The 51,692-nt window shown below is 71.8% G+C and carries 32 protein-coding genes and 1 pseudogene; 17 read left to right on the forward strand and 16 right to left on the reverse strand.

Translation table 11 applies throughout. The features are described from left to right. Positions 1–634: 634 nt before the first annotated feature. A complete protein-coding gene (locus ABZ795_RS26240; protein ID WP_357532288.1) occupies positions 635–886 on the reverse strand; it encodes a hypothetical protein in 252 nt (83 codons plus the stop codon). Positions 887–955: 69 nt separating this feature from the next. Here ABZ795_RS26240 and ABZ795_RS26245 point away from each other — a divergent pair, with 69 nt between their 5' ends. Beyond that, on the forward strand, positions 956–1,492 hold the full coding sequence (locus ABZ795_RS26245; RefSeq protein WP_357532289.1) for a hypothetical protein: 537 nt from the start codon (positions 956–958) through the stop codon (positions 1,490–1,492). 15 nt (positions 1,493–1,507) lie between these two features. Here ABZ795_RS26245 and ABZ795_RS26250 read toward each other — a convergent pair whose 3' ends face one another. Genes ABZ795_RS26250 through ABZ795_RS26270 form a run of 5 tightly spaced genes read right to left on the reverse strand, consistent with a single transcriptional unit; the run spans position 1,508 to position 18,340 of the window. Beyond that, the gene (locus ABZ795_RS26250) at positions 1,508–2,329 is read right to left on the reverse strand and encodes a DUF6406 domain-containing protein (protein WP_357532290.1); all 822 of its coding nucleotides are present in this window, start codon (positions 2,327–2,329) and stop codon (positions 1,508–1,510) included. Positions 2,330–2,371: 42 nt separating this feature from the next. Next, positions 2,372–3,238 carry a DUF6406 domain-containing protein gene (locus tag ABZ795_RS26255; protein ID WP_357532291.1) on the reverse strand — a complete coding sequence of 289 codons (867 nt, stop codon included), beginning with the start codon at positions 3,236–3,238 and terminating at the stop codon, positions 2,372–2,374. A 2-nt stretch (positions 3,239–3,240) separates the two neighbouring features. Beyond that, a complete protein-coding gene (locus ABZ795_RS26260) occupies positions 3,241–17,568 on the reverse strand; it encodes a toxin glutamine deamidase domain-containing protein (RefSeq protein ID WP_357532312.1) in 14,328 nt (4,775 codons plus the stop codon). A 44-nt stretch (positions 17,569–17,612) separates the two neighbouring features. Continuing rightward, positions 17,613–17,951, reverse strand: a complete 339-nt coding sequence (locus ABZ795_RS26265; RefSeq protein WP_327023661.1) for a hypothetical protein — start codon at positions 17,949–17,951, stop codon at positions 17,613–17,615. Then, positions 17,948–18,340 (reverse strand): YbaB/EbfC family nucleoid-associated protein, encoded by a 393-nt coding sequence (locus ABZ795_RS26270; protein WP_327023659.1) that lies wholly within the window; start codon positions 18,338–18,340, stop codon positions 17,948–17,950. Before ABZ795_RS26270 ends, ABZ795_RS26265 begins: the two co-directional genes overlap by 4 nt. Positions 18,341–18,485: 145 nt before the next feature. Between ABZ795_RS26270 and mycP (ABZ795_RS26275) the strand changes: the two genes are divergently transcribed. Continuing rightward, positions 18,486–19,766, forward strand: a complete 1,281-nt coding sequence (gene mycP, locus ABZ795_RS26275; protein ID WP_357532292.1) for a type VII secretion-associated serine protease mycosin — start codon at positions 18,486–18,488, stop codon at positions 19,764–19,766. Between the two features lie 79 nt (positions 19,767–19,845). On the opposite strand, the gene ABZ795_RS26280 is transcribed toward mycP (ABZ795_RS26275), so the two are convergent. From ABZ795_RS26280 to eccB, 3 genes are all read right to left on the reverse strand, one after another. Then, on the reverse strand, positions 19,846–20,133 hold the full coding sequence (locus ABZ795_RS26280; protein WP_327023657.1) for a WXG100 family type VII secretion target: 288 nt from the start codon (positions 20,131–20,133) through the stop codon (positions 19,846–19,848). Between the two features lie 14 nt (positions 20,134–20,147). Next, entirely contained in the window at positions 20,148–20,477 is a 330-nt protein-coding gene (locus tag ABZ795_RS26285) for a WXG100 family type VII secretion target (protein ID WP_327027368.1), read from the reverse strand. 161 nt (positions 20,478–20,638) lie between these two features. Beyond that, positions 20,639–22,066: a type VII secretion protein EccB gene (eccB, locus tag ABZ795_RS26290; protein ID WP_357532293.1), complete on the reverse strand. Its 1,428-nt coding sequence runs from the start codon at positions 22,064–22,066 to the stop codon at positions 20,639–20,641. Between the two features lie 141 nt (positions 22,067–22,207). On the opposite strand from eccB, the gene ABZ795_RS26295 reads away from it, so the two are divergent. Next, on the forward strand, positions 22,208–22,954 hold the full coding sequence (locus ABZ795_RS26295) for an SUKH-3 domain-containing protein (RefSeq protein ID WP_357532294.1): 747 nt from the start codon (positions 22,208–22,210) through the stop codon (positions 22,952–22,954). A 3-nt stretch (positions 22,955–22,957) separates the two neighbouring features. Here the strand turns inward: ABZ795_RS26295 and eccD are convergent, their stop codons facing one another. After that, the gene (eccD, locus tag ABZ795_RS26300; RefSeq protein WP_357532295.1) at positions 22,958–24,346 is read right to left on the reverse strand and encodes a type VII secretion integral membrane protein EccD; all 1,389 of its coding nucleotides are present in this window, start codon (positions 24,344–24,346) and stop codon (positions 22,958–22,960) included. 175 nt (positions 24,347–24,521) lie between these two features. Between eccD and eccCa the strand changes: the two genes are divergently transcribed. From eccCa to ABZ795_RS26325, 5 genes are all read left to right on the forward strand, one after another. Then, positions 24,522–28,484: a type VII secretion protein EccCa gene (gene eccCa / locus ABZ795_RS26305; protein ID WP_357532296.1), complete on the forward strand. Its 3,963-nt coding sequence runs from the start codon at positions 24,522–24,524 to the stop codon at positions 28,482–28,484. Positions 28,485–28,612: 128 nt separating this feature from the next. Next, positions 28,613–29,230 (forward strand): hypothetical protein, encoded by a 618-nt coding sequence (locus tag ABZ795_RS26310; protein WP_357532297.1) that lies wholly within the window; start codon positions 28,613–28,615, stop codon positions 29,228–29,230. A 37-nt stretch (positions 29,231–29,267) separates the two neighbouring features. Further along, positions 29,268–31,031: a hypothetical protein gene (locus ABZ795_RS26315; protein WP_357532298.1), complete on the forward strand. Its 1,764-nt coding sequence runs from the start codon at positions 29,268–29,270 to the stop codon at positions 31,029–31,031. A gap of 107 nt (positions 31,032–31,138) precedes the next feature. Continuing rightward, positions 31,139–32,398: a type VII secretion-associated serine protease mycosin gene (gene mycP / locus ABZ795_RS26320; protein ID WP_357532299.1), complete on the forward strand. Its 1,260-nt coding sequence runs from the start codon at positions 31,139–31,141 to the stop codon at positions 32,396–32,398. A gap of 25 nt (positions 32,399–32,423) precedes the next feature. Next, positions 32,424–33,053 carry a hypothetical protein gene (locus ABZ795_RS26325; RefSeq protein WP_357532300.1) on the forward strand — a complete coding sequence of 210 codons (630 nt, stop codon included), beginning with the start codon at positions 32,424–32,426 and terminating at the stop codon, positions 33,051–33,053. A gap of 29 nt (positions 33,054–33,082) precedes the next feature. On the opposite strand, the gene ABZ795_RS26330 is transcribed toward ABZ795_RS26325, so the two are convergent. The 3 genes from ABZ795_RS26330 to ABZ795_RS26340 are packed head-to-tail and all read right to left on the reverse strand — an operon-like array spanning position 33,083 to position 35,225. After that, positions 33,083–34,363: an SseB family protein gene (locus ABZ795_RS26330; protein ID WP_357532301.1), complete on the reverse strand. Its 1,281-nt coding sequence runs from the start codon at positions 34,361–34,363 to the stop codon at positions 33,083–33,085. Next, positions 34,360–34,845, reverse strand: coding sequence for an SUKH-3 domain-containing protein (locus ABZ795_RS26335; protein WP_357532302.1), 486 nt, complete (start codon positions 34,843–34,845; stop codon positions 34,360–34,362). Before ABZ795_RS26335 ends, ABZ795_RS26330 begins: the two co-directional genes overlap by 4 nt. Beyond that, complete coding sequence (locus ABZ795_RS26340; RefSeq protein WP_357532303.1) at positions 34,842–35,225, reverse strand: YwqJ-related putative deaminase; 384 nt, start codon at positions 35,223–35,225, stop codon at positions 34,842–34,844. The genes ABZ795_RS26335 and ABZ795_RS26340 overlap by 4 nt, the downstream gene beginning before the upstream one ends. A 172-nt stretch (positions 35,226–35,397) precedes the next feature. Here ABZ795_RS26340 and ABZ795_RS26345 point away from each other — a divergent pair, with 172 nt between their 5' ends. The 6 genes from ABZ795_RS26345 to ABZ795_RS26370 all read left to right on the forward strand — a co-directional run bounded on the left by ABZ795_RS26345 (position 35,398) and on the right by ABZ795_RS26370 (position 45,462). Further along, entirely contained in the window at positions 35,398–37,077 is a 1,680-nt protein-coding gene (locus ABZ795_RS26345; protein ID WP_357532304.1) for a right-handed parallel beta-helix repeat-containing protein, read from the forward strand. Positions 37,078–37,108: 31 nt separating this feature from the next. Then, positions 37,109–38,608, forward strand: coding sequence for a type VII secretion protein EccE (eccE, locus tag ABZ795_RS26350; protein WP_357532305.1), 1,500 nt, complete (start codon positions 37,109–37,111; stop codon positions 38,606–38,608). After that, entirely contained in the window at positions 38,605–39,297 is a 693-nt protein-coding gene (locus ABZ795_RS26355; protein WP_327023643.1) for a hypothetical protein, read from the forward strand. Before eccE ends, ABZ795_RS26355 begins: the two co-directional genes overlap by 4 nt. Before the next feature lie 180 nt (positions 39,298–39,477). Next, positions 39,478–43,650, forward strand: a complete 4,173-nt coding sequence (locus tag ABZ795_RS26360; RefSeq protein ID WP_357532306.1) for an ExeM/NucH family extracellular endonuclease — start codon at positions 39,478–39,480, stop codon at positions 43,648–43,650. 74 nt (positions 43,651–43,724) lie between these two features. Then, the gene (locus ABZ795_RS26365; protein WP_327023641.1) at positions 43,725–44,357 is read left to right on the forward strand and encodes a hypothetical protein; all 633 of its coding nucleotides are present in this window, start codon (positions 43,725–43,727) and stop codon (positions 44,355–44,357) included. Between the two features lie 61 nt (positions 44,358–44,418). Continuing rightward, positions 44,419–45,462 carry a DUF916 domain-containing protein gene (locus tag ABZ795_RS26370; protein ID WP_357532307.1) on the forward strand — a complete coding sequence of 348 codons (1,044 nt, stop codon included), beginning with the start codon at positions 44,419–44,421 and terminating at the stop codon, positions 45,460–45,462. Between the two features lie 8 nt (positions 45,463–45,470). Here ABZ795_RS26370 and ABZ795_RS26375 read toward each other — a convergent pair whose 3' ends face one another. Together ABZ795_RS26375 and ABZ795_RS26380 are read right to left on the reverse strand one after the other, a co-directional pair. Further along, positions 45,471–46,049, reverse strand: coding sequence for a hypothetical protein (locus ABZ795_RS26375; RefSeq protein ID WP_357532308.1), 579 nt, complete (start codon positions 46,047–46,049; stop codon positions 45,471–45,473). A gap of 158 nt (positions 46,050–46,207) precedes the next feature. Continuing rightward, positions 46,208–46,402 (reverse strand): annotated as a pseudogene (locus tag ABZ795_RS26380) (helix-turn-helix transcriptional regulator); the annotation flags it as partial. Between the two features lie 1,117 nt (positions 46,403–47,519). On the opposite strand from ABZ795_RS26380, the gene ABZ795_RS26385 reads away from it, so the two are divergent. The 3 genes from ABZ795_RS26385 (at position 47,520) to ABZ795_RS26395 (ending at position 51,381) form a co-directional block, all read left to right on the forward strand. Beyond that, positions 47,520–49,304 carry an N-acetylglutaminylglutamine amidotransferase gene (locus ABZ795_RS26385; protein ID WP_357532309.1) on the forward strand — a complete coding sequence of 595 codons (1,785 nt, stop codon included), beginning with the start codon at positions 47,520–47,522 and terminating at the stop codon, positions 49,302–49,304. Further along, positions 49,291–50,415 (forward strand): glutamate--cysteine ligase, encoded by a 1,125-nt coding sequence (locus ABZ795_RS26390; protein WP_357532310.1) that lies wholly within the window; start codon positions 49,291–49,293, stop codon positions 50,413–50,415. The genes ABZ795_RS26385 and ABZ795_RS26390 overlap by 14 nt, the downstream gene beginning before the upstream one ends. Positions 50,416–50,511: 96 nt before the next feature. Next, complete coding sequence (locus tag ABZ795_RS26395; RefSeq protein ID WP_327023634.1) at positions 50,512–51,381, forward strand: manganese catalase family protein; 870 nt, start codon at positions 50,512–50,514, stop codon at positions 51,379–51,381. Positions 51,382–51,452: 71 nt separating this feature from the next. On the opposite strand, the gene ABZ795_RS26400 is transcribed toward ABZ795_RS26395, so the two are convergent. Continuing rightward, positions 51,453–51,692 (reverse strand): non-reducing end alpha-L-arabinofuranosidase family hydrolase (locus ABZ795_RS26400; RefSeq protein ID WP_357532311.1); only part of this gene is annotated, 240 nt, incomplete at its 5' end.

The raw sequence follows: 51,692 nt of genomic DNA on the forward strand, positions 1-51,692 counted from the left end.
AGAAATCAAAGACCTCCAGCCGGCACGGGGCATAAACTACTTGGCACTGGCTTATCAAACACCCTGTTGAGTTCTCAAAGAACAACCACACACCATCAGACAACCCACCAGGGCCACCATCCGGGGCTACCGTTCCGCTCCCGCACCCGCCGCTCTCGCGCCGGGCACTTTTACTACGTTACCTCACCGTCTGGCCCGTGTCAACCGGTGTGTCCCGGTCCGTCACGCTTCATCTGGTTCGGCACCCGCGATCCAGCGCAGCGGAGATCCGCTTTGCCAGTTCATCGGATTTGGCAGGCCGGCCGCTGCGGTCTCCCGCAGGCTCGCCCGGTGCCCTGCCGGTCGTGAACCTTACCCGGTCGGTTTCGCTCCGCCAAATCCGCCTCCCGGCGAATCCTGCGAGCACCATCCGGTCCGAGCCTGGCCAGGAAGTTCCCCTCCAGGACCCGGTGCCAATCGGTGCGGGCTCTCGGGTCTTTCGCCCCGTTTCGCCCGTTCCGCGCTGGCAGAGAGAAAGTTACGCGTCCGACGGAATGATCGTCAAATCGAGCGGGAGCGGCCCCGGTCACACTCCGCGGGACACCCTCAGCACGGCCGACCTGGCGTACCGATGGGTGTCGAAGGGTTGCCGGACTCAGGGCGTACGGCGGGATGCTGCTCTCCAGGCGCGGAGGCCGAGCAGGCCGACGGTCGTGCCGATGGCGAGCGAGGCGCCGATCAGCAACGCGTGCACCCAGAGAAAGCCGGTCGCCGGCCAGTCCCCGACCACTGAGCTGGCCCACGACCTGGGGTCGTTCCAGATGGCCAGGGCGAAGCGGGGCCAGATCACCCAGGTCCAGACCCCGACCCCGGTGAGGAAGACCGCCCAACCCCGCGACAGCACCATGGGGGCCGAGTATGCCAGCGGCGTCACCGGGGCGGTGAGCAAGCGGGTTTGATCGGTACGGTTGAGCACATGAATCCGCCGCTTAGCCGTGCCAACGCGGAGGCGCACCTCTACATGGATCTGCACGCCTGCTCGTGTGGGTCCACCCGGTTCCCCCGGCACAGTTCCGTCGTCGTGTTGGCCGACGGTGACCTGGCCAGCCGCTACACCGGTGCCTGCGAGGGTTGCGGCGAGGAACGGGAGTTCGTCTTCCGGCTACCGGCCACCCCGACCGATGCGGGTGGCGGGTTCCGGTACGGCGGTGACGAGCCCTCCCAGTTGCTCGATCCGGGCGAATGGCTGCTGGTGGCCGACGCGTACGCCGCATCGGTGCCGGCGGAGACCACCGGTGAGGCGGCACAGCGGGCGCGGGCCGCACTCACCCGTGCCGTCGCCGCCTTGGACGAGGTGGTCAAGTTCGCCCCCGACGGGGCAGAAATCCCCGGTGCGGCCTTCGTCAGCGACCGGGGTCGGCAGCTGCACCAGCGTGAGCCGGGCCGGTTCCGGCGCGAGCGGCTGGCCGCGGTCCGGGTCGCGTACGCCGACCTGCTGACCCAGCTCGGTTGACCGCCACCAGCCCGCTCACCTGGGGCCGTTCTCCTGGTCGGTGGCGAACTGGGCGGGAGGCAGGTCAGTCAGATCCAGCGGAGTCAGTCGACCGATGAGCACCGGCATGGACTCCGCCACCGGGCGCAACTTGCGTTCCCGGGCCAGGGAGGCCGCCGGGCCGGGTGGACCGACCATGTCCTGCTCGTGCAGGAAGTGGATCACCTCGTTGCCGGTCGTTGCTGCCGAGACCACCAGCAGGCCTCCCGAGGGCCTGGCGATGACCAGCCAGTCCCGCGACAGCCAGGGGTCCCGATGGACCCGCTGGGCGTGCACCAGATCAACGGCCGGGTGCTGCGGGTGCACCCCGAACAGCGGGCGTTCCGGCATCAGGGTGAACGGAATACCCGGAATGTGATGCTCCACCTCGGGCAGGGCGCCGTTGTTCCGGCCCAGCCAGTCGCGGTACTCCATCGGCAGCCGCACCCCGAGGGCAGCCTCCACCGAGCGGAGCTGCTCCTCGTCCAGCCGGCCGTAGGGGCGCAGCCGGGCCGGCTCCCACGGCCGGGCGGTCGGCGACTCCGCCGGCTCCTCGTCGTCCACCCGGCGAACGATGACCTCCCACTCGTCCAGGCTGGACATGGTGAGATCGGCGAACCGCCACCTCTCCTCACCGACCGGGAAGGTCTCACCGAGGGTGAGTTCGTAGTCGCGATCCTCCCCGCCCCCGAAGGGCATGACGATGATCTCGGCGCGTACCGGCGGCCCGACATCGACCCAACGGACCCCGAACCGGGCCGGTCCGACGTTGGCCGTGGCATTGTTCGCGATGGCGGCGACAGCAGTGAAGGAGCGCAACGCTTCTCTCCCGGTTCTCCCGGCTGGGCGTCAGGGGCCTGCTCAGAACGGGCCGTAGTTGCGCGGGTCGGTGGCGGTGCCGGGCGGCAGGATCTGCACCGCCGGTTGATCGTCGGGCTCCTTCGGGGTCAGCTTTCCGATGAACTCCCCCATCGACCAGGCCACCGCCCGCAGCTTCCGCTCCCGTATCGCCGAGGCGGCCGGGCCGGGCGGGCCCAGCAGGTCCAGCTCGTGCAGGAAGTAGACATGTCCGTTGGGTGTCTGCGTGCCGATCACCAGCAGCCCGCCGAAGGGATTGGCGATCACCAGCCAGTCCGGCGAAAGCCACGGATCCCGATGTACGCGCTGCGCGTGCACCAGGTCGAAGGGCGGGTACTGAGGGTGCATCCCGAACAGCGGACGCTCGGGCAGCAGCGAGAAGGGTGCACCGGGGATGTGGTGCTCGCCTTCGGGCAGGGCTCCGTTGTTCCGGCGCAGCCAGTCGCGGTAGTCCGGCGGAAGCGGACGCCCCAGCGCCGCCTCGACCGACTGGAGTTGCGCCTCGTCTAGTTGCCCGTACGGGCGCAAGCGTGCCCGCTTCCAGAGGTGGCCGGTGGGCGGCTCCATCACCTCGTCCTCGTCCACCCGACGGATCTTCACCTGCCAGTGGTTGGCACTGGTCATGTCGAGATCCGCGAAGCGCCAGGTCTCCTCGCCAACCGGAAAGGTCTCGCCGAGGGTCACCTCGTACCGCGTGGTGTCTCCCTCCCGACGCGGCATGACGACGATTTCGGCACGCACCGGTGGTCCCACGTCGACCCAACGCACCCCGAGTCGGGCGGACCCGATGTCGGTCGGGACGTTGTTTCGGATCGCTGTGTTGGCGGTGAAGGATCGCAACGGCTGTCCCCCTGTCCCTGTGGCCGGCATCCTCAGCCGTCAATCATCTCGTGCAGCGCGGACTCCTGCGGAAGCTTAAACCCGAGCACCTCGCGGGCGATCCGCTCCGCCTCGACCCGCCCGACGTTGAGCGACCTCCCGACGGCGGCCGCACCGGTGGCCAGCCAGTGGGCCTCCCGCTGGCTGCCACCGGATGACAGCACCACGCCCAGGCCGCTAACCGAACCGTCCTCACCGAGGAGCGCAAGGTAGCTGACGACGGCCCGCTCCTCTTCCAGGTCGGTGCGCCCCAGGGTGTGTCGGCGCGGCTTGTCCCCGGCCGTCACGACCGTCGTCTCCGCCGCCCGCGGCGCCGGGATCGAGGTCGTCAGCGGCGTCGTCAATTGGGCAGGTGGGACGTAAGGGCTGGTCGGTGCGCTGGCCTGCGGGGTGGGGGTGGTGCCTGCGACATCCAGGTGGGCGTAGCCGGACCCCATCAGGTTCAGGAAGTCCCGGACCGGAATCGGTGCGGGATGTTCGTGACCCCATGGGTTGCGCAGCTGCACCAGGCCGCCGGTCACCGACACGACCTCGTAGGCGTGCTGGGCGTAGAGCCCGAACGGCAGACTGGCAAGTCCCGGCGGGTAGGCGCCCTCGGGCCGGGTACCGGCGATCACCGGGCTCCCGGCGGCCAGGAGGGCGGCCAGCCTAGCGGCCACTGCGGCCTCCTGCCCCGGTCTGGTGTCGAAGAGCGACATGCGGCTCGGCGCACCGGTCAACTGGGTCATCAGTTCGGCCTGGAGGACGCCGGTGCTGCCCACGTCCAGCCGGGCGTAGCCGAGCGGGGCCGCCCGATGCGGATCGTCCTTGCTGTGCCAACTGCTCCAGTCCCGCTGCCAGGCGTCGCGTCGCTGGTCGGTCCAGGTCCGGTCGACCGCCGCCAGCGCCTTCTCCAGCACCGCCGCCCAGCCGGAGCCGTTCACCGAGCTGTCGGCATAGGCAGACATCCCCGGGCTGCCCGCATGCAGGGGCACATCCGGCCGTACGGTGATCCGCAGGCGCCGTCCGGTGGGTGTCGAGGTGCCGCCGTGCAGCAGGCTCTCGTGCAGCAGCACGTCGACCGTGCCGTCCGGGTTCGGTTGGAAAAGTCTCGCCAGCGCATCCGGCCGGTGCCCGGCGACGGCCGCCATGGTGGCCAGCATTCCGCAGTCCCCGAGTACGCCCTGGTTCACCTGCTCGCGGCGCGGTGGGCCGTCGAAGAGTGGCGCTGGTCGCCCGGTGCGGTCGTCCAGGGCCTGGCCGTACTCGACCGGGCGACTAGCGTGGGGCAGGGTGACCCGGTCGGCGACCACGGCCACCTCGCTGCCGCTGACGGTCGGCTCGACCTCGACCTCGACCTCGACCTCGACGATCGTGCTGGGATCCGGGGGCAGCATCGCCCGCAGCGCGTCGGTGAGCGCGTTCGGGACCAGCGCCATCAGCCGGGCGTCGCTCTGGTAGTGGAAGCCGTGGGTGTTGAGCACCGCCATCGCGGCGGGGTTGGACCCGTACGCGGCACGGAAGGCGGCGGTCACCCGGCTGCGGTCCTCGGCCAGCAGTGACCTGCGGCCGGCCTCGGTGTTCAGGTCGAAGGCGGGGGCCGACACCGAGAGTTCAAACTCGGGTGCGCCGTCGAGGGTGTAGGGGCGCAGGTCGAAGCGGCCGGTCAGGTCGATGTAGACGCCGTCGGCGGCCAGCCGGTCGGCCAGCGGCGGATCGGTGCGGCGGATCGAGTCCAGGGCGGCCGGCGGCAGGGCGATGACCTGCCCGGCCAGGGCCGGCATCCGGGGCAGGGAGGACTGGGTCTGCTCCCCCTGCACGGCCAGCTCGCGCAGCTTGGCGGTGATTTCGGCGGCCGTGGAGGGCCGGAAGTCGGGGGCCAGCCGGGCCCGGTAGTCGATGGCCCGGAAACGTTCCACCCGGTTCGGATTCGGGTTCACGGCCAGTACCCCGGCCACCGCCTCCGGGGTGATCGTCGGCACGCTCAACCGGATCACCTGGTGCCACACGTCGGCGGGGAGCAGCGCCAGCCGGGCCGCTGCCTGCGGCGTACCCCAGCGTAGGCCGAGCCGGTCGACCACGGCGTCGATCTCGCGGCGCAGGACCAGCCGGGTGCTCGGGTCGGCGTCCGGGTACGCGGCGGCCAGCAGGCGCAGCTCCGCCAGCCGGCCCCGATCGCGGGCGGTGAGACCGGCCGGGTCGATGGGTTGCTCGGCGGCGCCCTGGTCGAAGAGTCCGGTCTGGGCCTGGCCGGTCTCGTGCCGGGCCAGCAGTTCGGCCAGCTCGTGGGCCATCGCGCGGTCCACCACGGGATCGAGGGCCCGGTCGGAGACCGTCAGGGTGAAGGTGCCATCGAGGTTGCGGGTCGTCTGGGCCACCGTCGTGCCGGTGAGAGGGCCGGTGGTGACCTGGACCCGCAGCGGCGGCAGCCCGCCCGCCCGCACCTCGAAGACCTCCGGTCCGACGGCCACGACCTGGTCCGCGCCGATCGTGTCGGCCAGGGTGGGCAGCACCAGCCGGGCCCGGTCGAGCACCCCGGTCGGATCGGCCGTCGGTCGACCCTGCCCGTGGAAGTCGGAGTCCGGCAGCGCCGCCACGCTGCTCTGCGCCACCTCGATGTGCCCGTACCAGGGGCTCATCAGATCCAGGAAGGCACGTACCGGCATCGGGGTCGGGTGGCTGGCGTTCCAGGGGTTACGCAGCTGCACCTGCCCGTTCGCCACGGACACGACCTCGTAGGCGTGGCCGGGGATGAGGTTGTACGGGGGTTTGGCGGGGTACCGGGCGGCCGGCAGGGTTCCGGTGATCACCGGACTGCCGGCGGCCAGCAGGGTGGCCAACCGGGCCTCCGCCTCGGCTTCCCGGCCGGGGGTCGGGTCGAGTTGACTCACGCTGCTGGGCAGGCCGGTCAGTTGGGTGAGCAGTTCCGCCTGCACCAGCCGGCTGCTGCCGTTGCCCAGGCGGGCGTACCCGAGGGGGGCGGCCTGGTGCGGATCCGCCCCGGGTCGGGCGCTCCACTGCTGTTGCCACAGGTCGTGGCGCTGCGGGGTCCAGGTGCGGTCCACCGCGGCGATCGCCTTCTCCAGCAGTGAGGCCCAGGAGGTACCGACCGTCGACTGGTCGGCGTATGCGCTGCGACCGTTGGATTGGGGGTGCAGCGGTACGTCCGGCCAGACCGTGACCCGCAACTGGCGTCCGGTCGGGGTGACGGACTCACCGGGGCCGTCGGCCTCGTGCAGCAGCACGTCGACCGAGCCGTCCGGGTTGGGGTGGAACATCTCAGCGATCGTGTCCGGCAGGTGGCCGGCCACCGCGCCGATCACCGCGATCATGCCGCAGTCGCCGAGCGCCCCCTGCTGCACCTCCTCCCGCTTGGGTGGCCCGTCGAACAGGGGTGCCGGCTGTCCGGTCCGGAGGTCCAGGGCCGGGCCGTAGGTCGGACCGGGCGTGGTGGGGGTGTCCGGTGGCAGGGTCACCCGGTCGGCCACCACCCGGGTGTCGCCGGAGGGCCCCTGGGTCGAGGTGCTCTCGCCCTGGGGGGTCGGGGCGGGCGGGACGGGGGTGATGCTGCGCAGCATGTCCGTCAGGACGTCCGGCACCAGCCCCATCCACCGGGCGGTGCCCTGGTAGTGGAAGTCGTGGTCGGCCAGCAGGGCTGCGGCCTGGTCGCCGCGCAGCCCCCGCAGGGCGGCGCGGGCCCGTTGCCGGTCCTCGTGCAGTTGGGCCTGCCGACCGGCCGCCGTGCCGAGGTCGTACGCCGGCCGGGCCGCGCCGAGGTCGATGGCCGGCACCTCCGCCACCATGTACGGGCGCAGATCGTAGCGGCCGGTCAGGTCGACATAGACCCCTTCGCGGGCCAGCCGGTCGGCGAGCGGGGGGTCCACCGCCCGGACCCGGTCCAGCTGTGCCGGGGGGATGCCGATGATCTGTCCCGCGAAGGCCGGCATCCGTGGCATACCGGACTGGGTGTGTTCCGCCTCGACGGCCAACTCCCGCAGCCGGGCGGGCAGCTCCGCCCCCTGCGGCACCTGGAAGTCGGGGGCCAGCCGGGACCGGTAGTCGATCAACCGAATCCGTTCGACCTCGGTGAGGGTGGGCGCCCCGGCGAGCACCTTCGACACCGCCTCCGGAGTCAGCGCGGGGACGCTGAGCTGCATCAGATGGGCCAGCACCTCGGGCGGAAGCAGCCCCCACCGGGCCCGGACACCCGGGTCACCCACCCGCAGCCCGAGGTGTCCGGCCAGGGCGTCGATCTCGGCGCGTACGGCCCGTCGACCCTGGGCGTCCGTGGTGTCGTACCCGGCGGCGAGCAGCCGGATCTCGGCGAGCCGACCCCGGTCGTGGGCGGTGAGCCCGGAGGGGTCGATCGGACCGCGTACATTGCCCGGGTCCAGTGGACCGACCAGCGCCCGACCGGTCTCGTGCAGGGCGACCAGTTCGGCCACCTCGTGGGCCAGGGCCCGGACCACCGCATGGTCTGCCGCCCGGTCCGACACGGTGACCGTGAAGGTCCCGTCGGGGTCGCGGACCGACTGGGCCACCACGGCGTCGGCCAACGGCCCGGCGGTGAGCCGCACGGTCAGCGGCGGCTGCCCGGCCGGACGGATCTCGAACCGGTCCGGACCGACCGGTACCACCGCCTCCACCTGCGCGTACGGTGCCACCTGCGGCAGGGCGGTCCGCGCCAGCTCCAGCACCGCAACCGGGTCGGGGGCCGGTCTGCCCAGCCCGTGGAAGGTCGAACCCGGCACGGCCCCGGCGGTGAGCGAGCCGGCCGTCGATACCCTGCCGTCATGGCCACGCCCGCCGAGCTGTACGCCGCCATCCTGGCCGCCCCCGACGACCTCGACCTGCGTCGCCGGTTCGCCGACGCCATCGAGGCCACCGACCCCGACCACGCCGAGCTGATCCGCGCCGCCCTGGCGGGAACCCGGCCCGACCGGGCGGCCGCCCTGCGGTACCGGCGCGTCGTGGCCCGGCTCGCCGCTCCGGTCGCCCACCGACTCGTCGACTGGAAGGTGCGCCACGGACTCGTCGAACTGGTGACGATGACGGCCAGCGCCTTCGTCGACCACGGTGCCGAGGTCTTCGCCCACCTTCCGGTCCGCCACCTGACCCTCATCGAGGCGACCGGGCTGATGCCGCAGGTCGCCGCCGTCCCCAGCCTGGGGCGCCTGGTCGCCCTCGACCTGAGCGACAACCCGATCGGTGACGACGGCCTCGCCGCGCTGGCCGCCTCCGCGTATTTGGGTCGGTTGCGGTGGCTGGGGTTGGCCAGTTGCGGCCTCGGGCCGGCCGGGGCCGAGGCCCTCGCCGCCAGCCGTAACCTTCCCGCCCTGCGCTACGTCGAATGGTGGGGCAACTCCGTCGAGGTCGTCGCCAAGGGCGTCGGGCAGGACATCGACGGCCGGCCCGTCGGAGTCGAGATGCCGCCCCTGGGCCGGGAACTGGACGCCCGGTACGGCCCCCTGCCCTGGCTCGACATCCAGTGGGGTTGGCGGCTGCTCGGGGTCGCCCGCTGGGACGAGGTCTGAGGGCACCTCCGGGGCGCCCAGGTTCGCCTCGGCGATCCGCTGGGCGTGGAATCGGATGCTGGGCGGGATGCCCCGGGAATCGTCCGGCAGGGCGGCGGCCTGGTCCACGATGGTCTGCCGCAGCGTTGGGCCTACCTTGGCCAGCAGGGGGGCGGCCACCACGGCACCGCCGAGCACCCGCAACTGGCCGCTGGGGTCCCGCAGGCCCAGCACGTCGGCCGGGCCGTCGTACGCGGTGGCCGGCCCGTGCAGGGGCGCCAGGCTCACCTGGGAGAGCAGGTCGGCGACGCCCCCGGGATATTCCGGGGCCTGACCGATCGAGAAGACCACCCGGTCGTACGTCTGTCGGGTGCCGTCGGTGAACTCGACCAGGAATCCGCCGTCCACGGTGTGTCGCAGACTGACGATCTCCCGCAGCGACTGGGTCGCCTGGCTGCGTACGGAGTCGGCGTAGGCCCCGACCTCAGGCAGGGTGTTGCGCCGGTTGAAGCCGCCGCCGAAGCTGTGCCGCAACCGGGCCTCGGCGTCCTGTGCGGGATCGCCGGTCAACTGCTGCGGTGGTGGGTCCACCGCCCGGGCCGACCAGTCGACGCTGCCCGCCGGAGAGGCCACAGCCTGCTCGATGTCCCAGGCGCCGGAGGCACCGGCGCCGAAGACGAGCACCCGGTCGCCGGGTCCGTAGGCGTCGGCCAGATTCTGCCCGCCGAAGTCGACCGCCGGGGCGGACCGACGGGGATCAGCGAAGGAGCCGTCCGGCGCGTGACCCAGTCGGGTGCGTACCTCCTCGGCCAGGGTGCCGGGGTCCACCGGCCGGCCCTCGGGGTCGAAGACCTGCCCGGTCCCGGGGTCCACGGCGTAGCCGGAGATCGGATCGGCCACCAGCGGATCGGTGGGCCGCCCGGTGAGGTCCGTCAGCAGGGGGGCGGCGGAGGGGTTGGCACCGAGGACGGTGCGTACCGTGGCCGGCAGGGTGTCCGGGTCGACCGGGGTGCCGTCGGGGGCGTGGAACACCGGGGTCGGACCGGACCGGTCGACCCGGTAGCCGGTGGCCGGGTCTACGTACCGGCCGGTGGTGGTGACGGGCGCGTTCGGTACCCGGGAGGGGCCGGGTCCGGAGGCGACATCGACCGAGGCGGTGAAGAACTGCCGCCCGCCCACGGTGACCCGGAAGTTGGCGCCGGCCGGCCACCCCACCGCATCGGCCGGGCGGGGGGTGATCGCGGTCGCCATGCCCTGGTAGGTGGGCATTCCGCTGAGGGCCCGGGCCGCCCCCACCGCGTCGGCGAAGACGTCGGAGGGGGTGAACTGGGTGCCCGCCTCGGCCAGGTCGGCCGGCTGGAACGGCAGCCCGGGCAGCTCCAACTCCGAGGGAACCTGGCCCATCAGCAGGGACTGTCGCTCCGCCCAGGGGTCATGGCCCTGGGACACGCAGAGCACCGGGGGTAGGCCGGTGCCGGTGTCCGGGGCGGCTCCCATGGTGACGAAGTCGGCCGTGGCGGCCCAACCCCCACCGATCACCAGCCGACCGAAGACGTGCTCCGGCGCGGTGTCCAGGGCCGCGTCGACCCTGGCGGTCAGGGCCAGGTCGGCGTCGTTGCGCAGCGCGGTGGCCTGCTGCGCCCAGGTACGGGCCTCGGCGCGGATCGCCGACTTCGCGGCGCGCAGGTCCGTGACGAGTTGCTCGCCGGTCGCCTGGCCGATCAGGTTCTCGACCGCCGGGGCGACCGGACCCAGGTGGCTGCGGATCAGTTCCAGCCGGGCCCGCGCCGCCTCCGGTCCGACCACCGGGACGTTGCCACCCAGCCCGTGTACGGCGTGGGTCGGGTCCTGCTCCAGCAGGCCGCTGGTGACGAGCAGGCTCAACGCCTCGGCCTGCAACTGACCGGCCCGGGCCGCATCCGTGGTGGCCGCGCTGTCGGCGAGCACCACCCGCAGTTCGGCCAGCCGGCCGATGTCCCGGGCGGTCAGGACCCGGTTGCCGTCGTACTCGGGTCGGGCGCCCTCGGCCAGGGCCGTGGTGGCGTCGGTACGCAGGTCGACCGCGCGGTCCTGGGCGACCGTGTCCACCTCCGCGAGCATCGCGGACACCGCCCGCCGGACATGGTCCGGGTGGGCGCCGGTGGACACCTGCACCACGGCACCCTCGGCGGTGTATCCGACCGTTGCCACCGGCGCGAAGGGCACCCCGGCCGGTGGGTCGGTCAGCTCGATCCGTACTCGGTAGGGACCCTCCGCCGTGTCCAGGGTGACCGTGGCGGCGGCCGGGTCCACCCTCGACTGCTCGGGCAGCGGGCCGTCGGTCAGCGCCGCTTGCACGGCCTCGGCGGTCCGGGCCGCATCGATGTCGAGCAGGGCGCCACCGAAGGTCGTACCGGCGGCGGCCTGCCGCAGGTCGGGCCCCTCAGCGGCGGCCGGGTCGGAGTCGGAGCCCGGCGGCCCGGCCGGTCCGTCGAAGTCGGCGGAATCGGTCGGGCTGCCCGGATCGCTCGGATCGGCGGGGTCGGTCGGGCCGTCCGGGTCGGTCAGGCTGTCGGTTCCGGTTCGGGCCAGACCTGTCGACCCTTGATCCGGCCCTCGCGTCGGGCCTGGGAGTACTCCTCCATGATCCGCCGGGGTGGCAGGCTGGAGTGAACCGTGATCACTCCCGTCCGGTCGATGATGTAGCTGCCCTGGCCCACCTGCATCCCCGAGGCCCGTTCCTGCTCCGAGAGCCTCTCCCGGGCCAGCCAGCCGAACTCGAACTCCCGAATCACTATCGGATTCCCGGTCCCCAGCAGCCGGCTGATCAGCGTCAGCGCCTCGTCCTCGGTCAACTCGCCCCTCTCCGTCAGGCACCATCATCGCCCAGAGGGCGTGGGTGTCCCGCACGTCGGCGACCGGCATGTCCACCGACGCCGTGCCCGTCTGGGGATCCCACCACACCGGCGCCTCGGCGTCGGCCGGAAAGACGATCACGAAGGCGTGCGAACCGTCGACCTGCGGTTGGCCGTTCTCGTCCAGGACGACATTCCCGGCGCCGTCGAGGAACAACCAGTCGGCGACGACGAGGGCCGAGGCACCCGGACCGGCGTCGGCCACCTGCTGGTACAGGTCGGCGTACTGGGCGGCCACCGCCTCCGTACGGGCCGACAGGTCGGTGGGCAGGGCATCCGGGCCGCCGATCCACTGCCCGCCGATCCACGCCTCGGCCCGCTCCAGTCCGCCCTGCTCCCCGGAGAGCCGGTCGATCGATCCGTCGGCCAGCCGGTCCGGCCACCGTGGGCGTGACACCTGCGGGTCACCGTGGAAGCTGGCCAGGGCCGACAGCGAACTGTCCAGACAGTTGTTGCTCCGGCCCGGCCGATCCGGCCCGCCGTCGTTGACCAACCGCCCGTACGGGTGGGTGGAGGGGTCGGCGAACACCGCGTACCCCTGCGGGGTGACCAGGCTGGCGGCCAGGTCGTCCTGGAAGCGGGGATTCTCCAGCGGCGCCAGCTCGCCCGGCCCGAACCGCCGGCTCTCCGGAAGCGAGGGCGACCCCGGGGTCAGGTCGCCCGGCGGCAGATCTCCGTCAGTTCGGCCTCCGTCGGCAGCGGCACCCTGGTGAAGTGAGCCACCTGGCGTTCCGCGGTCGCCCGGTCCACCCGTTCGATCGCGTGGCGTTCCGGATTCGCCCACAGGATCGCCGCCGCCACGTCCGGACGGAAGGTCCACGCGCCCGTCGGACGGTCCCAGATCACCGCCTGGGTCGGTCCCGAACTCTGCGCCTCGGCGATCACGTTGACCGGTGGGCCCGTCGGATCGTCCGGTCTCCGCAGGAGGAAGTAGCCGAACGTCAGCGCCGTCATGCGGGCCCCCCATCAGGTCAGGATCCAGACCGGGCAGGTCGGACGCCGTCAATCCTCGCGCGGCGAGCACCTCGGCGAAGGTCTGACCCTGCTGACCGAGCGAGTCGAGATACGACTGGCGGGTACCCGCCTGCGCGGGCGAGGACATCCACTTCGCGAAGCTGGTGTTCTTCGGGGTGTCGAACCGCGCGGTGTCCATCCCGCCCGGCATCCTCGCCGCGATGCCGTTGGCCTTGTTGATCGCGAGGATGTCCAGGAAGGCGTGGATCCGGGCGGCCGGTGTCTGCGCGGGATCCCGCATCACCTCGTACGGCACATGGGTCTGCTTGCCGATCGCGTAACTGGTCGCCGTCGGGAACTGCAACTCGAAGGTGCGTCCGGTCGGCGAGGTCAGGGTGCAGTTCAGGCCGAAGAACCGGTTACCCGGGTGCCAGAAGTTCTTCAGGTCGGTGACCTGGTAGCCCTGCGCCTCCAGCGAGGACAGCACGGCGTCCACCGCCGGCCCGTACGCCTCGGTCTCCGGTCCCTGCACCGAGAACCGCACCACGTCGTTGACGCTCTCCAGCGCGGAGTCCAGGTCGTAGCCCAGCGGTTCCCACTCGGTGCGGTACTTGCGGGCCAGCGACTCGGCACCCTTGACCCGGTGCTGCTCGCCGAGGGTGCTCAGCGCGTCCGCACCGGTCAGCCCGAGCCGGGCGTTCACCTCGGCGTTGACTCCGTGCAGGTCGGCCAGGATCCGATCGGCGTCCTGGCGCGCCTCGGCCAGCGCCTCGTGCAGGGTCGCCTGATCCGACTCTGGGAGCCCGTCCAGGTAGGGGCTCGGCGCCGGGTCGCCGTCCGGTGCCGGATCGCCGGGGCCCCCGGTTCCGGGAGAGCTGCCAGGATCACTCGGGCTGTCGGATCTGGTGCCGGCCGGGCCGGACCGGGTCTCGGTCTCCGGGTTCCCGCCCTGCTGATCGGACTGGCCGGGGGGTACCTGGGTCCCGTCGGGCGCCGTCGAGTCCGGGGGTGCCGGTGGCCGGGTCTCCGTTTCGGTGTCGGTGACCGAGGGGCGATGCGGGTCGCCCTCGGCGTCGAGCACGATCGACCAGACGTTGCCCGGTTGGCCGTGTACCGGCTCGCGGTCGGAGACCAACTGGTTCTGGGCGTCGACCCAGATGATGGTGCCCTCGTGGTTGACGGCGTTCCAGGTGTGCGCCCCGTTGCCGTCCGGCTGGGTGGTGATGATCAGGGCCGCCGAGCCGGGGCCGGCGGCCCGCAGCGCGTCGGCGACCGCCTCCAGCCCGGGGTTGCCGGCTCCCTGGTGGGTGAACTCGGTACGCAGGGCCTGCTCCTGCCGGGCCGTGCTGCCCTGTTCCACCTGGGCGGACGCAGCAGTCGGCGCAGCCACCTCCGGCCGACCGAACCAGGTGGCCAGGACGGAGAGCCCGACGTCCGCGCAGTTGTTGTCCCGCCCCGGGACGGTCGGGCCCCCGTCGTTGACCAGGCTCGCCCACTGCCCGACGCGGGGATCCGGGTGCACCAGGGGTCGGCCGGTCGACTGGTCCCGGGGCACGGCCGCGTCGAGGTTCTGCTGGTCGGTCTGGGCCGGGGGGACCAGGCCGTTCGGGTCGCCGTAGGGTCGGTTGTCGCTCAACGGCGGTCCGTTGCCGACCACACCGGGGACCGGCGGCTGGTAGGTCTGGGAGTCCCGCTCCGGGTCCGCGATCGGCTCGATGGCGAACTGCGGCAGGAAGTGGGCGCAGGAACGGCAGGGCGGCCGGTGGTGCCCCAGGTCGTAGACGATGTCGTTCTGCCGCGCCGGTTTCACCTGATGAGTGATGATCTTGGCGCCGTTGAAGGCGTCCAGCGCGTACTGCTCGAACTGACCGGGCTGACCCGCCTCACGCCACTGGGTTTCGAGCCGGTAGAGCTGGTCCGAGACCAGGGCCACCTCGGCACACTTGCCGTGCCCGGCGCCGATCCCGTCCGGCAGGGCCGCCGCCGTACGATCCAGTGCGGCCTGCGCCAGCGGATGCACGGCCGGTTGAGTCGGCGGCTTGGTGCCCTTGTCCGCCGTCATGCTGGTGTGGGTCGTGATGCCACCGTCGGACATCAGCAGGGCACCGGAAGTGCCGGGCTGCTTGGCCCGGGAGATCGAGCCGTCCTTCACCGCCCGCCGGGCGGCCTCGGCGAGGGCCCGGGACGCCTCGATCAGGGCTTGCTCCGCCTCCGGGCCGGTCGGATCGCCGTCGACCGTCGTCGGGGCCGTCTGCCAGCTGTGGGTACCGCCCCCGGTCGGTCCTTCGGAACGCCGAACAGTGTTCGGGTCCACCGGGCCCCGGCCGGTGCCCGGCACCGCCGGATCGCCCGACTGGAGGTTCCCCGTGCTGACCGGGGGCACGATGACAACCGGCCCGCCGTTCGTCGACCGATCCGCCGGATCCACCGGGGCAGCCGGTTCGGCCCGGTCGGCCGGTTCGGCCCGGTCGGCCGCCGGGTCCGTGGCAGCGTCCGGGGTCCCGGGCGTGGCATCCACCTCGGTTCCCGTACGCGCGGGGGTGGTGTTCGCATCGGCCCCTGCGGGCGCGGAGGCGACATTCGGTCTACCGCCGGCCGTCTCGGCCGGGGCGGCAGGGCCGGCCTCAACCTGCGGGGCCGGACCGGCATGGGTCTGCGAGGCCGGGTTGGCAGTGGTCGGTGGGGTCGGACTGGTGTTGGTGGGCGGGGCCAGCGAGACCGATCCGGCCGAGTTCGCGGCCGTGGTGTTGGTCGGTGCTCTCGGAGCAGGTGCCGTTTGGGTGCCGGTGTTGCCGGTGGTGGGGGTGGTGGCCGCCGGGGTTCCCGGCGTGGAGGCCGAGGGGGTCGGCGAGGAGGTCGACGGCGTGGGGGCGGTATTGCCAGCGGGCGGCGCGGTGGTCGCCTGCGGCGGGCTCACCGTGCTGGTCGGTGCGACCGTGGCCGGGGTCGGTCCGGCCGTAGAGCCGACCGGTGGTGCGCCGGGCACCATGGCCGAGGGGAGGTCCGCGGCGAGCGGATCCGCCCCGGCTACGACCGGGCCGTAGGTACCGTCGCCGCTCGTACCGCTGCGGCTGCTGTCCGGAGCCGGGCCTACGCCGGGAGTATGGCCGGCCGAGGTGTCGACAGGCGCAGTCTGCACGGCATCGGGCGAGGTGTCGGCCGAGGAACCCTGAGTTCGATCGCCGGTGGTGTCGACCGCGGGAGCCTGAGCCTGGTTGCCGGTGTTGCCGGCAGCGGGACTCTGGGACCGGTCACCGGTGGTGTTCGTCGGGGTGTCTCTAGCGGCCTGCTCGGCTGGCGGCCCGCCGTCGACCCGGTCGGCCGGGCCGGTCTGCTCGGTGGAGCCGGACCCGGGGCGGTCGGTGGTGGGGGCCTCGCTGACCGGCGTCGCCGGATCGGCCCGGCTGCCGTCCGGGGTGGTCTCTCCGACCGGGCCAGCCGGAGTGCCTTCGTTCGGCCCCCCGCCGCCGCCGGTGGTGGTGGCCGCCTCGTCGGGCGGGGGCGCCCCGGTGGTCTCGTCGACCCGCCCGCCGGCTGCGGCGAGGCTCTGGTCGGTGGCACCGCTGGCCAGGTCCACATCGCCGGTGCCCGGAGAACCAGCCGTCGGGGAGCCGACTGTCGGGGAACCCTCGGAGGGTGCCGTGACGGCCGGATCGGTCGTTGCCGGCGCGAGGCTGATCGAGCCCGAGCCGCTCTGCGGTACGGTCCCGCCGCCGGACTGGCTGGTCCCCCCGCCCTGCTGGCCGGTACCGGTCTCCGTGTCTCCACCGCTGGGGCCGCTCGACGAGCCCCCGTCCGTGCCGGTGTTGCCGAGGTTGCCGAGGTCCACCCCACCTACCCCGGAGGAAGGATCGAAACCTGCGCCGAGACCCCCGGTATTGGTCGAGACGTTCAGCCGGTCCAGGCCCAGGTTGGTGACCTTCGCGGCCATGTTGCCGGTGGCGCCACCGGCGAGGGTGGCGCCGGTACGGCCGGCACCGCTGGCGAATCCGCCGAGGAAGGCGTCCGCGCCGGGGAGGACGAACTGTTGGTTGACGCTGGCGTTGGCGAGCACACTCGCGGCCGGTGAGATGAGGGCGTTCTGGGCACCGGAGGCGATGCTGTTGCCGCCCCAGCGCACCAACCCGCTGCCCGGGAAGGACAACCGGTTCGGGCTGAACGAGAAGGGCATCTTGGGGGCGACCTTGCGACCGGCCCAGTTCATGCCGGAACCCAGCACGGCACCGTAGGCGCCGCCCACGCCCGCCGTCATGGTCCGGTTGCCGTCCCACTGACGTCGCTCGCCGCTGCGCATCTGGTACGCCTGGGCACCGACGTCGATGATCAGCTCCTCGCCGATCTCCTCCAGCAGCTCCAGGCCCAGCCGGTTGAGGCCCTGCCGGAAGCCCTGACTCGTGACGATCTGCCCGACCCGGGACCCGGCGGTGCGCAGGGCCGCCTGCATTCCTGCCCGGGTGAGCATCTGTCGTCCCATCTGGGTGATGAGCCGACGGAAGGCGACCGTCACGGCCTGTCGGCCGGCGGCCAGGATGCCCGGGATGGCACCGGCGGAGACCCCACCCAGCCAGGCCATCAGCAGGGCGACGAAGACCGCGATGACCGTGATCATGACGGCGATCAGCACGGTCAGTTTGGCGTACTCGATCTCCAGGGCCGCCTGGTCGCAACCGGATGCGTACGCGGCGGCGATCTCGTGGATCAGGGGCAGGCCGGTGTTCGGGTCCACCCCGATCTGGTTCCACAGGGCTCCGAAAGCCTCGCCGGCCCCGCCACCCCAGTTCTGGAGGATCTTCATGACCGCCGGGTCGGCCTCGGAGAGGGTCTCCCGCACCAGGTCAGCCAGGGACTGCCAGGCATCGGCCAGCTCGCGCATCCGGTCCTCGTCACCGGTGGGCCACGCCTCACCGGCGCTGACCCAGCAGATGGCGTCCCAGACCCAGCCGTACTCGCCCAGCGAGTTCTTGGGATTGGGTATCGCCACCCCGTGCGCCCCTCTGTCCGATGTCTACCGCGAAGTGGGAACGGCTACTTGCCGCCGCCTCCGAACAGCGTCTTGACCATGTCGTCGGTATCCACGGTGCCCTCCACGGCGCCCTTGACCGCCGGGCCCATCTGCTCCACCACGGGCACGATGTCGCCAGTCAGGTCCAGCACCTTCTGCGCCGGCTGCTCACCGTCCAGGTAGCTCTTGTTGAACTCCTTGCCGGGCTCATCGTCGCCCCAGGGCCGGGCACCGTTGAGGGTGTTGATGGTGCCGGCGAGACCCCGCCAACGAGCGGCCAGGTGGGCACCGGCGGTGGTCAGGGTGGCGGCACCCTCCAACGCGCCGTCCGGGTTGACGAAAGTCTCGCGGAGCTCGGTCATCGCTTGTCCTCCCCGGGCAGGTCACTGTCCAACTGGCGGAAGATGCCGTCTAGGTCGTGGTCGATGTAGGCCTGGAACTGGCTGTCCGGCACGTACGGCTGGAGCAGTCGCTCGACCTCGCCCATCACCTTTGCGGTGGCGCGGTGGATGGTCTCGGTGACCGTGGCGGACAGTTCCTTGGAGTTCGGGCGGCGGTAGATGCGCGGGTCGAACTCGACCTTCGTCACCTGACCGCGCGGCCCGACGGTGACGGTGACCAGACCGTCGTCGGAGGTGACCGTCGCCTTCACCGTCTTGAGCTGCTGCTGAAGGTCGCCGACCCCGGAGCGCATCCGCTCGAACTGGGCCATCAGCTCGTCGGCACGAGCGCGCAGCGCCTGTACGTCCATGGCGGTGTCCCTCCCCCGTCGCGCCCCTGCCACATGACGACTCGACCATACTGAATGTAGGCGACATCAGGGATGGGCGACCGGTGGCTAGGATTCACCGGCACCGGTCGACCGGAGGTGAGCACGAATGGCCCGCAGCCGTCCTATGGCGACATTTGCCCTGATGGGGGCGGTGCTGACCACGGCACTCGCGGTCCCTGCTCCGGCGCCGGCCCAGGCAGATCCGGCGATATGCCAGAATCCGAGCGACCCCGGTGAGGTCAACACCGAGACCCCCTGGCACCAGCGGTGGCTGGCCCCGCAGCGGGTGTGGCCCTTCAGCACGGGTGCCCAGGTACGGGTAGCGGTGATCGACTCCGGTACCGACAGTAGTCATCCCCAGTTGGCGGGGCGGGTGGCCACCGGATTCGACGCCCTGCGCGGCGCACCCGGCGGCGACGTGGACTGCGTCTCGCACGGTACGGCGGTCGCCAGCATCATCGCCGCCACCCGGCAGGAGGGGGTGGGCTTCCACGGCCTGGCGCCGGACGCCACGATCGTGCCGATCCGGGTCAGCGAGCGCAATGCCACCGAGAGCGCGGACACCGCCGGTGCCTCTGTCAGCGGTGCGGTCTTCGGCCAGGCGATCATGCGGGCGGTCGACGACGGCGCCAAGGTGATCAACATGTCGGTGACCCTCTACCGCCCGGACCCTGACGTGGAGCGGGCGATCCGGTACGCGGTCGACAAGGATGTCGTACTGGTCGCCGCCGTCGGCAACCTGCACCAGGACGGTGCCCGGCCCGATCCGGTGCCCTACCCCGCCAGCTACGAGGGGGTGATCGGGGTGGGCGCCATCGACGAGACCGGCTCCCGGTTCCGGCAGTCCCAGATCGGCCCGTACGTGGACATCGTGGCCCCGGGTGGAGCGGTGGTGGCGGCGACCAGGTTGACCGGTCACGCCGCCTACGACGGCACCAGCTTCGCCACTCCGATGGTCAGCGCGACGGCCGCGCTGATCCGGGCGGCGGAGCCGGGGCTGTCGGCCAAGGAGGTCACTCGGCGGATTCTGGCCACCGCCGACCCGGCCCGGGGCGACGCGGCACAGGGCTACGGCAGCGGAGTGGTCAACCCGTACCGTGCGGTCACCGAACGACTGACCACCGCGAAGCCGGTGGCGCCCCCGCCGCTGCCGGAGGTGCCGCAGAACGCCGCGGCCCAGGCCCGTGCCGAACGCTGGGCCTTGTTCGGCCAGTTGGCCCTCTGGATCGGGCTGGGCCTGGCCATCCTCTCGATCGGGGTGGCGGTGCTGGCTGGTCTGCTGCCGCGCGGGCGGCGTACCCGGTGGCGGCCGACCCGACCGGCCGCGCCCCCGCCCGCCCGGCCGGAGATCGACGAGCCCGAGGAGGCCTTCTTCCGGGTGCCCTCCTCGACCTCGCGGGGCTGACGGCAGCCGCGAACCCACCGGGGGCAGACATGACGATGGCCCGGCGGATCGCCGGGCCATCGGATGCAGCGGTAGCGGCTCAGCCGTTGAATTTGGCCCGGTTGGCCGCCTCGCGGGCCTGCATCTTGCCGGCCGACTCGCGCAGCGCCCGCTCGATCCGGGTGAGCAGGTCACGCAGGTCGTTGGCGGCGGACTCCCACTCGCGCTGGCGCTGGAAGTACGCCTCGCGGGCGTCGCCGTCCCAGGTGGCCAGCAGCGGGGCGATGCCCGACTTGAGGCCCTCCAGCTCGCTGGTCATGTTCCGGACCGAACCGTTGCAGCTGTCGGCCGCCGCGTTCAGACCGGCGAAGTTGTACTTGATTTCCATCGTGAATTCCCCCGTCAGAGCTTCAGTGCTGCGGTGATCTGACCGGCGGTCGCACCGGCGGTGTCCATGTCGGCCCGGATCTCCTCGTCGCTGACGTCGTAGTCCTTACCGGCCGAACCGACGGCCTCGGCGATCGCGCGCAGCGCGACGTTCAGCCGGGCCATGTCCTGGTCGAACCGCTCACGAACCTGCTGGAACGAACCCGCACCAGCACCCTTCCACTGGTCGTAGAGCGGCGCGAGCTGGTTCATTAGCCCGTTCAGGTTGCTGGTGAGCCGATCGGCGACAGCATCGACGTCACCCTCGGTCTTCAGCATCAAGCCGGTGTCGGTACGCATCGACATGGCGGAAGTCACCCCCGTCCTCGTTTGGGATCGCCCCGCGGGCATCGGGGGCGGTCTTTAAGTCGGCGCTCACGCACCATCGTCGCTCGAACGGTAACGGGTCGCATCCAGCCCGCGCTAGACCAGCGACTCAGCTACCCCTCCATTATGGGCATTGGCCGTCATTCCGGATCAAGTGCCTGTTTCGCAGTGGTCGGATCGAGGGCAGGTCCGGAGGGCAACCGCACCACCAGGCTCGCCGGCAGGCGTACCGGTTGGACACCGGAGTAGCCGAGCATCGCCGGCACTCCCTCGGAGGCCAGCGGATAGCGATAGCCCAGGTCGGTGACCAGGTTCAGGGTGCCATTGTCCTGATCGGGCGAGGACAGGGCATTGACCAGTACCCCGTAGCCGGGCTCGATGACCACCCGGTCGGCCAGCGGGACTCCGCTGCCGGTCTGCTCCCGGGTCCGCACCGGTTCGCGTACCGGCTCGACCTGCGCGTCCAGCAGCACGGTCGGTTCGTCCTGGCCGGGCTGGTACTCCGCACAGATGGCCGGGTCGCTGCCGCTGAGCCGGGCGATCTCCGGGCGCTGCTCCGGTGCGCGGTGTCGCCCCTGCTGGGGCGGGGAGGCCTTGGGGGCGGCGGCGGCGGTACCGGCGGCGAGTTCGATCGGGGCGGGCTTGCTCCCGTCCTGGTACGCGGCCTGGGTCTCGCCGTCGGCCAGCAGGACGTCCGCCTGGACGGGGGTGATCGGGACCAGCCGCTCCCGCTCCACGACGTAGTACTGGCGGCTGTCGTTCTGGCTCTTGACCACATAGACCTGACCGACCCGGGCGTTCGGCAGGGCGGTGGAGGAGGCACCCCGATCGGACACCCGCCGGGGAGTGATCGTCTCACCGGCGGGCAGGGCGTTCAGCCAGGCCCCGCCGACCTCGACCACCGGTTCGGCGGTCATCACCAGCCCCTCCAGCACGACCTTCTCGTTGCGGATCTCGTACCGGTGGTCGCGCCAGACCAGGTGCAGCCGCTTGGTCTTGCGGTCGCGGACCAGCACGGCCGCGTCGCCCGGCTCCCGGCCCCCGCTGGGGGCCCGGCCGACCGTCAGCACGGTGGTGGCGACGACGCCCCCGGCCGCGTCCCGGGCGGGCTGGGTGCACAGGGTCCACGCACCGTCCAGGATGCGGCCCGGTGCCGGCAGCGCGTCCGGCGCGTCCGGGATGCCGATGCGGGGACCTCGGGGGGTGCCGACCAGGGAGTTACGGGAGACCGAGACCGTCGGCGCGGCCGATTCCAGGGCCAGCAGGGCGGAGGCGTAGTTGACCACGGGGTGCAGCCGGCCCTCCCGGTACAGGTACCGGGTGCCGGTCTCCTTCTCCAGGATGACCCCGCCGCCGTCCTTCCACTTGGTAGCCCCACCCGGGCGAAGCAGGCCGTACACCCCGACCCCGGCCAGGCAGAGCACCGCCACCATGACACTGGCGAAGCCGGCACCACCCAGCCGACGGAACGGCGCCGCCTCCGGATCCGGCTCACGAGCCACCAGAGCGGAGGTCATCCGCTGCACGAAGAACTGGTACGACTGAACCTGGTCCCGCCGCGACGGCATGGCACCCTCCCCCTGGCGTACGCCGGCACGGTCACGATCGCCGGACCGCGGTGCCTACCATAGGCACGATGTCGAGTCCGCCGGTTCCCGCATCCGGCGTCGACCCTCGACGCCGAGGACGGCAGCCCGAGGAGCGCAACGATGATCAGTCGTGACCAGGCCCTGGCGATCGCCCGGCAATGGGCCGCCGCCGGTCGGCCCGGGCCCCCGCCCGAGGTCTTCCTGCACGAATTCGACCTGGGCTATGTCGCATGGCGGGCCGAGCCGGCGGGTGCGGCCACCGAGGACCCCCCGGCACCGCCACCGGCCACGGGTTACCCCCGGGCGGTCATCGACCGGCAGACCGGGGAGGTGTCCCAGTGGCCGTCGCTGCCGGAGCACCTGATCGCCGAGCGGTACACCCGCCGCCAGGCGGCCGAGGGTCGCTTCCCCCCGGAGGTACGCCACGTCCTGGAGTCGGCCGGATGGTTCCCCGGGCGGGATGTCACCTCGGCGGTGGAGCACTGGATGGTCCGGTTCGCCGATGATCTGGCCGGCCTGGAGTGTCCCCCCGCGGCACGGGCCGCCCTGATCGAGTTCGGTGGCCTGACCCTGCCCCAGTTCGGCCGCAGCGGCCGGCCCGGCGGTGGCTTCACCAGCTATCTCCACCCCACCCGCGGTGGGGTGACGACCGAGGGCGCCCGGGGTTTCATCGAGGAGTACGACACTCTGGTCTACCCGATCGGCAACAACGAGGACGGCCCCTCCGAGCTGGTGATGGATGCCCAGGGACGGGTCTTCCTGCTGCACTGGGCCGACGAGTTCCTCGTCGGGCCGGATCTGGACTCGGCCATCGTCAGCCTGATCCGGGGCGATGAGATGACCGAGGCCAGTGAGCTCGACTGGTGAGGGTCAGCCGTTGATCGCCCGCATGAAGGCGTACAGGCCCAGCACGCTGCAGGCCACCGGCACCACGGCGAGTTGGAGCAGGATGTCCAGGACGTCACCGAACCGGGCCAGCCGGGGTGAGGGGGCCCGCCGGCTGTAGGCGAGCCCGGCGGCGGCGGAGACCCCGGCGGCCACCAGGGCCACCGGCAACACGGCCAGCACCCGACCGGCCGTGGAAGCGTCCGCGGCGCCGACCAGCGGCAGCAGACCCAGCCCCACCAGGCCGACGGCCAGCATCGGGACCCGGTGCCGGACGGTCGGCACCAGCCGGGCCCGCAGCAGGTAGCCCAACGAGATCACGGCGGAGAGCAGCAGGGCGGCGGTGGTCCCGGTGGCGGTGAGCACCACCAGGCAGCCGATGGTGACCAGGAAGGCACCGAAGATCATGCCGGTGAGCACCTCGTCGGCCCGGGCGGTGGCCTGGTAGATCACCTCCCGCTTGGGTTGCGGTTCGTCGCGCAGCAGGTCCTCGGCGGTACGCGGCAGGGCCGGCATCGGCATCTTGCCCAGCCGTACGGAGAGCAGCGGCATGGCCGGCAGCAGCAGGGCCACCGCGCTGACCACCACGGCGCTGCCCTGTGCGGCGTCCATCGAGCCCAGGGCCAGCAGTCCACCGACCATGCCCCAGAAGCCGACGAAGACCGCCGCCACGAAGACCCGCGTGGCGTCCCCCACCCCGAGCAGGCCGAGCAGACCGGACAGCAGCAGCACGGCCGAGCCGAGCAGGATGTGCGGTGCCCCCAGGGCCCACACCGACTCCCCGGTGCCGATCACCAGCACCCCGCCGACGAAGGCGTAGGGCAGGCCGGCGGCGGCCACCACCGCACCGGCCAGGGAGTCGGCCATCGCCCGGGACAGCACGATGCCGCTGATCAGCAGCAGCGCGGCGGCGCCGAGGGCCACCGCGCCACCGAGCCAACCGGGTTGTTCGGAGGTCACGATCACGGCCAGGCCGAACAGCAGCAGCACCCCGGCCACGATCAGGCCGGTCAGCCGGGTGGCGAACGGGGTCCAGGCCACCCCCCGCCGCCGGGCCCCGTCGGCCACGGCCTCCATCAGATCGTCGTACGCCAGCTCCGGCCACTCGGTGCGGCGGGGCACCAGGTGCAGGGTCTCGCCGTCGCGGACGTTCTGGGCGGCGAGGGTACGGCTCAGGTCGATGGCACTGCCGTCACTGCGACGCAGCATCCAGCCACCGTGGGCGGTGCCGTCCGAAGGCTCCTCGTCGGCTTGACGCAGCACCGCAGGCAGCAGCCCGACCAGCGGCAGGTGCTCGGGCAGGGCTAGATCCAGCCGCCGACTGGGTGCGACGACGGCGATACGCGCGAGTCCGGTTCCGGCCTGGGTGACCACTGAAGACCCTTCGGTACGCGAAGCGGGCTCGATCGATCGGCCCGCTGCTGTCATGACGGGTGAAGGCTACCTACCATGTGCCGGTGACGCGGGTGCCGGTTCACGGCGGTGGCCGAGCGTACGGGGGTGCCGGGCGTGACCATCACGCCCAGAAGAGGCAACGGAGGTCTGTCACGTGAGCACGGTCGTCGTCAAACGACCCGCCCGACAGCCGGAACCGGAGTACCCCTCCGGCGAGGTGCTCCTGGACCCGCCTCCGGAGGTACCCCCACCCAGCGGCAAGGCGTGGGGGCAGATGATGATGCTGCTGCCGATGCTCGCCGGTTCCTTCGCGATGGCCCTGATGTTCGCCGGTCGTGGCGGATCCACCCTGGGGTATGTCACCGGCGGCCTGTTCGGACTCTCCGCCATCGGGATGCTCGGGGCCCAGTTGACGAACAACTCCGGGGGCCCGAGCAAGCAGGAGATGCTGCAGAAGCGCCGGGAGTACATGACCCACCTGTCCCGGCAGCGCCGACGGGTTCTCAAGACTATCCGCCGACAGCGGGAGGCCGCCTTCTACCGGCATCCGGACCCGGACACCCTGTGGTCCCTGCCGCTGGGACCCCGGCTGTGGGAACGCCGCCGCAGCGATGTGGACTTCGGCACCGTCCGGATCGGCCTGGGCCCGCAGGAACTGGCCACTCCGCTGGTGCCGCCCCCGGCCACCTCGCTGGAGAAGTTGGAGCCGATGTGCGCGCTGGCCCTGCGCCGATTCCTCACCACCTACGGCGAGGTGCCGGACCTGCCGGTGACCATGGCCCTGAACGGTTTCGCCCGGGTGCACCTGCGGGGCGACACGGACGCCGCCCGGGGCATGGTGCGGGCCGTGCTGGCCCAGGCCACCGCCTTCCACGCCCCCGACGACATGCTCGTCGCGATCTGCGTCTCCCCGGAACGTCGTGACGACTGGGAGTGGACGAAGTGGCTGCCACACGCGCTGCACCCCTCGCGTACGGACGCCCTGGGGCAACTGCGCCTGGTCTCCCCCTCGGTGACCGGTCTGGAGGCGATGCTCGACGACGTGCTGGCCAGTCGGCCCCGGTTCAACGCCAGCGGCGGAGGGACCCAGGTCGGCGGGCCACACGTGCTGGTGGTCATCGACGGCGGCGACACCGCCGGTTCCGACCACCTGATGACCGACGGCGGGGTGGAGGGGGTGACCCTGCTCGACCTGTCCACCCCGCCGCCCCGGATGCTCGACCGGGCCCGTCTGGTGCTCGACGTGACCACGGATCGGCAGCTGCGCAGCCTGACGGTGGACGGCCCGGCGGAGATCGGCCGGGCGGACGACTGCGGGGGGGCCGAGATCGAGGCGCTGGCCATGCAGTTGGCCCCGCTGCGGCTGTCGGCCGCCTCCCGGGGCGGTGGCGACACCCCGCTGACCAGCGAGATGGGCCTGACCGAGCTGCTGGACATCGGTGACCCGTACGAGTTCGACGTCGATCGGGCCTGGCAGCCCCGGCCCAACCGGGACCGGCTGCGGGTGCCGATCGGCATGGGTGTCGACGGCGGCCCGGTGGAGCTGGACCTCAAGGAGTCGGCGCAGGACGGCATGGGCCCGCACGGGCTGCTCATCGGTGCCACCGGTTCCGGTAAGTCCGAGCTGCTGCGCACCCTGGTGCTGGCCCTGGCCGCGACCCACTCCTCGGAGAGCCTCAACTTCGTCCTGGTCGACTTCAAGGGTGGTGCCACCTTCACCCGGCTGGACGGCCTGCCGCACACCAGCGCGGTGATCACCAACCTGGCCGACGAGTTGCCCCTGGTGGACCGGATGACCGACGCCATCAACGGTGAGCTGGTCCGCCGCCAGGAGTTGCTGCGCTCGGCCGGCAACTATGCCTCCCAGCGCGACTACGAGAAGGCCCGGGCGGCGGGCGCACCGCTGTCGCCGCTGCCCAGCCTGCTGATCATCTGTGACGAGTTCTCCGAGCTGCTCACCGCGAAACCCGACTTCATCGACATGTTCGTGCAGATCGGTCGGGTGGGTCGGTCTCTCGGCGTACACCTGCTGCTGGCCTCGCAGCGACTGGAGGAGGGGCGGCTGCGCGGGCTGGACACCCACCTGTCGTACCGGATCGGTCTGCGGACCTTCTCGGCGATGGAGTCACGGGTGGTGCTCGGCGCGACGGACGCCTACGAGTTGCCCCGCTCTCCCGGGCACGGGTACCTGCGTTTCGGCACCGAACCGCTGGTCCGGTTCAAGGCCGCGTACGTCTCCGGCGCCTACCGCAGCAAGACCGCCGCGGCGGTGGCGGCCGGTGACGGCGAGGACCGGGTACGCGAGTACACCACCGGCTACGTGGCGCCCCCGGTGACCCGTACCCCCAAGGAGGAGGAGGCTCCGGAGCCGGTCGACGGGGTCGGCGAGAGTGTGCTGGACATCCTGGTCGGGCGACTCACCGGCCGGGGCAAGCCGGCCCACCAGGTGTGGCTTCCGCCGCTGGCTGAGCCACCGACCCTGGACCAGTTGCTGCCGCCGCTGACGGCCGACCCGGCCCGTGGGGTGACCGTGGCGCACGCCGGTCTGCTGGGCGAGTTGCAGGTGGCCGTCGGCATCGTCGACAAGCCCTTCGAGCAGCGCCGGGACGTGCTCTGGTTCGACCTGGCCGGGGCGGCCGGTCACGCCGTGATCGTCGGGGGGCCGCAGAGCGGCAAGAGCACCCTGCTGCGGACGATCGTCACCTCCCTGGCGCTGACCCACACCCCCCGGGAGACCCAGGTGTACTGCCTGGACCTGGGCAGCAGCGCCCTGTCCTCGCTGCGGGACCTGCCGCATGTCGGTTCGGTGGCTACCCGGCTGGACGCGGGCCTGGTCCGACGTACGGTCGCCGAGTTGCAGCTGTTGATGGGTGAGCGGGAGCGGCGGTTCGCCGAGCGGGGTGTCGACTCGATGGCCGAGTACCGGCGGGCCCGCCGGCACGGCCAGCACGGCGACGACCCCTTCGGCGACGTGTTCCTGGTCATCGACGGCTGGGGGACCCTGCGCTCGGAGTTCGAGGACCTGGAACCGACCATCAACGACATCGCCAACCGGGGCCTCTCCTTCGGCATCCACCTGATCGTCACCGCCGGCCGCTGGATGGACCTGCGGCCGGCCGTCCGGGACGTCTTCGGTACCCGAATCGAGTTGTGGCTGGCCGACGCCAGCGACTCCAACCTGGACCGCCGGGCGGCGATGAACGTGCCGGAGAAGGCACCCGGTCGCGGCATCACCCCGGACGGGCAGCAGTTCCTGGCGGCCCTGCCGCGCATCGACGGTGCCCAGGAGTCGGAGACCCTCCCCGAGGGGGCCCGCAAGCTGGCCACCGACCTGGCCGCCGCCTGGCAGGGGCCGGGTGCCCCACCGATCCGGCTGCTCCCGCCGGAGGTCCCGTACGGCAGCCTGCCGAACACCGGGCAGCCCGGGATCCCGATCGGCATCGCCGAGGTCGACCTTTCCCCGGTGCACCTGGACTTCGCCACCGATCCGCACTTCATCCTCTTCGGCGACGGCGAGTCCGGTAAGAGCACCTTCCTGCGGTCGCTGGCGCAGACCATCGTCGACACCCGGGACCTGACCGAGGCCCGGCTGGTCATCGTCGACTACCGGCGCAGCCTGCTGGGCGACATCGAGACCCCACACCTGATCGGGTACGGCTCGACGGCGCAGATCACCGAGAGCATCGTGGCCGAGGTCGCCGCCGTCATGCGGGACCGGCTGCCACCGGCGGACATCAACGCCGAGCGGCTGCGGGCCCGGGACTGGTGGAAGGGGCCGGACCTGTACGTCCTGGTCGACGACTACGACCTGGTCGCCGGCGCGGGCAGCAACCCGCTGACCCCCCTGCTGGAGTTCCTGCCCCAGGCCCGGGACATCGGTCTGCACCTGATCGTCGCCCGCCGCACCGGTGGGGCCAGCCGGGCGCTCTACGAGCCGGTGCTGATGCGGTTGCGGGAGATCAGCACCCCCGGCATCGTGATGTCCGGCAACCGGGACGAGGGGGTGCTGCTCGGCACGGTGCGACCCGGACCCCTGCCGCCGGGTCGGGGCTGGCTGGTCTCCCGACGGGGCGGCACCCGACTGGTGCAGTTGGTGAATCTTCCACCTCGTGGGTAGGTGACCCACGGGGTTGCCGGACCGGACTACCGTCAGCCAAAGTGGACCTGCGGTGTGCGGCTGCGTCGATCCGATAGCGGAGACCAAGCAGACGCGCCAGCACCGTGGGAGCCAACGGGGGAGGGATCATGAGCGGCGAGTGGCTCGTCAACGAAACCATCGACGTCGACGTCAACCAGTTGCAGGACTTCGCCACGGCCATCCGCAAGGAGCTGGAGAACAACTTCCAGCCCAGCTTCGAGCGGGGCCTTAGCCCGATGCTCACCGTGCAGGCCCCCTTCGGCAGCGGGGGGCTGAAAGAGGCCGCCTTCTTCCGGGGTCGGCACGACGAGAGCCGGATGGCCGTGTCGCACCTGATCGGCGATGTGATCAAGGGTTTGACCGCGCTGAGCGCGGCGGCCACCTCCATCTCCGCTGAGTACCTGCTGGGTGACGCGCTGGCCGAGGCCACCAACGACGACGTCTACAACGCCTTCAATGCGGTGGACGGCCAGAACACCCTCAGCGGCAAATGGCAGCAGGAGGGTGACCCCACGGAGGTCGTACCCGAGCAGGCGAGGAACCCGGAGCCCGTCGGCCCGTACCACGGGATGGACTCCTGCCCGACGGAGGACACCCGGGAGAAGGCGCCCGCGTGGACCGCCTCGGAGACCGTGGGTGACGGTCCGGGGGCCTACGAGATCCCGGGCGAGGACCAGCGCATGTACGGTGACGAATTCCGTCTGGACCAGTCGAGCCTGCGATGACAACTGCCAGGTGCTGCGGGGGACCTGAGGAGCGGGAATGAGCGACGACTACTACGGCTACACGCCGATCAGCTACCCGGCGTACGGGGGGATGCGGGACGACTACGCGGCCGAACGGTCCGACCAGGCGTCGCCGTACGAGCCCACCAAGTGGGACGGCGTCAACATCGAGCAGATGTGGGAGTACGTCCGCAAGGAGAGCGACGAACGCACCACCGCGCTCGCCGAGATGTGGCGGCGGACGGCGAGCCTGCTGGAGTCCACCCGGGACAACCTCCAGCGGCACGCCAATGCCCTGGACAAGAAGTGGCAGTCGCCGGCCGCTCGGGTCTTCATGTCGAAGGTGGGTGCGACCCTGCACTCACTGGACGAGTGGAAGAACGTGGCCAGCAACAACGCCATCGGTCTGGAGCAGTTGGCCAGCAAGATCTCGTCAGCCCAGCGGGAGATGACCCAACTGTGGCAGGAGTACACGAACGAGCAGAAGCGCCAGCAGCAGATCTTTGAGAAGGACAAGTCGGAGATTACCTTCGGCGACATCCTCGGCGACAAGCACAAGACGTACGAAGAGGTCCAGAAGGAGTTCCACCAGCGCGCCAAGAACATCACCAAGCCCCTGGCCGACATGTACATCGACGTGTACATCTCGAACATCTCGCGCGGCGGCAAGTTCAAGGGCCCGACCGAGGCGGCCCTCTTCGACGGCAAGAACCTGCCGGGCGGACCGGGACGTCCCGGCGGCGGACCGGGGCGACCGGCCGCCCCCACCCGGCCCGGCTCCGGGCCACCTCCGAAGGTCACCGGCCTGGTCCGGGAGGTGCCGAACCAGCCGGAACTGCCGCCCCGGCCGGGGCGGCCCGGCGAGCCGGAGATGAGCGTCCCGACACCGGAGACCAACGCCCCCCCGACCCCGCCCGAGGGGGTCAACCTCTCCGGTGGCACCACCACGGTGCCCCCACCGGGGCCGGCACCCACCCCGCCGCCGGTCACGGCCACCCCGAACGCACCCGCGCCGGGCGGCCCACCGGTGTCGCCGATGCTGCCGCCGGGCAACACCGGGCCGGTAACGCCGCCGGGCACCCGACCGAACGCCCCCCGGACCACCCTGCCGGGCTCCGGTGGCCCGCCCGCGCCGGGCGGTGGCCGGGGTCCCGCGCCGAACCGGCCGACCCTGCCGGGTGCGGGCGGCCCGGGCAACGGCTCCGGTGCGCCGGGCAACGGCCGACGTGGGCCCGCGCCGAACCGCCCGACCCTGCCGGGCAACACCGGTGTCCCCGGGCGCCCCGGTGCCGGTCCACTCCGACCGGCCCCGTCGACCACCCCACCGCCCTCCAGCCCGCGCCTGCCGGGCTCCACGGCACCTCCCGGTCAGCGGGGCGGCACGCCCGGACGTCCCGCCTCGCCGCCCCCCAGCCTGGGTGGGCAGCGCGGGTCGGCCCCGGGCACCCCCTCCCGGCCGGGTGCCCCCCTCGGTGGTCGCCCCGCCACCCCGCCCGGCGTCCGGGCGACCGGCGGCCCGGGGGTGCCGGGCGGCGCCGGTAGGCCCGATCTGAACGGTCGCGCCGGTGCCGCACGTCCGGCACCGACCACCGGTCCGGCCCCCTCGCTCGGCGGCCGACGGGGTGGGCCGGTCCTGCCGGGCCCGCGCAAGGACGCCCAGCGGGACCAGGATCAGGACACCTGGGAGTACGGCGACGGCGACGACGAACTGTGGGCCACCGAGGCCTCCGCCGTCGGGGTCGTCGAGGCGCCGGCGGAGCACCGCCCCAGGGAGCAGGGCAGGGCGCTGGGTCAGAGTTGAACACGGACGGGCCAGCTCACCGCAGCATCGGTGGCTGGCCCGTACCATGCGGTGAACGCCCGTTTTCGGCCGTCTCCGTAACGAACCACAGAGGAAGGTGGACGGGCATGCGTGTCCTCACCCGACCGGCTGCCGTCCTGGCGCTCAGCACCGCCGGCGTCCTGGCGGCGCTGGCCCTGCCCGCGGCACCGGCCCTGGCGGATTCCACCAGGGACGACTCGTGGCATGTCAAGGCCCTGGAACTCCCCGAGCTGCACAAGATCAGCCAGGGTGAGGGTGTCGTCGTGGCCGTGGTGGACACCGGGGTGGACGCCAAACACCGGGATCTGAAGGACAACGTCCTGCCCGGCGCGGACCTTTACGAGGAGGGCACCAAGGGTGGGGTCGACCGGGTGGGCCACGGCACCGGAATGGCCTCGCTGATCGCCGGGCACGGACACGGGCCGGGCAATGCCGACGGGGTGCTCGGGGTCGCACCGAAGGCCAAGATCCTGCCGGTGACCATCAAGAGCGAGAAGAGCCCGCTGATCGCCCCCACGGCGGTCGCCGCCGGGATCAACTGGGCGATCGACAACGGCGCGGACATCATCAACGTCTCCCTCGGCAGCAGCTTCAACGAGGAACTGGATCGCGCGGTCGCCCGGGCCTACCAACGCAACATCGTGGTGGTCGCCGCAGTGGGCAACCGCGAAGACATCATCATCAGCAACCCGGCTCGCCACCCGGCCACGATCGCCGTCAACGGGACCGACCGCAACGGTGTCATCAGCAAGAAGGCGGCCCTGCCGGCCGAAGAGGTGAACATCGCCGCCCCAGGCGAGGACATCGTCCAGGCCGCCCCGGGGAACAGGTACGTCACCTCGCTCGGCAGCAGCAGCAGCGCCGCGCTCGTCTCCGGCGCGATGGCCCTGGTCAAGGCCAAGTACCCGGACCTGAACGCGTACGAGTTGTTCTCGCGGCTGCTGGAGACCACCCGCGACGCCGGGGCCCCCGGTCGGGACCTCGACTACGGGTGGGGGGTGCTCGACCTGCGGACCGCCCTGACCGGTGAGCCGGACGGGCGGGCCAGCCCTCGGGCCAGTGCTCCGCCGGCCGCACCCCTCGACCCGGCCCTGGCCAATCCCCGGGAGCGCGATGACGACGTGCTGATCCTCGTCTGGGCCGCCATCATCGCCGTACTCGTCCTGCTCGTCGGCGGGACCGTCGCCACGGTCTGGATGCTGCGCACCCGGCGACGCAATGCCGAACTCGTCGACGAGGCTCCACCCGCCCCGGTGGGCGCTGTCGGAGCCGGTGCCGGGCCCTGGGACGGCCCGGATCAGCCTGCGCAGGCCCCGGACGAGGTCTGGCGGCGGCCGCCCGGCTGAGCGACCCGACCTCAGGAGGTCACCGATGTCGGCCACCCCGACCGGCGGGTTTCCGCCCCCACCCGCCGACCCCCACCAGACACCGGACGGGCATCACCTGCCCGGCGCATCCCAGTTGCCCGGCCGACAACCCACTCCCGGCGGGCACCCGATGCCCGCTCCGGGTGCTCCGGGTGGCCAGCCCGCACCCGCTGCGGGGAAGCCGTCCGCCCGACGGCCGCTCGTCGTCACCCTGGCGGTCCTGCTGATGCTGCCCTCCATCGTGACCTGGCTGATCGCCGGTATCGCCTTCTTCCGGGCCATGCTGGGAGCCGAGGGTGACGGGTTGGGTCGGGCACTGGTGGTGGGTATCGGGGCGGGGGTGCTGGCGATCGCCCTGCTGGTGGTGATGCTCGGCGCGCTGGGGATCCTGATGGCCTGGACCGGCGACAGCGCCCAGGGGCTGGCCATGCCGGCCGGTTTCACCTTCGGGCTGTTCGTCGTCGTCCTCGTGGTGCTGCTGGTGCAGGGCAAGCTGAGCTTCGCGCCGACGATGGTCACCCCCCTGGTGGTGGGCGGGCTGGCCGGGGTGGCCCTGGCTCTGATCAAGAGCCCGCCGGCCCGTACCTGGTTCGCCGGCCGACAGCGCGCACCGAGACCCGGCCGACGGCGCTGACCAGCGCCCGGGGATCGTCGCCGGATCGGTCAGGCGGGGGTCCAGCGGCGGGCGGTGGCGTCGAAGCGGGCCAGGAACTCGTCCCGGCCGTCCTGGTGCAGGCAGCGCAGTTCGGTGCCGTTCGGGACGACCAACGACTCCATCCGTGGCGAGCCCTGACCCCACTCCGGGGGCGTGTCCTCGCCGGGTGTCCAGCGCAGCACCGCCACCCACTCGTCGGACTCCTCGAAGGGTGAGCCCGCGCCGAGCAGGCCCAGCCGCCGGTAGAGCCGCAGCGGGGTGTCTCGTCCGGGCCCGTGCCAGGTGTGCACCAGACCGGCCGCCCGGTCGTACCCGTCGTCCAGGTAGGACGGCAGGTAGCGGTGGGCGATGACCAGTTGCAGCCGCAGCGGGATGTCCGCAGCGGGCCCCTCGTCCTCCTCCTCGACCATCGGCTGGGTGGCGGGCGGCGACACCGGTACCCCCACTGTCGACGGGTCGGCGTAGACCGCGCTGACCCGTCGGCCGCGCTCCTGCTCGGCGGCACCGTCGAGTACGACCCGCAGTTCGCCGAACCAGTCGCGCAGGGTCAACACCGCTTCGCCGGGCAGCGCCGCGGCCAAGGGTGTCTCCGGGTTGAGGGACAACTGCCAGGAGGGGTCCGGCCAGTGTTCGGTGACCTGGAGGCTGCTGACCACCACCAGCTCGTGATCTCCGAGGGCCTGGCGCAGCCGGGCCTCCGAGGTGAACACCGGCACGCTGGGCCGCCCCTGCTCGTCCGGCAGCACCCACCAGGGGAACTCCGGGTCGCCGAGGTCACGGGTCGCCGGGCCGCCCGGTCGCAGCGGAAGCACCAGTTCGGTACGCAGCAGGGCGGACATCAGGGCGTCCGGGTCCTGCCGTTGGATCGCGTCGCGGAGCGGCTTCTCCGCCTCCACCGAGGCGGCGGTGAGGGTGGCCAGTTCCGCCGCGGCCAGTCGTACCCCGATGGGCAGCCCGGCGTTCACGGCCAGCACCCAGGCCTCGTCCGGCCAGTCGACGGCCAGGTCGGTCAGCACCGACACCCGGTAGGTGACGTCCTGACCGGGCAGCCCGGCGGCGATGGCCCCCGGAGAGGTGTAGGCCATCACATGGGTGACCCCCTCGTGGTGGCCGGTAGGCCAGGCCACCGGCTCGGCGGGGGTCGCCGAGGGCGGCACCGGCAGCAGCAGCGCTCCGGTGGCGAGGGCGGTCAGGAAGGCCACGGTGTCGTCGTTCTCGACCGCCGCCAGCAGCGCGTGTTCCGTGCTGGTGCTCGGTTGCCAGCCGGTCGGCGGTAACGGGGTGGTCACCAGGTGCCGTCCTCGCGCACCCGGGCGGGCCGGCGGCCGAGCAGCAGGGTGCCGAGCGCCTCGTCGAGGCTCGCCCCCAGATACCAGTCGCCGGTGTGGTCCAGGACGAACACCCGGCCCTGCTCGTCGATGGCCAGGATGCCGGTGCCGTCACCCTCCTCACCGAGGGGACTGAGGGGCACCCCGATGACGGTGGCCAACTCCGCCAGGGTGGCCACGGAGTGTCGTACCCGGAAGGGATCTAGGTGGATCTCACTGGGGGCGACCTGCTCCCCGTCGCCCGATGGGCGGAGCCGCAGTCCCCCGAACTCGGCGTACGCCTGCACGGCGGCGGCCGTCATGACGTGCTGGCGCCCGTCCGGGGTGGCGTCGGCGGCTAGGCGTACCGCCCACTCCCGGGCCCGGTTCTCGTCCCGCACCTGGGGTGACCAGCCCTCGGTGGCCAGCAGCTCGGCCACCGGGGGTGGAAAGCGCTCGGTCATGTCAACGCCTCCATACCGAACCAGTCCAACAGGGCCGCACACGACCGGCAGGGCCACTGAGGCTCGCCATGACGCGGGTCGCCCTCCTCCCGTACCCGGGTCAGGTGCACCTTGGCCCCCCACAGCAGGGAGCGGGCCCGGGTGGAGTTCAGGGGCGGACCGTCGGCCTCGGCGGCGTACAACCGGTCGGAGATCAGCACCGGCTCCGCGCACCAGCCGGTGAACCGCTCCCGCTGCCCGACCGGCAGCTCGTGCAGGAACCGCCGGACCACCGGGTGCAAACGTGGGGCGACATCACCCCGTACGGAGGTGTGCGTGTGGACGGTCCCATCGACCAGCAGGGCACCCGCCACCAGCGGAAGCATCCGCAGCTGGGTCATCCGTCCTCCCCCGGTAGACCGGGACCCCGGCACCACCAGCGGGCCGGGTCCACCCAGGGCAGCCTATCGAGCGGACTCACCGTCACCCGGTGACCCGGTACGGGGCTCCATGGCATGGTCCGCCTGGGATATCGTCGGCCAAAGCCCCTCACCGTCGTACGAAGCCGGAGTCATGACGCGCACCCTTCTCGTCTCCCCGGATCAGCCCGGCGCCTACCCGTCCATCGGGGAGGCTCTGGCGGTGGCCAGTGACGACACGGTCGTCTCGGTCAGCCCCGGCACCTACTACGAGGCGCTGTTCGTCAACGACCGGGCGGTCACCGTCGTCGCCGCCCAGGGCGCGGGAACGGTCACCATCGACGCCTCCTCCGGCACCTACCCGACGGTGTCCTGCAACTCCGGTCGGTTGGAGCTGCGCGACCTCGTCCTCAAGGCCGGTGACGCACCCGGGGTGGTGGGCGACCGGGCCAACCTGACCATGACCGGCTGTGAGCTGAGCGCCGGCTTCGGCGCGGCGATCCAGTTGGGTGGCCGCTCGGAGTTCACCCTGACCCGTTGCCGGGTCACCGGCGGACGGTACGGCCTGGTCGTCGAGGACTCCGACGGCACCGTGGAGGGGTGCGAGTTCACCGACCTCAGCGAGGACGGCATCATCGTGCGCATCGGGGCGGCCCCGACGATCAGCACCAGCACGGTGACCCGCTGCGGCAACCGGGGCATCTACGTCTACCAGTACGGCCGTCCGACCATCGAGGCCTGCGACATCTCCCAGACCGGTCATGCCGGGGTGGCGGTGGTGCACCAGAGCGCCCCCGTGCTGCGGCGCTGCCGGATCCGGGACACCCGAGGCCCGGCGATCTCCTTCGCCCGGGGCTGCCACGGCACGGTCGAGGAGTGCAGCACCGAGAACAACGCCCAGCCCGCGATCGAGATCGCCGAGGGGGCGACCCCGACCATCGTGGAGGGTACGGCGAACCGGAAGGCGGCCTACGGCGCGGACGCCGCCCGGGTGGCCGCCCCCCAGGACACCGCCCGGGTGGACAAGCTGCTGGCCGAGTTGGAGCAGATGGTCGGCTTGGAGTCGGTGAAGGAGGAGGTCCGGGCCCTCATCGACGAGATCCAGGTCAACGAGTGGCGACGCAGCGCCGGGCTGCCGGTCGGTGCGGTCAGCCATCACCTCATCTTCACGGGCGCCCCCGGTACCGGTAAGACCACTGTGGCCCGCATCTACGGTGACCTGCTAGCCGCGCTGGGCGCCCTGCCCGGTGGCGCCTTCCGTGAGGTCTCCCGCCGTGATCTGGTCGGTCAGTACATCGGCCACACCGCCGAGAAGACCGCCGCCGCCTTCGAGTTGGCGCGCGGGGGTGTGCTGTTCATCGACGAGGCGTACACCCTGTCCCGGTCCTCCGGCAGCGGGGGTGACTTCGGGCAGGAGGCCATCGACACCCTGGTCAAGCTGATGGAGGATCACCGCGACGAGATAGCGGTGATCGCCGCCGGTTACACCGGGGAGATGCTCCAGTTCCTGGACGCCAACCCCGGTCTGGCCTCCCGCTTCGCCAAGACCATCGAGTTCGGCAACTACGCCCCGGAGCAGCTGGTCGTCATCGTGGAACGGATGGCCGGCGGGGACGAGTACCTGCTCGCCGAGGGGGTCTCCGACCTGCTGCGGGAGCACTTCGGCACGATCGAGCGGGATCAGAACTTCGGCAACGCGCGGGAGGCCCGCAAACTGTTCGAAGGTGTCCGCAAGGCGCAGGCGCAGCGGCTGCGGCAGTCCGGCCAGCGCCCCAGTCTCGATGAGCTGCGTACGGTGACCGTTGCCGACGTGCGCGCCGCGATCGGGCGTTGATCATGCCGGGCCGGTCAGGGAGGGGCGCGCGGTGACACATCCGGGCGCGGCACGGCCGGGCGAACCGGGCTGGCAGCAGCACCCGGGCGTCGGAGCACCGCCACCACAGCGGGCGGCCCCGGGGCAGCAGGCCGTTCCACCCGCCCCCACGATCGGTGGGACCGCAGCGGGACAGGCCTGGGCCCCCCAGCGGGGGCAGGGGCGGGCCCCGGTCGGCACGGTGCACAGCAGCCGGGCCGCCGTCGCCGCCCAGGCCACGGCGACAGCGCAGGCTGCGGCGCAGGCGACCGCGGCGGCACCGGCCGCATCCGCCGCCCGGCCCACGGCCGGCGCTGCGCCGCTGGCCGAGGCGGTCGGCAGCGCCCAGGCCGCCGCAGTCGCCACCCCGGTGGTACGCCCGTACCGGCGGCCCTTGCGCATCGCCGGCATCCATGTGGCCCAGTTGGTGGCCTGGCAGGCCGGCGCGGCCGCCGTGCTGGCCGCGGCCAGCCAGGGCATCCCCCTGGCCGTCGGGGTGACCGCCGCGGTGTTGCTGCTGCTCTCCCCGACCCTGCTGCGCCACCGGGGCCGGTGGCTCTACCAGTGGTTGGCGGTCGGGTGGAGTTATCGGGGCCGACGCCGACAGTTGGCCGCCACCGGGCCGGACCCCCGATGGCAGTTGCTGACCCATCTTGAGGACAGCGTGGAGCTGGAGCAGGTCGAGATCGACGACCAGCCCGCGGTGCTGCTGACCCACCGGGGTGGGCTCAGTGCCGTACTGGAGGTGGATCCGACCGAGGGTGCCCTGCTCGTGGGCAGTCCGCAGGCCCTGCCGTCGCCGATGGCTCTGCTTCCGGCGTCCGATCCCCAGGCCCCACCGGTGACGGTGCAGGTGCTGATCCAGGTCACCCCGGCCCCTCGGGTCCGCGCGGCGGCAGTGGAACGGGCCTACCGGGAGCTGACCGAGGGGGCGGTGCCGGCCAGTCGGCAGGCGTGGGTGGTGCTCCAGGCTCCGCGTACCCCGGATTTTCACGCCGACCGTGACCTGCGTCCGGCGCTGACCGCGGCGATCCGCCGGACCCGACGCCAGCTTCGGCAGGACCGGGTGACCGTCCGCCTGCTCAACCGCGACGAGGTGCTGGCGGCCGTCGCCAACCTGACCCATCTCACCGGTGAGCCGGTGGCGGGGGATCGTCCGCTGGCCCGGGAGAGTTGGCGCAGCTGGTCGGCGGAGGGCACCCCGCAGAGTTGCCACCGACTGGTGGACTGGCCGGACCGGCACTGGGAGGTGGATCCACTGCTGCGTGGGCTGCCGGCGGCGGCTGCCGTGGTGTCGATCGCGGTGGCCCGGGAGACCGGTCGCCAGGGTGCCGACAACGCCGTGGTCGAGGTGGCCTTCCGATTGATCGGTACGGACGCCACCGCCCTGACCGCCGCCGACACCGCCCTGCACGAGGCGATCCGGGGTCAGGGTGGTCGCCTGCAACGACTCGACGGCGAACACGCCCATGGCGTCACCGCCACCCTGCCGTTCGGAGGCTTCCTGCGGTGAACACTGTCGCTTTCCCGGGCAGCCGGATCGGCCTGCACCTAGCCGACGGGCCCACCGTGGCCGGGCTCAGCCTGGTCGCCGGGGGCGGCGGGCTGGTGGTGGGCCGTAATCGCCAGCAGGAGCCGGTCGGCCTGCGGCTGTTCCGGGCCGAGCCGACCCGGTTGATGCTGACCGGCGGGGTACGGGTCGCGGAACTGCTCAGCTTCCGCGCCCTGGCGCTGGGTGCCCGGCTGTTCATCCAGACGGCCAGGGAACAGGAGTGGGACGCCTTCCTGCGCCGCTGCGTCATCGGCCGGGAGATCGCCTCCTTCCTGCCGCCGGGGGTGCCCCCACCCCTGCCGGCGACCCCGACCCAACCGCAGCTCGTCGTGATCGATACCGGTCCGGTTACCGGGCCGGACACCAACCTGAGCGCACCCTGGCGGGCGACCCTGGTGGTCCGCGACGACCTGGCCGGCTGGGACGTCGAGGTGCTGGTCCGCAGCGACATCGTGGTGCTCCAGCGGCTCACCGCCCCGGAGGCCGCCACGGCGGCGAACGCCCTGGGCCTGGTCAGCGTGCAGAGCTGGTTCACCCAGCTCCACCCGGAGATGGTCGGTCTGATCACCAAGGGCAAGGTGCAGTGGGTGATGCTCAGCATGACCGGCACGGAGCGGCAACTGATCGGACCGGTTGCCCGGGGCAGTTGAGCCACCCGGCGGGATCGGTCGTCCACATTCCGCTCATCGAGAGCGATCACGCAGGCCAGTGCCGCCTCGACCGCCATCATGTTTCCGGATTAGGTACATCTGGTGGCTCCCGCACGGCCATCTGCGCCGCTTATCCTCCACCGGTCTAACACCCTCGGAGGCCCTGCGGAGGCCCAGCAGATGCAGCTACGAAAAAGCAGGCGGCAACTCACGATTCCGGGCGTACTGGTCACCGCCACTGCGCTCTTACTGGGCGGCGGCACCACCGCTTTCGCCGCGCCCGCCTCAGCCACACCGTTCCTCAGCGAGATCCACTACGACAACGCCGGGACCGATGTCGACGAGGCGATCGAGATCGAGGCGCCGGCCGGCTTCGACCTGACCGGCTGGCAGATCGTCCTCTACAACGGCGGAAACGGTACGGCGTACCACACCCGCACCCTCACCGGGACGGTGCCGGAGTCCGGTGTGGTCGTCGCCGGGTACCCGGTCAACGGCATCCAGAACGGCGACCCCGACGGTGTCGCGCTGGTCTCGCCGAGCAACTCGGTAACCGAGTTCATCACCTACGGCGGCACCTTCACGGCGGTCGGCGGACCGGCCAACGGCATGGCCGGCAGTGACATCGGGGTCAAGCAGTCCACCAGCACCCCGGTCGGACACTCCCTCCAGAAGATCGACGGAGTCTGGAAGGCACCGGCGCCCAACAGCTTCGGCGTCCGCAACACCGCCAGCGGCCCGGGTCCGGAAGACCCGCCGACCGGCTGTGACATCGCGGTCGACCACACCATCGCCCAGGTTCAGGGGGCCGGCGCGACCACTCCGGTGGCCGGTACCCGGGTCACCGTCGAGGGTGTCGTCACCGCCGACCACCGCACCGGTGGCTACAACGGGGTGTACGTGCAGACGGCCGGCAGCGGTGGGGACCGTCCGGTCGCCGCCGGCACCGCCTCGGATGGCATCTTCGTCTACCTGACCACCAACACCGCCAACCACCCGGCGGTCACCATCGGCGACCGGGTCCGGGTCCGGGGTACGGCGAGCGAGTTCAACGGGCTCACCCAGCTCACCATCGCCGCCCGTGGCGACGTGCAGGTGTGCGAGCAGGGTGCACCGCTGCCCGCGCCGGTCCCGGTGGAGCTTCCGCTGACCGACGACGCCCGCGAGTCGGTCGAGTCGATGCTGGTCGCCCCGGTCGGCGCGTACGCCGTCTCCGAGGTCTACAACACCAACCGCTACGGCGAGGTGGCCCTCGCGGCCGGTGACAAGCCGGCGCTGACCCCGACCGATGTGGCCCGCCCCGGCTCGGCGCAGGCCCACCAGATCGCCGCGGACAACAAGGCCCGCCGGGTCCTGCTCGACGACGGCCGGACCACCAACCTGTCCACCGCCGGTCTGCTGCCGCCGTACGTGTCCAAGGACAGCCCGCTGCGGGTCGGCGACTCGGTCGAGGCCTTCGGGCCCTCGGTGCTGTCGTACGCCTTCAACGAGTGGCGTCTGCAGCCCACCCGCCCGGTCGACGCGGACACCCGCCCGGCCGACCGGACCACCTTCAAGGTCACCAACCCGCGTACGACCGCCCCGGTCAACGTCGGCGGCGACCTGCGGGTGGCCAGCTTCAACGTGTTGAACTACTTCGTGCACTTCGGTGGCGACGCCCGTGGCGCAGCCAACGAGGCCGCCCTGGTCAAGCAGGAAGCGAAGATCGTCTCGGCGATCTCCGCCCTGGACGCCGACGTGGTCGCCCTGGAGGAGATCGAGAACTCGGTCCGGTTCAGCGCCTCGGACCCCCAGCGCGCCCTCAAGCGCCTGGTCGCCGCCCTGAACACCGCGGACGGTACGGGCACCTGGGACTACGTTCGCACTCCGGCGGAACTGCCGGGCGCCGCCCAGCAGGACTTCATCACCACGGCGATCATCTTCAAGCCGGCCAAGGCGCAGCCCAAGGGGGCCTCGCGGTCGGTGAACGACGAGAGTGTCTGGTTCAACGCCCGCGAGCCGATCGCGCAGACCTTCACGGCCGGTCCGCTGGACTTCGTGGTGGTAGCCAACCACTTCAAGTCCAAGAGTGGTGCCGGGGCCGGCGACAACGCCGACACCGGTGACGGTCAGGGCGGCTGGAACGGTGACCGGGTCCGCCAGGCCACCGCGCTGGCCACCTTCGTGGACCAGGTCAAGACCGACAGCGGCACCGACAACGTGCTGCTGCTGGGTGACTTCAACGCGTACACCCAGGAGGACCCGATGCAGGTCCTCTACGGCCGGGACTACCGCAACCTGAACAACACCGGGAAGACCAGCTATGTCTTCAATGGTGAGTCCGGGTCCCTGGACCACGCGCTGGCCTCGCCGTCGCTGGCCGACCGGGTCACCGGGGTGGACGTGTGGCAGATCAACGCGGTCGAGTCGTACGCCTTCCAGTACGACGGGCTGGCCGCTTTCTACGCACCGGACCCCTTCCGGGCCAGCGACCACAACCCGCTGGTCGTCGGGATCAACACCGGGGCCAACCCGGTCGACCTGCAACTGCTGAGCATCAACGACTTCCATGGCCGGCTGGAGTCCCCGGCCACCGTGGGCGGTCAGCCGGCCGGTGGGGCGGCCCAGCTCGCCGGTCTGGTGAACCAGTTGCGGACGCAGAACCCGAACACCGCCTTCGTGTCGGCGGGCGACAACATCGGCGCCTCCACCTTCATCTCGGCGATCGACGACGACAACCCGACCATCGACGCGTTGAACGCGGCCGGTCTGACCGCCTCGGCGGTCGGTAACCACGAGTTCGACAAGGGCATGGCCGACCTGACCGGTCGGGTCACCGAGCGGGCGGACTTCCCGCTGCTGGGTGCCAACGTGTACCGGGACGACACCCGGGCGCTGCCGGCGTACTCGGTCAGCAGCATCGGTGGGGTCCGGGTCGGCTTCGTCGGTGTGGTCACCGAGCAGACCGGCTCGCTGGTCAGCCCGGACGGCATCGTCGGCATCACCTTCCGCGACCCGGTCGTCGAGGCCAACCTCGTCGCCGGTCAGCTCAAGGACGGCAACCCGGCCAACGGGGAGGCCGACGTGGTGGTGCTGCTGGCCCACGAGGGTGCCGCCACGGAGAACATCGACTCCCCCGAGGCCCTGGCCAACGACCCGGTCTTCGGCAGGTTCACCCGGGTCGACGCCACCATCGACGCCATCTTCAGCGGCCACACCCACCAGCCGTACGCCTTCGAGGTCCCGGTGCCGGGCACCGACAAGTTGCGTCCGGTGGTGCAGGCCGAGGACTACGGCAAGCGGCTGGGCAAGGTCACCCTGACCTTCGACCCGGAGTCGAACTCCGTCACCGCCGCCGACGCCTCGCTGGTGGACGTGGTCGGTGCGCCGCAGGACCCGACGGTGGCCGACATCGTGGCCGCCGCCAAGGTGCGGGCGCAGGAGCTGGGCCAGCGGCAGCTGGGCGAGATCACCGCCGACATCCGCCGGGCCTACACCGACGGCAACGAGGACCGGGGCAAGGAGTCGGCGCTGGGCAACTTCATCGCCGACGTGCAGTTGGCCGGCACCTCCGCCCCCGGTCGGGGTGGGGCCCAGATCGCCTTCATGAACCCGGGCGGTCTGCGGGCCGACCTGCTGTACCGCACCGACGGCACGGTGACCTACGCCGACGCCTTCGCCGTCCAGCCGTTCTCCAACGACGTGGTCACCAAGTCCTACACGGGTGCGGAGATCAAGCAGACGTTGGAGCAGCAGTGGCAGCCGACCGGAGCATCCCGGCCGGTGCTGTGGCTGGGTGTGTCGAAGGGCTTCAGCTACACCTACGATCCGCAGGCCGAACGAGGTTCGCGGATCACCTCGATGCAGCTCAACGGCGTACCGATCGACCCGACGGCCACCTACCGGGTGACGGTGAACTCCTTCCTAGCCGCCGGTGGGGACAACTTCACCGCTCTGGGTGGGGGCACCGACCGGGCGACCACCGGCGACAACGACCTCACCATGCTGGTGAACTACCTCGCCGCGAACTCGCCGGTCACCGCCGACACCACCCCCCGCTCCAGCGTGGGGCAGGGCACCCCGGCGTGGGAGGTCGAGGTGCAGGCCCGCACCCAGTGCATCGGCAGCACCGCGTACGTCTCGGTCAGCGCCCGTAACGCCGACGAGGTGGCGCTGAGCATCGAGCTGGTCACCTCGTACGGCTCGCGGGTAGTCGCCGAGGTCGCCCCGGGCAAGACGGCGTACCAGGCCTTCAACAGCCGGGCGAAGACCGTGTCGGCCGGTGTCTCGACGGTGAAGATCACCGGTACGGTCAACGGCCAACCGGTTACCTCGCAGGTCTCCTCGGCGTACGCCGCGATCACCTGCGGCTAGTTTCCATCCCGGGTGGCGGCGTTCGGGGACGCCGCCACCCGTTCCCCTATACGACAGGCACAACGGAGCATCGAATGCACAGAAGCAACCACCGGCGACTGTTCGCCGCCGTCGCGGCCAGCGCCTTCTTCGCCGGGTCGGTGGCGCTGGCCGCGCCGGCCTCGGCCGAGCCGGTCGACAGCACGGATGTACGGGTGACCGTGGACATCGAGGAGGTCGAGGAACCGGGGGTGCTGGCGATGTCCATCGCCGGTGACTCGGTGGCGTTGTCCGAGGACGGGTCGACGCTGCTGGTGCGTCAGTTCACCGGCACCCTGCCCACGGTGACCGTCACGGACACCCGCACCCCGGACGAGGTGCCCGAGGGGGCCGCCTGGGCGGTGCTGGGTAACGCCACCGACTTCGTCGGGAACTCCGGCCAGGCCCCGATCAGCGCCGGGCACCTGGGCTGGAAGCCGAAGCTGATCGACGGTGGGGACACCGGTCTGGTCAGCGCCGGCGAGGAGGTCGTCACCGTCGTCGACGAGCCGACCCAGCCGGGCAACAACGTGGGCCTGGTGGACCAGGAGCTGCTGGTCTCGACCTTCGACTCCGGTGCGGTGGCCGGTGGTGAGTACACCGTCGACGCGGATCTGTTCCTGCGTACCCCGGCGGATGTCGCCGCGGGTTCGTACACCTCGACCCTGACCCTGTCCCTGTTCGAGTGACTCTTTCGGGGGAGCCACAGTGTGGCTCCCCCGCCCGCTCCTGCTGCAAAGGAAGTCCGTGATGACCCGAACTCCGCTGCGAGTGCCGGCCCGGCTGCTCGCCGTGCTGGCCGTGGTGCTGGCCCTCGTGCCGATCTCGTCGGCCGGCGCGATGGCGGAGCCGACCAGTCCCACGGTCACCTGGGCCGTCCAGCCGGCCGACCGCAACGGCCCGGACGGTCGCCGCTTCATCGAACGGACCCTCGACCCCGGTCAGGTGGTGACCGAACACCTGGCGGTCCGCAACTTCAGCGACTCGACCGTGGTCTTCTCCCTCAAGGCCGCCGACGGTTATCTCACCGACAAGGGTCGCTTCAACATGCTGCCCTCCCACGAGAAGTCCGTGGCCGGTGGCACCTGGATCACCGTGCAGGACAAGGTGACCGTCGAGGCCGGCGGTACGAAGGTGGTGCCGTTCACCATCACCGTGCCCGAGGACGCCACCCCCGGCGACCACCCGGCGGGCATCGCGGCGACCGTCACCAGCACCGGCGGCACGGTGGCCGTGGAGAGCCGGGTCGGTTTCCGGGTCATGCTGCGGGCCAGCGGTACGGTCACCGCCAGCGTGGCGCTCAGCGACCTCACCGCCACCTACACCCCCTCCTGGAACCCCTTCTCCGCCGGCACTGTCAAGGTCGGCTACACCGCGACGAACGACGGCAATGTGGCCCTGACCGGCGCCGGCATGGTGACCGTCGGGGAGCTGTTCGGCCTGGTCGAGCAGAAGGGCTCGACCGAGGTGGCCGAGACCCTGCCCGGCGGCCAGCAGGTGGTCGACACCCAGGTCGAGGGGGTCTGGGGGCTGGGCCGGCTGAAGACCACCGTCTCGGTCACGCCCGCCGTTCAGGGCGGCGACCCGACCGGCGCCGAGATCCGACCCGGTACGGCTACCGTCACCACCTGGATCGTCCCCTGGCCGCAACTGGCGCTGCTGCTCCTGCTCGGCCTGCTGATCCTCGCCTACCGGTTCATCACCCAGCGCCGTCGGCGGCGGCTGGCCCAACTGCTGGCCACCGCCAGGGAAGAGGGCCGGGCCGAGGGCCGCCGGACCACCCCGGTCGGCTGAGCCGCGCCTCAGCCGGCGCGGAACACGATGGTGTAGCTGAACGAGGTGCCGTCGACCTGATACGCGTAGCAGCCGGGCCCATCGACCGTGGTGGTGCCCGGCAGGTCGGTGTCCGCCCTGGTCAGCACGGCATGGTGGCCGTCGTGACGAGGCTCGCCCAGGTAGGAGAACTCGGCCGAGGCGGCACCCGGTGCGTCGATGCGCCCCGCGCGTACCAGCACCGGGCCGGTGTAGCCGACGGCCAGCCAGCGCATCTTCGCCGTGTAGCTGCCGTCGGCCTGCCGGTCGCTGGGACGCAGCGGCAGGGCTTCCCCGACGAAGTAGTCGGCGACCGGGTAGACCGGGCCCGGCCCCAGCACCCGCCGGGCCTGGTCCGGGTTGCTCCAGCGCTGCGGTTCGGCGACCGGGCAGGTGCCGTCGGGGGCCACGCTGGGCAGTCGCAGCGGTGGGACCGCGAGGTCGCCCGGGGATGCCGACGGGGAGGGTGCCGTCGGTGCGGCAGAGGGGGTGTCCGCCGGCGCGGGGTCACAGCCGACCAGCGTCGACCCGAGCGCCACGAGAGTCAGCATCCGAAACAGCCGCGCCATCTCCGCAGTATCGACCACCGTCGGTGTTTTCCGCTGCCCGGTGCCGCACGGCCCGGTCGACCGGGTGTAGGCGCACCGTTTCGGCGTAACGGCGGGGTCCGCAGGGGCGGGATACCGCCGTTGCGGCGAAACGGAGTCGATCAGCGGGTCTTTCCCGCCTACCGCAGACCGGATTCGTAGACGGCGATCACCGCCTGTACCCGGTCGCGGCAGCCGAGCTTGCGCAGCACCTCGGAGACATGGGTCTTGACGGTCTCGTCCCCGATGCCGAGATCGGCGGCCACCTCCGCGTTGGATCGGCCCCGGGCGACAGCGAGCAACACCTCCCGCTCCCTCGGAGTGAGGGTCGCGATCCGCTCAGCCCAAGGCCCGGTCAACCCCGGCGACCCGCCCCCGACAACCGGCCCCGACACCTCCCCTTCAGCCCCGCCCGCAGGCAACCTGGCAGCAGGCGCCCCGGTCGCAGGTGGCGTGGTCGTTTCGGCCGGTGCAGATGAGGGGGCGGTCGATCCGGCGCCGGCGGTGCGACGTCGGCGCAGTACGGCGGCGAACAGCACTACGGCGCCTACTGCGCCCAGGTAGAACGCCAGGTAGCTCAGGCGGATCCGGTCGAGCCACCGATCCGGTTCACCGGGGAGCAGGTTGACCGGCCCGACCAGCGGGACATGCCAGTACATCTCGCTGGTGCAGTACAGCACGGCGAGGGTGACCGCCAGCGCCGCCAGGGCCAGGGCGAGCCAGCGCGCCCCCTCGTAGACGGCGATCCCGAGCACCGCCAGCACAGCCAGCCACCAGCCCCAGGCGACCACCCCGAGCAACGGCGACAGCACCCAGGGGACAGCCGTCAACGCGCAGGCCACCTTCAGCCGGTACCGGGAGGAGGCGACCGCCGCGACCGCCGACAGGTTGGCGATGCCCAGCCCGAGCCGGGCCGGATCGATGAGCCAGGTGCTGGCACCCTCGTACAAGGCGTCCACCCCCCACCACGGGGTGGCCAGCAGCACCGTCCCCACCACTCCGGCGAGCACCAGCGGTACGACCCCCCGGGCCACCCCGCCGCGCAGGTCCGGAGCGGCCAGATCGGTAGAGGTCAGATCCGGGTTCGCCATGCCGCGAGCATGCCAGCCGCCGGTCGACATTCGCCTCCCCGAGAGGCGGGAAATCAAGGCTCGATCAGCTCCCCCGTCCGGGGGAGACCGCTCTCTTCACCCCCGTTGACCTGCGCAAGAATGCCGGCAGCCGGGGTGGTCGCGCTCCCGGCATTCCTCCTGGCCGATCTTCGCTCGACCGCACTTCCCGGCGGCTTACGGTCAGGGTCAGCCGTTGTTCCGCGAGCGCCTGTTCGCTGACCTCGAGGTGAGGGGGAGGCATGACGTCGCACCGTGCAGGTCATCGAAGGCGTCGACCGGAGCCCCGCCGTCCGGCCGGTCCACGGCCCCCCGCAACCGGTCCCCACCCCCTGCGCCGCTGATGTGCGGAATCAGTGGGGAGGCCAGGTTCGACGGTACGACCCCGGATGCCGCCGCGGTGACTCGGATGACGGAGGCGATGCGGTCCCGGGGGCCGGACGGTACGGGCCGGTGGAGCGAGGACTGGGTGGCCCTGGGGCATCGACGGTTGACCATCATCGACCTGTCCGAGGCCGGCAGTCAGCCGATGGTGCGGGAGGATCTGGCCCTGGCCCTGGTCTTCAACGGCTGCATCTACAACTATCCCCAGCTACGCGAGGAGTTGCGGGCCGCGGGCCACACCTTCCGCTCCACCAGCGACACCGAGGTGATCCTGGTGGCGTACGCCCAGTGGGGTGAGGACTTCGTCGACCACCTGGTCGGCATGTTCGCCGTCGGCCTGGTCGATCAGGCTCGGCGTCGGTTGGTGCTGGCCCGGGACCGGCTCGGCATCAAACCCCTCTACCTGGCCGAGACGGCGGGCCGGCTGCGGTTCGCCTCCACCCTGCCGGCCCTGCTGGCCGCCGGGGAGGTGGACACCGAGGTCGACCCGGTGGCGTTGCACCACTACCTGTCCTGGCACTCGATCGTGCCCGCCCCCCGGACCATCCTGCGCGGGGTGCGGAAGCTGCCCCCGGCGACCGTACGGGTCGTCGAGGCCGACGGACGCAGCCGGGAACACGTCTACTGGCGACCCGACTACCTTCGCCGACCCGTCCACACCGGGTGGGCGGCGCGGGACTGGCAGGAGGCGATCGGCGAGGCCCTGCGTACGGCCGTGGCCCGGCGGCTGGTCGCCGACGTGCCGGTCGGGGTGCTGCTCTCCGGCGGGTTGGACTCCAGTCTCATCGTGGCGCTGCTGGCCGAGGCGGGGCAGGAACACCTGCGTACCTTCAGCATCGGCTTCGACAGTCGCGGTGGCGAGGCCGGCGACGAGTTCCACTACTCCGACCTGGTGGCCCGCGCCTTCGATACCGACCATCAACGCCTGCAACTGGCCGACGACGACCTGGTGCCGGCGGTACGCCGGACGGTCGAGGCGATGACCGAGCCGATGGGCAGCCACGACGTGGTCGCCTTCCATCTGCTCTCCGAGCAGGTCGCGCGGCACGTGAAGGTGGCGCAGTCCGGGCAGGGGGCGGACGAGGTGTTCGCCGGGTACGGCTATCACCAGCCCTTCGCCGAAATGCCCCGGGATCGGGCTGCGGCAGCCTTCGCCGAGGCCTTCTTCGACCACGGGCACCCGGAACTGGCCGAGGTCGTCGGCCCGGCGTACGCCTTGGCCGGTGATGCCAGCGGCGACCTGGTCCACGCGGAGCTGACCGCGCCCGGCGCGGACACCGCGTTGGACGCCGTACTGCGCCTGGACACCCATCTGATGCTGCCGGACGATCCGGTGAAACGGGTGGACAGCATGAGCATGGCCTGGGGGTTGGAGGTACGCACTCCCTTCCTCGACCAGGACCTGGTCGCCCTGGCCGCCGCCTGCCCGCCGGAGCACAAGGTCGCCCAGGGCGGCAAGGGGGTGCTCAAGGAGGTGGCCCGCCAGGTCCTGCCGACGGAGGTGATCGACCGGCCGAAGGGCTACTTCCCGGTGCCCGCGCTGCGCAACGTCGACGGGCCGGTCCGCGAACTGGTCGTCGAGGCGTTGCGGGCCCCGGCCGCGCGGGAGCGTGCCCTGTTCCGGCCCGAGTACGTCGACCGGCTGCTCGCCGACCCACAGGCGGCGCAGGCGGCGGCCGGCAGCAACAAGCTGTGGCAACTCGGCCTGCTGGAACTCTGGCTCCAGACCCATGGCGTCCGGTAGCCGGGGGGTCGAGCCGACCCGGCTGACCCTGGGGGTGGAGGAGGAGTTCCTGCTGCTGAATCCGGACACCGGGGAGAGCATGCCGGTGGCCGAGCAGGTGCTGGCCGCCCTGTCCGGCACCGCCCGTGCCCAGAGCCGGCAGGAGTTCCGGCACAGCATGTTGGAGATGGTCACCCCGGTCTGCGCCGACCTCGGGCAGTTGCGCGAACATCTGATCACCCTGCGCCGGTCCGCCGCCGAGGCCGCTGAGGCGGCCGGCGCACGACTGGTGGCGGTGGGCGCGACCCCGGTGGGCGAGGCCCAGCTGACCGTGCCGGACGAGCAGCGCTACCACGCGATGTCCCGCCGTTTCGGGCCGGTGGCCCACGATCCCGCGGTGTGCGGCTGCCATGTGCACGTCGGGGTGCCGGACCGGGAACTGGCCGTGCAGGTGTGCAACCACCTGCGGCCGTGGCTGCCGGTGGTGCAGGCGCTGACCGCCAACTCCCCGCTGTACGACGGTCGGGACACCGGTCACAACAGTTGGCGGTCCATGCAACTGGAACGCTGGCCGAGTATCGGGCCCACCCCGCATTTCGAGTCGGTCGCCGACTACGACGCCACCGTGCAGGAGTTGATCACCGCCGGGATCATGCTCGATGCCGCGATGGTCTACTGGTACGCCCGCCCGTCTGCCGCGTACCCCACGGTCGAGGTCCGGGTCGGCGACGTCTGCCCCTGCGTGGACGACACCGTCCTGGTCGCCGCCCTGGTCCGGGCGCTCGTCGCCACGATGATCGACCGGGTACGCGAGGGGGTGCGGCCCCTGCAGATCCGGGACTGCCTGGTCGCGGCCGCGCACTGGCGGGCCGCCCACGACGGAGTCGACGGGGTGCTCGTCGATCTGTGCAACGGCGGCGCCCGACCCGCCTGGGAGTTGGTCGACGACCTGCTCGACACGGTCACCCCCGCACTGACCCGCCATGACGATCTGGACCTGGTGCTCCGGCAGACCGACCGGTTGCGCCGGGAGGGCACCGGCGCCACCCGGCAACGTCGGGTGATGGCCGCCACCGACGGCGACGTCCAGGCCGTGCTGCGACACCTGATCGCCCAGACCGTGGCGGGTTGACCCCTCCGGGTTGGCCCCGGCGGGCCACCGGTTGGCCCAGCGGGGCCGCCGGAGCGGGAAGTGACCTCGACAGTGTTTCGACGACGAGGAGGACGCGTGTTCAGCCACACCAAGAACCTTCAGTTCGAGGCCAAGCCGGACGGGCCCGACGCCGCGTTCGCCCGCCGGCTCCAGGAAGTCCTGGGCGGCAAATGGGGCGAGATGACCGTCGCCAACCAATACCTCTACCAGGGCTGGAACTGCCGACTCCCCGGAAAGTACAAGGACCTGCTCCTCGATGTCGGCACCGAGGAGATGGGCCATGTCGAGATGATCGCCACGATGATCACCCGGCTGCTGGAACACGCGCCGCTGTCCCTACAGGAGGCCGCCGAGGGCAACCCGATGGTGGGGGCGATCTACGGGGGCTCCAACCCGGCGCACTTCATCCACGGCGGCGGTGGTGCGATGCCGGTGGACAGTGTCGGGATGCCGTGGAGCGGCAACTACGTCACCGCCAGCGGCAACCTGATGGCGGACTTCCAGCTCAATGTCACCGCCGAGGCCCAGGGTCGGCTTCAGGTCTCCCGCCTGTTCAACATGACCGACGACCCCGGGGTCAAGCAGATGCTGCGGTTCCTGCTGGCTCGGGACACCATGCACCAGAACATGTGGATGGCGGCCATCGAGCAGCTCAAGGAGGACGGGCTGGAAGGGATGCCGGTGCCGGACGCCTTCCCCGACTCCCCGGATTTCACCGAGGAGTTCAGCTACGCCTATCTCGACTTCTCCCCCGACGGGGATGCCGCCCAGGGCCGCTGGGCCGCCGGACCGGCACCGGACGGCAAGGGAGAGTTCCGGTACGACAAGACACCCCGCGCGCACGCCCCGGAGCCGGTCCTGCCGCCGGGAGACCCTCGCCTGTACGGCACCGACCCGGGGCTGGTGCAGGGGGTGGTCAACAAGGTCAAGAGCAAGGTCACCTGACGTGTCGGGCGGGCCCGGCCTGCGCCGAGCCCGCCCGTCCCCAGGTCATCCCCGGGGTTGTGTGGTATCCGTCAGCGTTGCAGGGTCAGTACGCCCGGACGGTACGGCAGCAGGCCGTAGTCGCCGCCGGAGTTCGGAGCCCGGCCCTGGTAGAGCAGTTGCAGGTTGCAGGGGTCGATCGTCATGGTCTGATCGGCGTTGCTGCGGATCAACTCGCCGTGGCTGATGTCGTTGGTCCAGGTCGCGTTGCTGTTCGCCTTACCGGCGAACGGGTTGCTCTCGCTGGCCGCCTGCGGGGTCCAGGTGCCACC

It is taken from the genome of Micromonospora sp. NPDC047134, from assembly GCF_040643455.1.
Taxonomy (GTDB): Bacteria; Actinomycetota; Actinomycetes; order Mycobacteriales; family Micromonosporaceae; genus Micromonospora.

What these genes read in the sequence shown, in the direction of transcription:
- ABZ795_RS26365 (WP_327023641.1), top strand. Translation starts at nt 43,725, where the DNA reads ATGCACAGAAGCAACCACCGGCGACTGTTCGCCGCCGTCGCGGCCAGC.
- ABZ795_RS26360 (WP_357532306.1), top strand. Translation starts at nt 39,478, where the DNA reads ATGCAGCTACGAAAAAGCAGGCGGCAACTCACGATTCCGGGCGTACTG.
- ABZ795_RS26335 (WP_357532302.1), bottom strand. Translation starts at nt 34,845, where the DNA reads ATGACCGAGCGCTTTCCACCCCCGGTGGCCGAGCTGCTGGCCACCGAG.
- ABZ795_RS26325 (WP_357532300.1), top strand. Translation starts at nt 32,424, where the DNA reads ATGTCGGCCACCCCGACCGGCGGGTTTCCGCCCCCACCCGCCGACCCC.
- ABZ795_RS26390 (WP_357532310.1), top strand. Translation starts at nt 49,291, where the DNA reads ATGGCGTCCGGTAGCCGGGGGGTCGAGCCGACCCGGCTGACCCTGGGG.
- ABZ795_RS26265 (WP_327023661.1), bottom strand. Translation starts at nt 17,951, where the DNA reads ATGACCGAGCTCCGCGAGACTTTCGTCAACCCGGACGGCGCGTTGGAG.
- ABZ795_RS26340 (WP_357532303.1), bottom strand. Translation starts at nt 35,225, where the DNA reads ATGACCCAGCTGCGGATGCTTCCGCTGGTGGCGGGTGCCCTGCTGGTC.
- mycP (WP_357532299.1), top strand. Translation starts at nt 31,139, where the DNA reads ATGCGTGTCCTCACCCGACCGGCTGCCGTCCTGGCGCTCAGCACCGCC.
- eccB (WP_357532293.1), bottom strand. Translation starts at nt 22,066, where the DNA reads ATGCCGTCGCGGCGGGACCAGGTTCAGTCGTACCAGTTCTTCGTGCAG.
- ABZ795_RS26255 (WP_357532291.1), bottom strand. Translation starts at nt 3,238, where the DNA reads ATGCCGGCCACAGGGACAGGGGGACAGCCGTTGCGATCCTTCACCGCC.
- ABZ795_RS26375 (WP_357532308.1), bottom strand. Translation starts at nt 46,049, where the DNA reads ATGGCGCGGCTGTTTCGGATGCTGACTCTCGTGGCGCTCGGGTCGACG.
- ABZ795_RS26295 (WP_357532294.1), top strand. Translation starts at nt 22,208, where the DNA reads ATGATCAGTCGTGACCAGGCCCTGGCGATCGCCCGGCAATGGGCCGCC.
- ABZ795_RS26245 (WP_357532289.1), top strand. Translation starts at nt 956, where the DNA reads ATGAATCCGCCGCTTAGCCGTGCCAACGCGGAGGCGCACCTCTACATG.
- ABZ795_RS26280 (WP_327023657.1), bottom strand. Translation starts at nt 20,133, where the DNA reads ATGGAAATCAAGTACAACTTCGCCGGTCTGAACGCGGCGGCCGACAGC.
- ABZ795_RS26270 (WP_327023659.1), bottom strand. Translation starts at nt 18,340, where the DNA reads ATGGACGTACAGGCGCTGCGCGCTCGTGCCGACGAGCTGATGGCCCAG.
- ABZ795_RS26385 (WP_357532309.1), top strand. Translation starts at nt 47,520, where the DNA reads ATGTGCGGAATCAGTGGGGAGGCCAGGTTCGACGGTACGACCCCGGAT.
- ABZ795_RS26370 (WP_357532307.1), top strand. Translation starts at nt 44,419, where the DNA reads ATGACCCGAACTCCGCTGCGAGTGCCGGCCCGGCTGCTCGCCGTGCTG.
- ABZ795_RS26310 (WP_357532297.1), top strand. Translation starts at nt 28,613, where the DNA reads ATGAGCGGCGAGTGGCTCGTCAACGAAACCATCGACGTCGACGTCAAC.
- ABZ795_RS26315 (WP_357532298.1), top strand. Translation starts at nt 29,268, where the DNA reads ATGAGCGACGACTACTACGGCTACACGCCGATCAGCTACCCGGCGTAC.
- mycP (WP_357532292.1), top strand. Translation starts at nt 18,486, where the DNA reads ATGGCGACATTTGCCCTGATGGGGGCGGTGCTGACCACGGCACTCGCG.
- ABZ795_RS26285 (WP_327027368.1), bottom strand. Translation starts at nt 20,477, where the DNA reads ATGTCGATGCGTACCGACACCGGCTTGATGCTGAAGACCGAGGGTGAC.
- ABZ795_RS26240 (WP_357532288.1), bottom strand. Translation starts at nt 886, where the DNA reads ATGGTGCTGTCGCGGGGTTGGGCGGTCTTCCTCACCGGGGTCGGGGTC.
- ABZ795_RS26345 (WP_357532304.1), top strand. Translation starts at nt 35,398, where the DNA reads ATGACGCGCACCCTTCTCGTCTCCCCGGATCAGCCCGGCGCCTACCCG.